Raw genomic sequence first — 56,170 nt, 5'->3', positions numbered from 1 at the left:
AGTCGTTCTATTTGATCGCGTTCCCAGAGGCTCAGGTGATCCACCGGATTGGTGCCATAGCGGTGCCAGTCGTCCAGCGTGCCCTGGCGCCCATCCGGGCTCTGGCAGTGGCTGCAGTGGGCCAGTCCCTCGCTGTCCAGCACCAGGCTCAGGCGCCAGCCGTCGACTAGCACCTCGACCTGCCCGCCGGCCAGGCGGGCGACCGTTACCAGCGATCGGACGCCAAGGGCGGCGTCACGCAGGCACTGGTACGCCTCACGGCTGGCGACGGTGGTCATGGGCGGATCAGAAGTTCGCCGGGGTATTGGCGCTGATGATCTCGGCCTCGTCGGGGCCGATGTTCTTGAAGGTGTGGGGCAGGGTGGTAGGGATGTAGTAACCATCGCCGGCGTTAAGCACGCTGACCTGGCCATCGACCCACAGCTCCATGGTGCCTCGGGTGACCAGGCCGCATTCCTCGCCTTCGGCGTGGACGATCGGCTCGCCGGAATCGGCGCCCGGCGCATACAGCTCGCGCAGCATGCGCATCTGCCGGCCTTCGACACTCGCACCGACCAGCAGCATGCGCAGGCCGTTACGGCCCAGGTCGGGCTGCTCGCCGCCACGGAAAACGTAACGTTCCTCGCGCACCGGCTCGTCGAAACTGAAGAACTCCGCCAGGGACATGGGGATCCCTTCGAGCAGTTTCTTGAGGGAACTGACCGAAGGGCTGACCCGGTTCTGCTCGATCTGCGAGATCGTCGAGTTGGTCAGCCCGCTGCGGCGGGCCAGTTCCCGTTGGGAGAGGTTGTTGCGTTCACGCACCAGTTTGAGTCGTGTCCCCGTGTCCATAGCCGCCTTGTTTGCAGAGGTGTCAAAAATAATGGGCGAGGCATTAAAACACACTCTGCAGGCTTGCGCGCTGTGCGTCTCAGTGACGCTGGTCGCTCGCTGCCGGCCACAGCCCCACCAACAACAGCAGGGCACCCACGGCAAGGAACGGCAGGCGCGGGTCGAGGGCATAGACCAGGGTGCCGGCCAGCGGCCCGATCACCGCGCCCATGCCCTGGGCGGCGCCGATCGAGCCGGCCGTGGCACCCTGTTCGCTGGCGTGCATGGCGTTGGCCGCCAGGGCGGAGAATGCCGGGAAGACGAAGCCCATGCCAAACGCAGCGACGAAGAATGCGCTCCACAGCCAGGGTGCGTGGGTTGCCAGCGCTGCGGCAGCGAAGCCCAGGCCGGAGATGCTGGCGCCGACACGGATCATTTTCGCCGGCGGCCACTCGAGCCTGCGCAGGAACACCTGCGCCAGCATCAGCGCCACGCCCACGCAGGTCAGGGCGATGCCCGCGGCCTGGGCGGCGTCGCCGGCCTCCAGGTGCAGGCGATCGAGGGCGAAGAAACCGACGGCGATCTGCGACACGGTGATGCTCAGCATGGCGCTGAAGGCCACCAGCAACGGGCGGCGCAGGCGTGGATCGGACAGGCGCACCGGATTGGGCGCATGAACGTGTGCCAGTGGCTGCGGCTTGAGCTTGAACAGCAGCACCACGAACGCCGTGGCCGGCAGCAGCGACATGGCATAGAACGGCAGGCTCAGGCTGTAGCGCGACAGCAGCGCGGCCAGTGCCGGGCCGACCACCAGGCCGACGGCATTGGCCGCGCCCAGCGAAGCCATGGCCCGCGCCCGGCGCTGGGGCTCGACATGGTCGGCAATCAGGGCATTGCCGCCCACCGGCAGCGCGGCATAGAAGGCGCCGATCAGGCCGCGGGCCAGCATCAGCCCGAAGAACGCCACGCTCGCGCCCGGCAGCCAGCGCAATGCGCCGTCGATGAACAGGCACAGCACCCAGTAGGCCAGGGTGAAGCCGCCGCTGCCCAGCAACAGTACGCGGCGCCGGCCATAGCGGTCGGCCAGGCGCCCCCAGGGCCGCGCCAGCAGCACCCAGACCACGCCGGCCACGGTCACCGCCGCGCCGGCCTGCCAGGTGGCCATGCCCAGCAGGCGGGCGATGGGGCCGATCAGGGCGACGAAGGCCATCATCGACATGGTGCAGGCCATGTTCACCAGCATCAGTGGACGCAGGTCCAGGGTGCTGGACGGGGTCAAGGCGGCAGGGTCCTTTGCAACGTTCATGGGGCAGTCCGGGGCAGTTCGACGAAATGAGCGCCAATGTTAGTAATAATTATTTACATGTGTCGACCCCGGCAATGCTCATTCACTGCGGCGCAGCGGGCCTGGCCACATGCTACGCAAGACGCCGTCGCGGCGCACCAGGGCATGCACCAACGCCGCCCCCAGGTGCAGCAGCACGGTGGCGAACAGCAGGTAGCCGGCCCAGCCGTGGGCCTGGCGCAGTATGGCGTACAACTGCAAGTCGTGGGGGGCGATGGCGGGCAGTTGCAGGGGCCGTGGATAGCCACCGGCCGAGAGCATGGCCCAGCCGAGCAGCGGCATGGCCAGCATCAGGCCGTACAGCAGCAGGTGCGAGGCGCCGGCGGCCAGCCGTTGCAGGCGCGGCAGGTCGCCGGGCAGCGCCGGGTGTGGCAGGGCCAGGCGCAAGGCGATACGCAGGATCACCAGCACCAGCAGGGCCAGGCCTGTGGCCTTGTGCAGCTCGACCAGCAGCGGATGCCGTGGCGACAGGTCGCCGACCATGTTCACGCCGATGAACAGCATGGCCAGGATCAGCGCGGCCATCAGCCAGTGCAGCAGGCGGGCCAGGGGGTGGAAGGCGGTGGCGGTCATGGGCGGGCTCCTTCGCTCAGCGCTTCGTGGCTGCGGCGGTTGAACGACACTGAATAGGCGGCCGAGCGGGCGGCGAGGATCGGGTCGGCGGACGGTTCGATGCCGTGGGGCAGGATCAGCGGGTCGAAGTTCAGGTCGCGGCAAGCGCCTTGCTCGGGGCCGTCGACCCGTTCCAGCACCAGGGTGCCGGCGTCGATGCTGCGACGTTCGACGGGCCAGGGACGGGCAGGGTCGTCCACCGGGTCGCCGGGCTCGGCCAGGGTCAGGCGCAGGGTCCAGCGCAGCGGGCCCTGGGCCAGGCGTTGCTGCAGGTCGTGCTGGAGGAACTGCTGGTCATCGACCTGGGCGGGCAGGGCGGCGAACGTTGTCTGCGGCTCCAGGGCCCAGCGTACCGGGTGGGCGTTGCCCTGGGCATCGATCAGGCGAAAGGCATTGATGCTGTTGTAGGCGGTGCTGGCGAAGCTGTCGCTGGGCTTGTAGCTGGCCGCCCACTGGCGAAACGCCGCGCTTTCCGGGTGGCTGGCGAAAAACGCCTGCAGCTTCGCTGGGTCCGGCTTGCCGGTGGCCGGGTCGGGCGCCCCGGCCAGCACCTGCTGGTAGAACGCCTCGGGCGTGCTCACCGCCAGCACCGGCGGGTTGTTCATGCCGGTGCGCCAGACCTGGCCGTCGTCGCTGCTCAACTGGATGGCCAGGCTGCGTACCGGTATGGCGGTGTCCGGGGCGAAGGGGTTGGCGCCGCCGATGGCGAAACGACCGATCACCGGCACCTGGGCCTGGCTGAAGACGCGGGCGCTGGAGAGCGCCGCAGCCTGCCCGCTGGCCTGGAAGTAACCGCTGACGCACAGACCTTTGGCATGGTTTTTCCGATAGCCGGGATAATGGCCGGCCTGGGCCTCGAAGGTGTCGATGATGCGCTGCGGGGTCAGCCCTGGCGCGCCGATCCAGCCGGCGGCATAGGCGAAGCCCGCTCCGAGGGCGGCGAGGGTGGCGCCGATGGCGGCCAGGCGCAGGGCCTTGGCGGTGCCATGCAGGGGAGTGGTCATGGGGACGCTCCGGTCAGGTGGGATGAGCCGGTACGACGCAAGGGCGAACGATTTATTCCCGCCGGGGGAATAGATTTCGTGCCGGGCCGTCTGCCCATTACACTGACTGCCCATTGGGGCCCGGAACCCGACCATGCACGATCTGGACGACCAACAATGGCGCGAGCTGCTGCAACGCCTGCGCCGCTTCGCCCTGTGGCTGACCCGCGAGCCCGGCGGCGCCGACGACCTGGTCCAGGCCACGGTCGAGCGTGCCCTGAGCCGCCGTGGCCAGCAGCGCGACGCCGACAGCCTGCGGCCCTGGCTGTTCACCATCCTTTACCGGCTGTTCCTCGACGGCAAGCGCCGCGAGCGCCTGCACGCCCGCTGGCTGGCCTGGTTCGGTCGGGGCCAGGCCGAGGAACCGGCCGGTGGCGAGATCGAGAGCATCGTCCTGGCCCAGGCCGATCTGCGCGCCTTCGCCCGGCTGTCGGCGGAGCAACGCGCCCTGTTGCTGCTGGTCAGCGTCGAAGGCCTGAGCTACAAGGAGGCGGCCGACACCCTCGGCATTCCCATCGGCACGGTGATGTCGCGCCTGTCGCGTGCCCGTGCCGCCCTGCGTGAACTGACCGAGGGCAACCCCACGCCCCCGGCCCTGCGGAGACTCAAATGACGCGCCTGATCCCCACCGAGCACGAGTTGCACGCCTATGTCGACGAGCGCCTGGAGCCGGCTCGCCGGGCCGAGGTCGAGGCGTGGCTGGCGGTCAATCCCGAGGATGCGGCGCGGATCGAGGCCTGGCGCGGCGATGCCCGGCGCCTGCGGGCGGCCCTGGCCGGCTTCGGCGAGCAGCCCAGCGATCCGGCGCTGGACCTGGCGCCCCTGCGCCGCCGCCTGCGCCAGCGTCGGCAATGGCGCCTGGCACAGGCGGCGGTATTGCTGCTGGCCGTGGGCCTGGGCGGCCTGGGCGGCTGGCAGGCACGTGAGGCGACGCTGTTCGCCGGCATGTTGCCCATGGCCGATGCGGTGGAGGCCCACCGATTGTTCGCCGATGCAAGCACGCTGGATATCCAGGCCAGTGATCCGGCGCGGCTGCAGGCCTGGCTGGGACGTCACTTCAACCGTGTCGGCCAATTGCCGGACCTGTCTGGCTATGGTCTGCAGCCGGTGGGCGCACGCCTGCTGAGCAACGAGGCGGGGCCGGCGGCGCTGCTGGTGTTCCAGGACCGCCAAGGGCTGCGCATCAGCCTGTTCCTGCGCTCGCCCGGCGAACACTTCGAGCGCATGCCCAGCGGCCAGCGCACCGACGGCCAGTTGCAGGCCCGCTACTGGTCCCACGGCGACTACAACTTCGCCCTGGTCAGTGCGGTGGATGATGCCCGTGGCGAGCAGGTGCGCCGGGCGCTCGGCGTCAGCCTGTAGGCCAGTCACCTGTCCCGGGTATCGATGCTCACCACCACCGACATCCCCGGCCGCAGCTGCCTGGCCTCGGGCTGGTCGCCATCGACGGTGATCCGCACCGGGATGCGCTGGGCGATCTTGACGAAGTTGCCGGTGGCGTTGTCGGCCTGCAGCAGGGCGAATTCCGAGCCGGTGGCCGGGGAGATCTGCTGCACGTGGCCGCGCAGCTTCAGGTGGTTGAGCGCATCGACGGTGAAGGTGGCGGGTTGGCCGATGCGCACCTTGGCCATCTGCGTTTCCTTCAGGTTGGCGATCACCCACAAGGTGTCCGGCACCAGCGCCATCAACTGCGCGCCGGGATTGACGTAGGCGCCCAGCCGGGTGCCGATCTGCCCCAGTTGGCCGTCCCGCGGCGCCTTGACCCGGGTGTTGTCCAGGTCGATGCGGGCCAGCTCCACGGCGGCCCTGGCATTCTCCACCGAGGCCTGCAGCGCGGCACGGTTGACGATTACCGTCTCGCGGTCCTGGCGGGCGATTTCCAGCGCGGCCCTGGCCTGGGCCAGGCTGGCGACGGCGGCGGCATGGCTGGCGCGGCTCAGGTCCAGTTCGCGGCGCGACACCGAGCCGTCGCTGACCAGCGCCTGGTTGCGCTGCAGGTCGGCCTTGGCCTTGTCGGCCTGGGCCGCGGCGTCGCTGATCGCGGCCTGACGCTGGGCGATGCCGGCCTCGGCGCTGTTGCGCTGCTGCAGGTTGTTGGCCAGCGCCGCCTCCTGCTGTTTGAGCTGGGCGATGGACTGGGCCAGGCGCTGGATGTAGATACGGTCATCCAGGCGCACCAGCAGGTCGCCCTGCTTGACGAACTGGAAGTCGTGCACCGGCACCTCGACGATATAGCCGCCCAGTTGTGGCCCGATAATCGTCACCTGGCCGCGCACCAGGGCGTTCTCGGTGCTCTCGATGGCGCTGCTGAACGGCGGCAGGCGCCAGGCGTACAGCACCAGCAGGATGCCGGCCAGGGCCACGGCGGCGAAGCTCAGCGACGACAGCAGGCGCACCCGCCGGCTGCGCGCCGGGCTGGTCGGTTCGCTGGGTGGTTGCGCGCCTTCCGGGGTTTCGGCGATGGCGGTGGTGGTGGTCGTTGGCGTCTCTTGGGTCATCGGCTCGGGGTACCGCTGGTGGAGTGGTTGTAGCGCAGGTACAGGCTGCGGATGAAGATCCAGATCATGGTCAGGATAGCGATGGCGCCGATCAGCATGAACACATCGTTGTAGGCCAGCACATTGGCCTCGCGGGTCGCAGCGTTGGCCAGCAGGCGCATGCCGGCCTCGTTGCGCAGCGCCGGGTCGGCGAACACCCCGGCGTAACCGGCGCCACCGCCCTGCACGCGGGCGCTGACCAAGGGTTCCAGGGCGCTCAGGCGATCCATCAGCTGGTTGGAGTGGAATTTCTCGCGCACGGTCTGGAAGGTGCCCAGCAGCGCCGAGCCGATCAGCCCGCCGAGGTTGTTGCAGATACCGAACAGCACCGAGAAGCTCACCAGGTTGCGCGGGTTGGCGCGCACATGGCCGATGCCCAGCGCCATCGACGGGCCGACGAAGAACGTGCTGCCGAAGGCCAGGAGGAACTGGCTGAGGTACATCTGCGCCGGACGGGTCAGGTTGCTCGAGGTACTGTCCATGAAAGCGCCGGTGGCCATGGCCGCCAGGGAGATGAACAGCGGCAGCACCAGGTGCTGGGGGTTGATGGTCAGGGCGCTGGTGGTCAGCCCCGTGACCGCGCCCAGCAGCATCACCGCGTACAGCGCGCGCATCTGCTCGTTGCCCATGTTCAGCGCCTGGAGGAAACCCACGGCGCCGGTGGACTGCTCGGAGATCACCATGCGGATCAGGATCACGCACAGGGCCAGGCGGATGATCGCGCCGCTGCCCAGCCAGCGGGTCATCAGCAGCGGGTTGCTGCGGTTGTGCTCGATGGCCAGGCCCGAGAGGATCAGGGCGATGGAGCACGCCAGGGCGACGCCGATCCACGGCGCGTCCAGCCACCAGTCGATGCGCCCCAGCGACAGCGCCGCGCAGAGCAGGGCGGTGCCGCTGGCCATCAGGGTGAAGGTGAGGAAATCCAGGGGCTCGAAGGTCTTGAAGCGATCGCCGGGGGGCAGCTTGAGCAGCAGCACGCAGCCCAGCGCGGCCAGGGCCAAGCCCAACTCGAACAGGTACAGCCCCCGCCACTCGGCGATCTGCAGCAGGTCCTCGGAGAACACCCGGGCCAGCGGCACCGCCAGCTGCGAGGCGCCAAGGCCCAGGACCATCGCCTTGAGCCGCCACTGCGCGGGGAAGGCCTGGATCATGTAGTACAGGCCCAGCGAACTCAGCGCGGCGCCGACCATGCCATGGGCGGCGCGCACGGCGATGGCCGAGTTGAGGTCGTTGACGAACAGGTGGGCGAGGGTGACCAGGGCATAGAGCACCAGGAACACCTCGGTGAAGGCGCGCAGGCCGAACTCCTGGCGGAACTTCACCAGCAGCAGGTTCATCGACACGTTGGTCATCACGAAGGCCGCCGGCAGCCAGGCCATTTCGGCACTGGTGGCACCCAGCGCGCCCTGCAGGAACGGCAGGTTGGCGACCACCAGGGCGTTGCCCAGGCCGCCCGTGATGGCCACCAGCAGGCCGACCAGGCCGAAGGCCAGGCGCTTGGCCGGGGCGTGCAGCGGCGTCGAGGGCGAGCCGGGCAGGCTGGGCTTCTCATGGGGGAGCCACTGGCGGGGGGCGTACTTGTCCATCGGGTTGTCCGTTACCGCAGGTGATCCGACTCTACGTCAATGGCCGTTTGGATGAAATCATCGCTCAAACGCCGAGCGCCAGGCGCATGGCGCAGCGATTGCCCAGGCCATGGGCCAGCTCGCCGGCAAGGATGCCTTGCAGGCGCGCATCAAGCTGCGGCGCGGGGATGCGCTCGAAACCATAGCGGGCGTAGAACGGGGCATTCCAGGGGACATCGTCGAAGGTGGTCAGGGTCAGCCAGGCCAGGCCGTTCAGGCGCGCGGCTGTACGCGCCTGGTCCAGCAGGCCGCGACCCAGGCCCTGGCCCTGGGCTTCCTGGCGGACCGATATCTCATGGATGTGCAGGGCGTCGCCTGTGGTGCTGGCGCAGAGAAAACCCAGCGGCAGGTCCCGGCCATCCACGGCAACCCAGCTGCCGCCCTCGGTGACGAACGTCAGGTGCTCGGCTTCGTTCATCACATCGCTGTCGGCCAGCCAGGCCAGGTGCGGCAATTGCCGGAAAGCCTGGGCCGCAGAGCGTTCCAGGGTAGGGAGCAGGGGGATGTCGCTGACGAGGGTGGGGCGCACGTGCATGGTGGATCAGGGCCTGTAGGAAATCGCGCAGCCCATTGGGCTGCGCTGTTGCATAAAGAACTGTACCCCTGTGGGAGCGGGCTTGCCGCGAAGCAGGCGTCGCGGTGCTTGGCACCGGCTTTGCCGGTGATCGCGGGGCTAGCCCGCTCCCACGCTGTTCCAATCTGCGCAGGAAGAGTGGAGTTTGCCAGATCGGCGTGTGAAGGTGTTGCATTGTAATTGTTATAACGTAACATTTATGGTCTTCCTTTCATCCAGGGCCTCCACCGTGATCCGCAGAAACCCCTCCGGCCATCTCCCGCAAATCGCCGAATCGGCCTATATCGATCACACCGCCATCATCTGCGGCAAGGTGATCATCCACGACAACGTGTTCGTCGGCCCCTATGCGGTGATCCGCGCCGACGAGGTGGACGGCAGCGGCGACATGCAGCCGATCGTCATCGGTGCCAACTCCAATATCCAGGACGGCGTGGTGATCCACTCCAAGTCCGGCGCGGCGGTGCGCATCGGCCAGTACAGCTCGATCGCCCACCGCTCCATCGTCCATGGTCCGTGCGAGGTCGGTGACCGGGTGTTCATCGGTTTCAACAGCGTGCTGTTCAACTGCAAGGTCGGCGACGGCAGCGTGGTGCGGCACAACTCGGTGGTCGACGGTCGCGACCTGCCACCGCGCTTCTATGTGCCGCCCACCGAGCACATCGGCCCGCACACCGACCTGGAGCGTTACCCGCCGGTCAGCGTGTCGGCCTCGGAGTTCTCCGAGGACGTGGCGCGCACCAACATCGACCTGGTCCAGGGCTACAAGGCCCTGCAGAACGAGTTCTGAACATGGACACATTGCTGGTGCGCAACGCACGGCTGGTCAATGAAGGGCGCGAGTTCGAAGGCGACCTGCTGGTGCGCCACGGGCGCATCGAGCGGATCGCCGGCAGCCTCGACAATGCCCGGGCGGCGCTGGAGATCGATGCCCGGGGCGCCTGGCTGCTGCCGGGGATGATCGACGACCAGGTGCATTTCCGCGAGCCGGGGGCGCCGCACAAGGGCAGCATCGCCAGCGAGTCGCGGGCGGCGGTGGCCGGGGGCATCACCAGCTACATGGACATGCCCAACACCAACCCGCCGACCCTGACCCTGGAGGCGCTGGCCGACAAGAAGCGACGGGCGGCGGCGAGTTCGCGGGCCAACTATGGCTTCCACTTCGGCGTGAGCCGCGACAACCTCGACACCATCGCCGCCCTCGACCCGCGCGAAGTGGCCGGGATCAAGGTGTTCATGGGGGCCTCCACCGGCGACATGCTGGTGGACGATCCGCAGGTGCTGGAAAAGCTCTTCGTCTATGCGCCGACCATCGTCCTGGCGCACTGCGAGCACACCCCGAGCATCCTCGAGAACGAGGGCTGGTGGCGGGCCCGCCACGGAGAGTTCATTCCCCCGGCCGCGCACCCGCTGATCCGCGACGCCGATGCCTGCTACCGCTCCTCGAGCCTGGCGGTGGAGTTGGCCCGGCGCTTCGGCACGCGCCTGCACGTGCTGCACCTGACCACGGTGCGGGAACTGGCATTGTTCCAACCGGGCCCGGTGAGCGGCAAGCACATCACCGCCGAGGTGTGCCTGCACCACCTGCTGTTCGACGACAGCGACTACGCCAGCCTCGGCCACCTGATCAAGTGCAATCCGGCGATCAAGACCGGCACCGACCGCGATGCCCTGCGCAAGGCCCTGGCTCGCGATCGCATCGATGTGATCGGCACCGACCATGCGCCGCATACCCTGGAGGAAAAGCGCCGGGTGTATACCCGTGCGCCGTCGGGCCTGCCGCTGGTGCAGCATGCCTTGCCGGCGGCGTTGGAGCTGGTCTGCGAAGGGGTGCTGAGCATGGCCCAGGTGGTGAACAAGACCAGCCACGCAGTGGCCGAACTGTTCGCTATCCGCGAACGCGGTTTCCTGCGCGAGGGCTATTGGGCGGACTTCGCCATCGTCGAGCGCCTGGCCAGCCCACGGGCGGTGGCGGACGACCCGATCCTGGCGCATTGCGGCTGGACGCCGTTCCAGCAGCGCGCCTTCCACCATGTGGTGCGCAGCACGGTGGTGTCCGGGCAACTGGCCTGGCACCAGGGGCGGGTACGCGACCAATGCCAGGGCTTGCCCTTGATGTTCGACCGCTGAATCCCCCCAGATCGCCCATCCCTTCGGGCTGCTCTGTCGCGCACGGAACAGAAGAGCACGCATCACCAACGTGGGAGCGGGCTAGCCCCGCGATCACCGGCAAAGCCGGTGCCATACACCGCATCGCGGGGCAAGCCCGCTCCCACGCTGTTCAAGTCAGCAAGTTACGTTTTGTTCCATGAGGGCGGTCTCGCGCCCCCAGCATTCTGGAGTTACCCCCATGACTGAAGAGCAACTGCTGCAACAACCCGCCAGCGCCTACATGAACGAACCCCAGCGCCAGTTCTTCCGCAACCTGCTGCTGACCCAGCGCGGCGAGCTGCAGACGCGCATCGAGCAGGAGTTCCGCGCCCTGCGCGAACAGGAAGTGCACAGCGACCCCGCCGACATCGGCAGCGCCGAGGAGGAACGTCACTGGCAACTGCGCTCGCTGGAGCGGGAGAAGAAGCTGCTGGACAAGATCGACCAGGCGCTGGAGCGCCTGGCCCGGGGCGATTACGGCTGGTGCGAGGAAACCGGCGAGCCGATCGGCCTGCGCCGCCTGCTGCTGCGGCCCACCGCCACCCTGTGCGTCGAGGCCAAGGAACGCCAGGAGCTGCGCGAACGGCATGTGCGCGACGACGTCTAGTCAGAGGGCAGACCCTGGGCCTGCAATTGCCAGCGCACCGCGCTCACGCCTTTCTCCAGGCTCACCCGCCCGACCAGGCGCTCCAGCTGGGTCGGCGCCTGCGGCGTGCCGAGCAGCTCGGCGCGCACTTCCAGGCGTGCCGGATCGGCCAGGTCCTCGCTGTGCAGCGACTGCAGGCGCAGGCCCGGGTCGCTGAGGCTGTGCAGCATCAGGCTGCGCACCTGGATCTCGTCCTCGGCGCGGCAGACGATGCGCACCTCGTAGCGCTGCTCGACCTCGCTGGCCGGCACCACGTCCTGGCGGTCCAGGCGCTGGGCGAGGTCGCGCAGCAGGATGTTGGCGCACAGCACCACCAGGCTGCCCAGGGAGGCCTCCAGCAGCAAGCCGAGGCTGCACAGCACGCCGACCGCGGCGGTGCACCAGAGGGTGGCGGCGGTGTTCAGGCCGCGCACGTTGAAGCCGTCGCGCATGATCACGCCACCGCCGAGAAAGCCGATGCCCGACACCACATAGGCGGCGATGCGTGAGGCATCGGTGGGTGCCATGCCCGGCACGGCCTGGGTCATCAGCACGAACAGGCAGGCGCCGGTGCTGACCAGGGCGTTGGTGCGCAGGCCCGTCAGGCGCTGGCGCAGTTGACGTTCGGCACCGATCAGGGCACCGAGCAGCAGGGCCACACTGACGCGCAGCAGAAAGATTTTCCAATCCATAGCGAACTCCGTTCCGCGGGCGATGGCCCGCACGAGCACCGACCGCAGACGGCGCGAATGAAAGCGAGGAATGCGCAGGACCACGTGCCATGCCAGGTGGCAGGGCAGGAAAGGAAGGAGGAATGTTCAGCCCCGCAGGGCCGAAGGGAACCACCGTCTACCGTGTGCGGCGAGACAGTGGCAGGAACGCTGCCGGACTAGCTCGCCGTGTGGGCCTGTCGCAATCGACTGGGGCTACTGTCCAATGCAGGGGACTCCTGTGTGGGGGATGCTCGAGTGCGCGGCGGACCATACGCCTCGACCCGCGCAGGGTCAAGGCGTGAATCATGACAATTGCGTTACACCAGGCGCTGGCAGACGTAGGCCTGGGTCCGGTAGGGGAAGGCGATGCGCTCGCGGCCCTTGAGGTCCGGGTGGTTGTCGATCAGCTCCTGCAACCGGGCCATGACCCTGTCCTGTTCGGCCTGGGGCAGGGCGGCGATGAAGCTAACCGAGCGCAGGCGTTCGAGGATCACCGTCTGCGGGCTGCCTTCATGGACGTGGGGCAGGGTGGTCAGTTGCGGCGCGCTGAAGCGGCTGCCCGCGAAGGCGTCGCGCCAGCGACCGGTGTGAAAGCGTGGGGTGTCGCCCTCGTAGGGGGTGATGATCTCGGTGATCCGCGCCACCCAGTCCACCGCTTCGTCACGCACGTTCCAGATCAGCCCAAGGCGGCCGCCCGGCGCCAGCACCCGGTGCATTTCGCGCAGGGCAGCGGCGTCGGCGAACCAGTGGAAGGCCTGGGCGCAGACCAGCACCTGCTGGCTGGCGTCGGCCAGCGGGATGTGCTGGGCGGTGCCTTCGAGCACCGGGACCTCGGGCAGCCGCTCGCTGAATCGCTCGCGCATGGCGGCCACCGGCTCCACCGCCGTCAGGCGCGGCGCCAACGCGGCGAGCAGGCGGGTGAACTTGCCGGTGCCAGCGCCCAGGTCGAGGACCGGGGTGCCGGCGCCGATGCCCAGGGTGTCGCGCAGCCAGCCCTGCAAGGCGCTGGGATAGTCGGGCCGGCCCTGCTCGTAGTTGCTCGACTGGCGGGTGTAGCCGGTGCTGGCTGAGACGTGTACATCCTTCATGGAAAATCCCTCCGAATGACCTGGCGGCAATGGTACCCTTGCGCCTTTCGTTGCCAACCCCCCGGACCGATCCATGTTGTTCAATCTCGCCGTGCTGTTCGGCACCCTGGTGGCCATGGAGGGCGTCGGCACGCTGGCCCACAAGTATGTCATGCACGGCTGGGGCTGGTGGCTGCACCGCTCGCACCATGAGCCGCAGCTGGGCATGCTGGAGACCAACGACCTCTACCTGCTGGCCCTGGGCCTGATCGCCACGGCGCTGGTGGCCCTGGGCAAGGCCGGGCATGCACCGTTGCAATGGGTTGGCGCTGGGGTAGCGGGGTATGGCGTAGCCTATGTGCTGGCCCACGATGGCTTTTTCCACCGGCACTGGCCGCGAGCACCGAAACCGGTCAACCGCTACCTCAGGCGCCTGTATCGGGCGCATCGCCTGCACCATGCGGTGAAGGGGCGCCAGGGCAGCGTTTCGTTCGGCTTCTTCTACGCGCCGCCCTTGCGGGTGTTGAAGCAACAGCTGAAGCGGCGGCGGGGCTGAGCTTCACGCCTCTCCTCGACCTTCAGGCGCCGCCGGCCTACCAGGCCAGCGGATGCTCGAATCCCTTCCAGCACAACCAGCGCCTCACCTCGCCATGCGCCCCGGTGCCGATCTGCCATTGCGGCCTGCCGCTGTCCAGGGCGATCAGTGAAATGAAACCGGCATGGCTGGCCACCGCCAGGGTGCGGCCATCGGCGCTGATGTCCATGGCGCTGATGGTCGAGCCGAGGTAGTGCTGCCAGTGCTCGCTGCCGTCCTCGCCGAAGGCGCGCAGGTAGCCATGGGCGTCGCCGACGATGTACTCGCTTTCACGGGCCACGCCGGCGTAGATCCGTGCGCCGTCCTGCAACAGCGGCGTGCGCGGGTCCTCGCTGTAGAAACCGGTATCCAGCCCCGGCAGGTCGGCCACCCGCACGCCGACGGTGCCGCCCCGGTAGAAGTGGCAGGCGTTGAGGATCAGCTGGTCGCCACGCCGGTTGAACAGGGCGAAGTGCGGGTATTCGCTGGCCGGGCCCACTTCGGCGATGGGCTTGAACTGCTCGTCGAGCACCAGGTGTCGGCCGCATTGCTCGCCCAGGGCGATCAGCCGGCCATCCGGTGACAGCGCGGCATGCTCCATGGCCAGGCCCAGGACGATGTCGTCCGGATCGGTGCCCTGGCGCAGTTCATCGAGAATGTCCGCCTGCCGCGGCAACAGGCGCGTGGCACCGCTGGCGGCGAGCACGAAGATGCCGTCGCTGCTGACCAGCAGGACCCGCTGGCCATCGGGGAAGGGCAGCAGCGCGGTGGGTATCGGCGGCAGGTCGAGGGGGTCGAACGGGTAGCCGGCGGGCAACCCTTCCAGGCCATGGGGCCAGGCCAGCCTGGCCACCTGCGGGCCGCCCCAGCCATCGGTCACGCGCACCCCTTCGGCATTGGCCAGGGCGTAGTAGCGCCGTTGCGGGCAGCGGCCGAAATGCTCGACGCCGATCACCGGGGTGACGCCCTGGTCGTCGATGCGCAGCACCTGCCCCCGGTCGAACGGCATGCCGATGCGCGCCAGCAGGCTGCCGTCGTCGAGCAGCAGCAGGCTGCCGATGCCCTGGGCCTGTTCCTCGAACAAGGGCACCAGTGGCAGGTGCGCCGGCGGCCAGGCCTCGCGGAACAGCTGGCGCTGTGCCGGGTCGACGCCGGGCCGGTTGATGGCCCGCAGCGCCGCCAGCCAGGCGTCGAGCAGGTGTTCGGTGGCCGCTGCCTGCGGCTCTTCCAGATCGTCCCAGCCTTGCGCACGGCCCTGCGCGACATAGCGGTTGATGGCCTCGGCGTAGGCGATGACCGCCTCGCGCCACTGCTGCTGGGGGTGCTGCTTGTCCATGGGCGGATCGAACTCCTTGTTCCGCAGGGGGGGGTGGCGATGCCACAAAAGGGTGCATGGTACTCCGTCCGCACCCGAGGTTGTGAGGGCCGGGCTTGATGCGTACCATGCTGGGCATCCTTCCAATAATCAAACGTGCGTCACCGGCCTGGCACCTGGGCAGGCGATGTGCGTCCTGTTGCCTTGCCCGCGGAGAAAAACCTCATCACATGAATGGACCCGTACCTACCTCCATGCCTCCCACAGCCGGCAATGGCAGTTGGCTGAGCGTCATCGCCCTGGCCCTTGCGGCGTTCATCTTCAACACCACCGAGTTCGTCCCGGTGGCGCTGCTCAGCGATATCGGCCGCAGCTTCGAGATGACCACCGCGCAGGTCGGCCTGATGCTGACCATCTATGCCTGGGTGGTGGCGCTGGCGTCGCTGCCGATGATGCTGATGACCCGCAATATCGAGCGGCGGCGCCTGCTGCTGATCGTGTTCCTGGTGTTCATCGCCAGCCACCTGTTGTCGTGGTTGTCGCAGAGCTTCGCCATGCTGCTGGTCAGCCGTATCGGCATCGCCCTGGCCCACGCGGTGTTCTGGGCCATCACTGCGTCGCTGGCGGTGCGCGTGGCGCCGCCCGGCCAGCAGGCCAAGGCGCTGGGCCTTTTGGCCACCGGCACCACCCTGGCGATGGTCATGGGCATCCCGCTGGGGCGGGTGGTGGGCGAGGCGCTGGGCTGGCGCATTACCTTCCTGTGCATTGCCGGGGTGGCGCTGGCGACCATGCTGTGCCTGATGAAGTCGCTGCCGCTGCTGCCGAGCCAGAACTCCGGCTCGCTGCGCAGCTTGCCTATCCTGTTCAAGCGCCCGGCGCTGGTGATCACCTACGTGCTGGTGACGCTGGTGATCACCGCGCAGTTCACCGCCTACAGCTACATCGAGCCCTTCGCCCTGCACGTGGCGCAGATCAGTGGTGAACACACCACGTTGCTGTTGTTGCTGTACGGTGGTGCCGGCGTGTTCGGCTCGGTGCTGTTCAGCCGCTACAGCGAGCGCTTCCCCCATGGCTTCCTGGTGGGCGCCATCGGCGCGCTTGCCGCGTGCCTGCTGTTGCTGTTGCCGCTGTCGGGCAATTTCCAGGTGTTCGCCGCCCTGAACATGGTCTGGGGCGTGGCGATCCTGAGCTTCAGCCTGGCCCTGCAGTCCAAGACCCTCAAGCTCGCCTCGGACGCCACCGACGTGGCCATGGCGTTGTTCTCGGGTATCTACAACATCGGCATCGGCGGCGGCGCGCTGCTGGGCAGCATCGTCAGCAGCCAGCTGGGCGTGGCGCATATCGGCCTGGTCGGTGGCGGCGTCGCCGTCGTTGGCCTGGTGCTGGCGCTGGCCAGCACCCAACGCTTTCGCGAAGCCCTGACGCGAGTTCCCGGCCAGGCCTGAACCGCGACCTCTGCAGGAGCGGCTTTAGCCGCGATCACCCGCGAAGCGGGTGCCAGGCTCCGCGTTGCCTGCATCGCGGCTAAAGCCGCTCCTACAGAAAAAACCCGCTTCCCGGCACCTCCACCCCTGGGAATCTCTCCCGACTGATCCGCATCAATCCCCCTGGCAACCAGCGCCCCTGTAATAGGGGCGCTTGTGCATCGGCAAGGCTGCCACTAATATCCAGGCGTTTTCTTGTGTAATTGCCTGTTCCCCCTGGCCAGGCCATCAATACGGACGTTGATATGGATTTGCACACCTCCCTGTGGCTGTTCCAGGCCATCCAGGCCGTGGGCCTGGCGTTATGGCTGAGCATCGCGGTATTGAACAACCTGCAGGCTTTCGCCAGTTCCGTCGGCGCCATCGGCGCCACCCTGGCCATGGCGCCACTGCGCCAACCGCCGGCCATCGACTTCCCCTTGCTGCGCCGGGCCTGCCAGTCGGCCGGCCTGGCCCGCGCCGCACTGCTGGTGATCCTGCTGCTGCAGATCGTCGCCAGCCTGGCGGCCTGGGTCGGCTGCTACGGGCTGATCGTCGCCCAGGATCCGCTCATGGCCCGCGCCTGGCTGAACCTGGCGCTCGCCGCGTTCCTAGCCTTCACCTTCGCCATGCTGCTCGGTGGCCTGTGGTTCGGCTACTGGATTCGCCAGGAAGGCCTGCAGCTCACCCATCTGGTGCTGGTGCTGTGGGCGATCCTGGCGTTCTTCCTGTTCAACCTGAACTGGGCCTGAGGCGAGGACGCGCGATGAATAGCAAGACGATACTTGGCAGCGCCCTGGTACTGGCGCTGGTCACCGCCGGCGGTCTGGCCTGGCGCCACACCGGCCAGGCCCAGGCCACGGCGACACCGGCGCGGCACCTGGTCAAGGTGGCCCTGGCCACGGTGCAGAAAGCACCGCAAAAACGCGCCTTCGCCGGCGTCGGCGAGCTGGAGGCGGTGCACCAGGTGCTGGTCTCGGCCGAAATCGGCGGACGGGTGACGGCGATCAACTTCACATCCGGCCAGCAGGTGCGCAAGGGCGATGTGCTGGTCACCCTCAACGATGCCCCGGAGCAGGCTGAGCGCCTGCGCCTGAAGGCCCAGCTGGACAATGCGCGGACCAACCACCGGCGGGTCAAGGACCTGCTGCGCGAGAACGCTGCCACCCAGGAACAGCTGGACAATGCCCTGGCGGCCCGCGACATGGCCCAGGGCGAGCTGGCCCGCACCGAGGCGGTGATCGCCCAGAAGGCGGTGCGCGCACCGTTCGACGGGCGCCTGGGCATCCGCCGGGTGAACCAGGGGCAGTACCTCAATGTCGGCGATCCGGTAGTCAGCCTGATCGACACTCGCAGCCTGTACGTCAACTTCTCCCTCGAAGAGCAGTTGAGCGCCCAGCTGCGCCCCGGCCAGCCGGTCGAGGTGCGCCTGGACGCTTTCCCCGACACGCCGTTCACCGCCCATATCACGGCCATCGACCCGCTGATCGGGCGGTCGCGCACGGTGCAGGTCCAGGCCACCCTGGCCAAACCTGATGCGCGCCTTGCGGCCGGCATGTACGCCAGCGTGCAGGTGGCCAGCCCCGATGACGGCCAGGTGCTGACCGTGCCGGAAACCGCGGTGGCCTACACCGCCTATGGCGACACGGTGTTCGTCGCCCGCCGCGATGACGCCGCCGATGCCCTGGTGGTGCAGCGGGTGGCGGTGCGCACCGGCGAGCGCCAGGCCGGCCGTGTGGTGATCGAGCAGGGTCTGAACGAGGACGACCAGGTGGTGGTATCCGGGCAGTTGCGCCTGAGCGACGGTACCGCCGTGCAAGCCACCGAAGACACCCTGCAGGCCCCGGCCAGCGGCGCCTGACCCCAGCGAGAACATGCCATGACATTCACCGACCTGTTCGTGCGCCGGCCTGTGCTGGCGCTGGTGGTCAGCACCCTGATCCTGTTGCTTGGGCTGCTGTCGCTGCTGCAGTTGCCGATCCGCCAGTACCCGCTGCTGGAAAGCTCGACCATCACCGTGACCACTGAATACCCCGGCGCCCCGGCCGAGCTGATGCAGGGCTTCGTCACCCAGCCGATCGCCCAGGCGGTGTCGTCGGTGGAAGGCATCGACTACCTGTCGTCCTCCTCGGTCCAGGGCCGCAGCCTGGTGACCGTGCGCATGGAGCTCAACCGCGACTCGACCCAGGCGCTGACCGAGGTGATGGCCAAGGTCAACCAGGTGCGTTACCGCCTGCCGGAGCGCGCCTATGACCCGGTGATCGAGCGCTCGGCCGGCGAGTCCACGGCGGTGGCCTATATCGGCTTCGCCAGCCCGAGCCTGCCGATCCCGGCCATGACCGACTACCTCACGCGGGTGGTCGAGCCCTTGCTCAGCACCATCGAGGGCGTGGCCAAGGTCCAGGTGTTCGGCGGCCAGACCCTGTCGATGCGCCTGTGGATCGACCCGGCGCGCCTGGCCGCCCGGGGCCTGACCGCCGCCGACGTGGCCGAGGCGGTACGGCGCAACAACTATCAGGCGGCGCCCGGCAAGGTGAAGGGCCAATATGTGATTGCCAATATCCGCGTCGACACCGACCTGACCTCGGTCGGCGACTTCCGTGAGCTGGTGATCCGCAACGACGGCAATGGCCTGGTGCGCATCCGTGACATCGGCACCGTCGAGCTCGGCGCCGCCTCGGCCGAGACCAGCGCCAGCATGGACGGCGTACCGGCGGTGCACCTGGGCCTGTTCGCCACCCCGGGCGGCAACCCGCTGGTGATCGTCGAGGGCATCCGCCAGCTGCTGCCGCAGATTCGCCAGACCCTGCCGCCGGACGTCAAGGCCGAGCTTGCCTTCGAGACGGCGCGCTTCATCCAAGCCTCCATCGACGAGGTCACCAAGACCTTGCTCGAAGCCCTGGCGATCGTGGTGGTGGTCATCTACCTGTGCCTGGGTTCGCTGCGCACGGTGCTGATCCCGGTGGTGACCATTCCCCTGTCGATGCTTGGCGCGGCGGCGCTGATGCTGGTGTTCGGCTTCAGCATCAACCTGCTCACCCTGCTGGCCATGGTGCTGGCCGTGGGGCTGGTGGTGGACGATGCCATCGTCGTGGTGGAGAACGTCCACCGCCATATCGAGGAGGGGCGCACGCCGGTGGCGGCGGCGTTGATCGGAGCCCGCGAGGTGGCCGGGCCGGTGATCGCCATGACCATCACCCTGGCCGCGGTGTACGCGCCGATCGGCATGATGGGCGGGCTGACCGGCGCGCTGTTCCGCGAGTTCGCCCTGACCCTGGCCGGCGCGGTGGTGGTCTCCGGCGTGGTGGCGCTGACCCTGTCGCCGGTGATGAGCTCGTTCCTGCTCGATGCGCGCCAGTCCGAGGGGCGCATGGCCCATGCCGCGAACCGCTTCTTCGACTGGCTGGCCGAGCGCTATGCCCATGTGCTGGGGTTCTCACTGAAACATCGCTGGATCAGCGTCGGCTTCGCCTTACTGGTGCTGGTCAGCCTGCCGCTGCTGTACAGCCTGCCGCAGCGCGAGCTGGCGCCGACCGAGGACCAGGCCGGGCTGCTCACCGCGATCAAGGCGCCGCAGCATGCCAACCTGGCCTATGTCGAACGTTTTGCCGACAAGCTCGACGCGGTCTACCGCACCCTGCCGGAGACCGTCAGCACCTGGATCATCAACGGCAGCGACGGCATCGCCTCGGGCATCGGCGGCATCAACCTGCAACCGTGGGACGAGCGCGCGCGCAACGCCTCGCAGATCCAGCTCGACCTGCAGGCGGCGGTCAACGATGTCGAGGGCACCAGCATCTTCGCCTTCCAGCTGCCGGCGCTGCCGGGCTCCACCGGTGGACTGCCGGTGCAGATGGTGTTGCGCAGCTCCCAGGACTACCGGGTGCTGTTCGACACCATGGAGCAGGTCAAGGCCAAGGCCCGGCAGAGCGGCCTGTTCGCCGTGGTCGACAGCGACCTGGACTACAACAACCCGGTGGTGCAGGTGCGGGTCGACCGGGCCAAGGCCAACAGCATGGGTATCCGCATGCAGGACATCGGCGAGTCGCTGGCGGTGCTGGTGGGGGAGAACTACCTCAACCGTTTCGGCCTCGACGGCCGTTCCTACGACGTCATCGCCCAGAGCCCGCGTGACCAGCGCCTGACCCCGCAGGCCCTGACCCGACAGTACGTGCGCAGCGAGGAGGGCCGGCTGGTGCCGCTGTCCACCGTGGTGCAGGTCAGCGAGCAGGTCGAGCCCAACCGCCTGACCCAGTTCAACCAGCAGAACGCGGCGACCTTCCAGGGCATCCCGGCGGCCGGGGTCACCCTGGGCGACACCGTGGCCTTCCTCGAACAGGTCGCGGCTGAATTGCCCGTTGGCTTCAGCATCGACTGGCAGTCCGACGCCCGCCAGTACCAGCAGGAGGGCAACGCCCTGATGCTGGCCTTCCTCGCCGCCGTGGTGGTGATCTACCTGGTGCTGGCGGCGCAGTACGAGAGCCTGGTCGATCCGCTGATCATCCTGATCACCGTGCCGCTGTCGATCAGCGGCGCGCTGCTGCCCCTGGCGCTGGGGGTGGCCACGGTGAACATCTACACGCAGATCGGCCTGGTGACGCTGATCGGGCTGATCAGCAAGCATGGCATCCTCATGGTCGAGTTCGCCAACACCCTGCAGGCCGAGCAGCACCTGGACCGGCGCACGGCGATCGGCAAGGCGGCGCAGATCCGCCTGCGGCCGATCCTGATGACCACGGCGGCCATGGTGGTGGGGCTGATCCCGCTGCTGTTCGCCTCGGGCGCCGGCGCCGCCAGCCGGTTCGGGCTGGGCGTGGTGATCGTCACCGGGATGCTGGTGGGGACCTTGTTCACCTTGTTCGTGCTGCCGACCATCTACAGCCTGCTGGCCCGTGACCATGCCAGCACCGCGCATTCGGCGCGGGCACGGTCGTTGGCCGAAACCCTGGAGGGCCAGCCATGAAGCCTGTATTCGTCGTTTCCCTGATGGCCCTGGCCTTGACTGCGTGCAGCGTCGGCCCCGACTACCAGAAGGCCGAGGTACCGGCCACTGGCGTGCACAGCCCGCAGCGCGCGGCCTTCGCCGCCCGTGGCGAGTTGCCGGCGCAGTGGTGGCGGTTCTTCGATGACCCGCAGTTGGTGCGCCTGGTCGACCAGGCCCTGGCCAACAACCACGACATCCGCCAGGCCCACGCCAACCTGCTGGCGGCGCGGGCGCTGTTCGACGACCGCAGCCTCGACCGCTATCCCTGGGTCACTGCCCGCGCCGGCTACAACCAGAGCCTGGAGCAGCAGCAACCGGCCGATGGCAGCGACCCGCGACGCATGCGCACCGAGCAGTACCGCGCCGGTTTCGACGTGCAGTGGGAGATCGACCTGTTCGGTCGCCTGCAGCGCCTGACCGACGCCGCCGAGGCTCGCGCCGACGCGGCGGCGGCAGACCTGCGCCAGGCGCGGCTGAGTATCGCCGCGGAGGTGGCCCGCAACTACTACCTCCAGCTTGGGCTCAAACGCAGCCTGACCGTGGCCGAGGACCAGGTCGAGGCCTGGCGCGAGACCCTGCAACTGACCAGCGCCCAGGTGCGCGCCGGCAGTGGCCAGTACGAAGACCAGCAGAACGCCCACGCCAACCTGTTGCTCAGCGAGGCGGCGGTGCCGCCGTTGCAGGCGGCGATCCAGCAGGCCAGCTACCGCCTCGACGTGCTGACCGGACAGGTGCCGGGCAGCCAGGAGCAGGGCGCCGCGCCGTTCCTGCCGCCGTTGGCGCGCCAGTTGCCGTTGGGCGATGTCGACGCATTGATCGGCCAGCGCCCCGATGTTGTCAGCGCCGAGCGTGAGCTGGCAGCCAGCACCGAGGACGTCGGCGCGGCCACCGCCGAGCTCTACCCGCGCCTGGACCTGGGCGGCTTCATCGGCTTCTTCGCCCTGCGCAGCGGCGACCTGGGCAGTGCCGCCCGTGCCTACGAGCTGGCGCCGGTGGTGACCTGGCCGGCGCTGCGCCTGGGCAACGCCCGGGCCCGCCTGCGGGTGCGCGAGGCGCTGGCCGAGGGCAGCCAGGCACGCTACCAGCAGGCCGTGCTGCTGGCTCGCGAAGAGGTGGAAAACGCGGTGACGCAACTGGTGCGCAACCAGGCACGGCTGCAAAGCCTGGTGGCCTCCGCCGGCCACGGCAGCGAGGCCATCGACATTGCCAACAAGCGCTACCGGCGCGGCGCGGGGACCTACCTGGCGGTGCTGGAGAACCAGCGTGCGCTGTTCTCGATCAAGCGCGAGGTGGCCGAGGCGGAGACGGCCTCGTACCTGGATGCGATTGCGCTGTACAAGGCGTTGGGGTGGGGGAGTGCGGCGCAGTAGCACCTATCGGTCATGCATGTCGTACTAACAGGGCTGGCAACCATGGCCTGTCAGGCATGGCCACGTTGCAACAGATGTAGGAGCGGATTCATCCGCGATGCGCCGCGCGGGCGGCGCTCGATCTTGAGCGCCGCGCAATGCTATCGTCGAGCGCCCCTAATTTTCCCCAAGCGTCCTTCGTTTTCATGGAAGCCGCCCTGCGCCCGGCGCGTTCGGCACTCATCATTCAAGGAGACAGGCAATGACTTCCGTTTTCGACCGCGACGATATCCAGTTCCAGGTAGTGGTCAACCACGAAGAGCAGTATTCCATCTGGCCCGACTACAAGGCGATCCCCAACGGCTGGCGCGCGGTGGGCAAGAGCGGCCTGAAGAAGGACTGCCTGGCCTACATCGATGAAGTCTGGACCGACATGCGCCCACTGAGCCTGCGCCAGAAGATGGCCGAAGCCGCGGCGCAGTAAGCCGGTGTCGAGCCTGAACCTGCTGTGCCTGCCGTACTCCGGCGCCAGCGCCATGGTCTACAGCCGCTGGCGACGCAAGTTGCCGGCCTGGCTGCAGGTGCGCCCGGTGGAACTGCCCGGTCGCGGCGCGCGCATGGGCGATGACCTGCACACCGACCTGCGCGGCCTGGCCCGGCAGTTGGCCCATGAGCAGCGCGCCGCCACCCAGGCACCCTACGCCCTGCTCGGGCACAGCCTGGGGGCGCTGGTCGCCTTCGAGCTGGCCCACGAGCTGCGGGCGCTGGGCTGTCCACCGCCGCTGGCGTTGTTCGCCAGTGGCACCGCGGCGCCGACCCGCCGCGAGGACTACGCCGGCGGCAAGTGGACCGAACCCCGTGGCGACGCCGAGCTGATCGCCGAACTGCGCAAGCTGGGCGGCACCCCCGAGGAAGTACTGGCCAACCAGGAGCTGATGAGCCTGACCCTGCCGATCGTGCAGGCGGACTTCCTGCTCTGCGGCCGCTACGCCTACCAGCAGCGCCAGCCGTTGCAATGCCCGCTGCACGTACTTGCCGGCGAGGATGACCGCGCCAGTGACGAACAGTTGCAGGCCTGGGGGCGGGAGACCGTGGGTGCGCATTCGCTGGCGAAATTCCCCGGCGGGCATTTCTTCATCCACGAGCATGAAGACCAGGTGCTCGATGTGCTCTGTCGGACCCTGGAGCCGCTGCGGCTTTGTGCCTGATCGGTGGTTGCTGGCGCGTTGTAGCGCTGCTTCAAACGTGGCTTAGCTGTTTTCCCTGCGTTGGGGTGGTCGCTGGTTCTCCGGCGACCAGGCCTGATATTTTTGCCAGTTGCAGGCCTGTTGTGTTGCACGCAGAGTCATACGGATAGACAACTCGTTCAGGAGTTTTCATGCCGGACTCGACCATCACCTCGAATACTGCATTGCTGGCAACCGACCGGCATGGCTCGGTACTGCGTCAGCACGCAGTACAGGCCAGTCTCCCAATTCCCTATACAGCATTCGGGTTTCGGCCTGTTGCCAATGAACTGCCCTCGGTGCTGGGGTTCAATGGCCAAATGCAAGAGCTGAACATCAGAGATTATCTGCTTGGTAATGGCTACCGGGTGTACAGCCCGATGTTGATGCGCTTCTTGTCACCTGACAGCCTGAGTCCCTTTGGCGAGGGGGGGCCAAACGCTTACGTTTATTGCAGCGGAGATCCAGTGAACGCTGTCGATCCATCAGGACACACGCTTACCTACAAGATAAAGATCAAGATCGACCGTCCCAGCGGACCAGTTCCCGGCGGAGAGTATGTCCCTAGCCTACAAAAGGTCTCAAACCGCACTGGAGATACCGTGAATCTCGTGCATGAAGCGCAATCCTACGAGGCTACGTCGGACGTGGTTAAGCTTTATGTGTTCGAGTCCAACCAGGGCGAACCCATCCTTGTCAACGATTTCCACGTAAATGAAATGCAGGGGATAGCTGACCGCAAGGAAGCGATATCTAGGGAGGGGACTGGTGGGAAAGACGTTCTGAAAACCTTGGACAAGCGGGCCAAGGAAATAGCCAAGATGGGCGCCAGTATGTATTTAAAAGCGCTTGATCCCGAAATTGGAAACGTGAATTTTGTGCAGGATAGTACCCCCCTGGTCAGGGAAAGCTGAGGTCAATATTTAATATCAGCGAAGGAAATCATTCACGGTGCGCAGCGCGGGCGACGCTTCGTCTCACCGCTTTCTACCACTTTGCGCCAAGTATCCAAGCCTCGATTCAGGCACGGCCCTATGTATGCGGAACAGCCTTGACCATCCCCGCATACTGCGCCTTCAAATGCCCCTGCTCATCCAGCAAATACGCATCCATCACCTCCCGCACCACCGGCCCCGCCACCCGACCACCGGCCTCGCCGTTCTCGATCATCACCGCCACCACCATCGCCGGGTGCTCGGCCGGTGCGAAGCCGACGAACAGGGCGTTGTCGCGGTGGCGCTCGAGGGTCTTGTTGCGGTTGTAGCGTTCACCCTGCTTGATCGCCACCACCTGCGCCGTGCCGCTCTTGCCGGCGATGCGGTACTGCGCGCCGGCGGCGGCGGCGCGGGCGATGCCGCGCGGGTCGTGCATGACCATCTGCATGCCCTGGCTGACCTGGTCCCAGGCGTGCCGGTCGTGCAGCACGATATCCGGCATCGGGTTGGGGTCGACCGGCGCCTGGCCGCCGATGGTCAGCGCCAGGTGCGGGCGGTGCCAGGCGCCCTTGCTGGCCAAGAGGCTGGTGGCCTGGGCCAGTTGCAGCGGGGTGACCTGCATGTAGCCCTGGCCGATGCCGAGGATCAGCGTCTCGCCGGGGAACCAGGCCTGACGCCGGGTAGCGCGCTTCCAGGCCTGTGACGGCATCAGCCCGGGGGCTTCCTCGAACATGTCCAGCGAGACCTTCTGGCCCAGGCCGAACTCGGCCATGTAGTCGTGCAGGCGGTCGATGCCCAGCTTGTGCGCCAGGTCGTAGAAGTAGGTGTCGTTGGAGCGCATGATCGCCGTGTACATGTCCACCCAGCCATCGCCCGTGCGGTTCCAGTTGCGGTACTTGTGGTCGTAGTTGGGCAGCTCGTAGTAGCCGGGGTCGAAGACCCGGCTGGCGGGGTTGATCACGCCGCTGTCGAGGCCGGCGATGGCCACCTCGGGCTTGACCGTCGAGCCGGGGGCGTACAGCCCGCGCAGCACGCGGTTGAACAGCGGCCGGTCGATGGAATCGCGCAGGGCGGCGTACTGCCTGTAGCTGATGCCCTTGACGAACAGGTTGGGGTCGAAGGCCGGGTTGCTGACCATGGCCAGCACATCGCCGTTGGCCGGGTCGAGCACCACCACCGCGCCGCGCCGGTCGCCCAGGGCTTTCTCGGCGGCCTGCTGCAGATGGGCGTCGAGGCTCAGCACGATGTCCTTGCCCGGCACCGGGTCGTGGTGGTTGAGCACGCGCATCACCCGGCCCTGGGCGTTGGTCTCGACTTCTTCGTAGCCCACCTGGCCGTGCAGTTCGTTCTCGTAGAAACGTTCTATACCGGTCTTGCCGATCGACTGGGTGCCGCGGTAGGCGGTGCTGTCGAGGGCCTTGGCTTCCTTTTCGTTGATGCGCCCGACGTAGCCCACCGAATGGGCGAAGTGCTCGGCCAGCGGGTATTCGCGGATGAACTGCGGCTCGACCTCCAGCCCCGGCAGGCGGAACTGGTTGACCGCGATCAGGGCGATCTGCTCTTCGCTCAGGCCCACCAGCAGGGTCACCGGCTCGAACGGCTTGCGTCCGCGGCGCAGGTCCTTGTCGAACTGCTGGCGGTCGTCCTCGGACAGCGTGAGGATCTGCGCCAGGCTGTCGAGCACCCGCGCCGGGTCGCCAGCCCGCTCGCGGGTCATGGTCAGGTTGAAGCTGGGCTTGTTGTCGGCCAGCACCACGCCGTTGCGGTCATAGATCAGGCCGCGTTCCGGTGGAATCGGCAGCACGTGCACGCGGTTGTTCTCCGACACCGCGCTCTGCTGGTCGTGCTGCAGCACCTGCAGTACATAGAGCCGACCCACCAGCACCGCCACCAGGCTCATCACCAGCAGGGCGCAGGCCAGCAACCGGCGGTTGACCAGGTGCTTTTCCGTTTCGTGGTCCTTGAGGGGAATGGGCTGGGGCATGGGCTTCGTGGTGTCACGCAATGGGGTCGGGATGCTACGCGGGCGGGCAGGGGGGCTCAAGGCGAGCCCAGCCGCGCAGCCACCACGCAACGCCGCTCGGCCCCGCTTCCAGGGGGTTGGCGGCAAATATGAAGTTTCCTTCATGGAACGCTGGGAACGATCGGATTTGTGCCGAAGGGATGGGATTTGTCAGAATACGCGATAAGCAATCATTATCATTCGCAGGGTAATCCATGCAGTCGGCTCTTGCTTCCCATGCCCCGGTGCGCATCCTCGCCATCGAGGACAGTGACGGCAACCCGCTGTCGGTGGTGCCGGAGTACACCGTCAACACCATGCTCGACTGGCAGGTGACCGAGGCCCTGTCGCTGAGCCTGACCGGCACCTACTACGGCAAGCAGGAGCCGCGGCAGTTCAACCCGACCCGCGAGGTCAGCGTTACGGCTCAGAACGAGCTGAAGACCCTTGATCCGTACCATGTCTGGGGCATCGGTGGCACTTACGCGCTGAACAAGAACCTGTCGTTCGGCGCCGGTATCAGCAACCTGTTCGACAAGCGCGTTTACCGCGAAGGGGCGGGGACCCGCGCCGGCGCCGCCACCTACAACGAGCCGGGGCGCGCGTTCTATGCGTCGGTGACCACCTCGTTCTGATGACAAGCGGGGCTGCTGCGCAGCCCTTTCGCGGCACAAGGCCGCTCCTACAGAGGGACGTGATCTTCTGTAGGAGCGGCCTTGTGCCGCGAAAGGGGCGCAACGCGCCCCCAAGGATTGCAAACCGTGAACCTCTCCTGGCCCATGCTCTCGCGCATCGTCGCCGCCGTGCTGTTGGCGCTGATCGGCTTCTGGCCGCAACTGCCGCAGCGCCTGGGATGAAGCAGAAAACCATCACCCAATCCCTTTCATGGCTGCACACCTGTTGCGGTTTGCTGTTCGCCAACTTTCTCATCGGCACCCCGGTCGCTGCGGCCTGGTGTGACGTGGCTATTCGTGGTGCGGTTCGCCCAGGAAGGTCAATGAGCTGAACAGGCTCTGTTGCGCCACGGGGGAACCTTCGGGCAAAGGCTGCGTGGCTTGGGCGGCAATGATGTTCAGGCCCTCGTTGCGCACCTTGATCAGCGCCCGGCCGTCCGCGCCGGTCGTGGCGCTGACCTGATCAGGCGCGCCCCGGTAGTCGCCCTGCAGGGGAATACCCGGCGCGGGCTTGCCGTCGATCAGGACCTGCACTTCCAGCAGGTTGCCGGGCCCCACCTTGAGCGGGTCGCTCAGCGGCACGATGGCCAGGCGCAGCATGTCCAGCTTGGGCAAACGGGCGCTGCCCTGGTAGATGGCCAGGCTGTACTTGAAGCTGTGAGTCGAGGCGATGGCATCCTTGACCTGGTTGCGGTCCTGGTTGACCCATTGTTTGTCCGGGCGCTGTGACCACGGTCCGTTGTCCAGTACCACGGCCAGCGCCGCGGGCGGGGAGAGCGGTTGCAGGCGAGCATGGTCGGCCAGGCGCTCGACGCTGACCGGAATCATCTTGCCGGCGCTGTCGAACGCCCAGGCGCGCTTGATCTTCTCGGCCTTGTAGGCGTCATCCTCGGCGCCATGGCCGTATACCGCCTCGATATTGCCGCGTCGCTGCTCGGTCCACAGGCCGTGGGCGCCGGCGTCGGCGCTGATGGTCATGGCCAGCAGGGCGGCCAGTTTCAGTGATGGATGCATGACAGTCCCTTGAATCAGAGGTTTAGAGGTTCAGGGTCAGGCTTACGCTGACGTTGCGCGGCTCGCCGGGCAGCACCCACGAACTGTTGTACGAACGTTCGTAGTACTTGCGATCAAAGAGGTTGTTGAGGTTCAGCCCCACGGTGACCTGTTCGCTTGCCTTGTAGTGCGCCAGCAGGTCGACCGTGCTGTAGGCATCCAGGGTGAAGTGGCTGCCGGCCTGGCCGGAGCGCTCGCCGACATAGTTGAACGCCGCGCCGATGTCCGAGCCGCGCAGGGCGCCGTCCTGGAACTCGTACACGCCCATCACGCTGCCACTGTTGCGGGCAATGCCCAGCAAGTCGCTGCCCTTGGGCAGGGCCGCGTCGCCCTTAGTGACCTCGGCATCGATGTAGGCGTAGGCACCGATCACCCGCACCGCGTCGGTCAGTTGGCCGCTGAACTGCAGGTCCAGCCCCTGGCTGCGCGCTTCGCCCGCCGCCACGCTTTCGCCGAGTGCGTCGGTGGTGATGACGTTTTCCTTGTCGATATGGAACAGCGCGATGGTCGCGCCCAGGCGGTTGTCTAGCAGGTCGAGCTTTAGTCCGGTCTCGTAGCCCAGGCCTTTTTCAGGCTTGTAGACCTGGCCCTGGGTGCCGATGGTGTTGGGCTTGAACGAGGTCGAGGCGTTGGCGAACACGCCCACTTGCGGGGTCAGTTGGTACAGCAGCCCTATGCGCGGCGTGGCGACATCCTTCGCCTGGCTGTTGCTGACCCCGGTGGAGCGGTTCTGCGCAGTCTGTTCAATGCGCTCCAGACGCACACCGAGCAGGCCGCGCAGGCGCTCGGTGAAGGCGATCTGGTCCTGCAGGTTGAGGGCATGGCTTTCGGTACGTTCGAAGAAGTCGTTGGCCCGTGTGAGCGCCGGCTTGGGCTTGCCGTACACCGGGTTGTAGATGTCCAGGCCATAGCCCGCCGAGGTCGCGCTTTGCGGGTACTTCTGGCTGTTGCGGTAGTTTTCGTATTCAAGCCCGATCAGGCTCTGGTGCTGCCAGCCGAGCAGCTGGAACTGGCCGTGCAGCTCGGCCTGGGTGATGTTGTCGTTCCACTCGAAGTCACGCTCGCGGTAGAAGCGGGTGAGGGTGTTGCCGACCAGAGCCTGGGGCTCGGAGCTGTTGCCCTTGAGCGTGCCCTGGGTGTAGTGGTTGGCCAGGCGCAGCTTCCAGTCGTCGTTGAGAAAGTGCTCCAGCGCCAGGTCGAGGGTCTGGTTGTCGTTGCGGATCTTGCCGTCGTTGGGTTCGCCCATGAAGGCCGAGCGCGGCACCGAACCCATCTGGCCGTTGACCGCCGGAATGCCCCGATCAAACACCGATTCGGTGCGCGAGAACTCGGCATCGAGCATCACCCGGGTGTCCGGCGACAGCTGCCAGCTCAGCGACGGGCTGACGATGCGTCGTTCACTTTTCACGTGATCGCGGAAACTGCCGTTGTCCTCGACCGCCAGGTTGATCCGGCCCAGCAGGTTGCCTTCGCTGTCCAGGGGCGAGTTGGCATCCAGGGCGGTGCGGTAGCGGTCCCAGCTGCCCGCGCTCAGGCTGAGGGTGCTGAAGGTCTCGGCCTGGGGGCGCTTGCTGACGATATTGACCAGCCCGCCAGGGTCGCCACGGCCATAGAGGCTGGCGGCCGGGCCCTTGAGCACTTCGATGCGCTCGATGCTGGAGGTGTCCGGGGAACTGTAGCTGCCGCGGTTGATGGCAAAGCCGTTCTTGTACAGCTCGCCGGTGGTGAAGCCGCGCACGCTGTAGTTGAGGAAGGTCAGGCCGCCGAAGTTGTTCTGCCGCGACACGCCGCCGGCGAAATCCAGGGCGCGGTCGATGCGGGTGGTGTTGAGGTCCTTGATCACCTGGGCGGGCACCACCTGGATGCTCTGCGGGGTGTCGCGGATATCGCTGTCGGTGCGGGTGGCGGTGGCCGAGCGGGTGGCGCGATAGCCTTGCACCGGGCCGTCGGCACGCTCTTCGAGGTAGGCGTCGGTGATCGAGGTTTCCTCCAGCAGCAGGGGTTGGGCTGCCGAGAGGGGTTGGCCGAACAGGCCCAGGGTGAGGCCGGCCAGAAGCGGTGCGCGAGGGTTCACGGGGGATCTCCAATTAATATGTAATAACGTAACATTTACCATTGCTCTGACGCCATAGGGAGCTGTGGTTTACGGCGTGATTGTCAGATGGGAATGATTCGCGTTATTGTAATGTTATTACGTAACTGGAGGTTCCCATGCAAGTACTGTCCTCACTCAAGCAGGCCAAGCGCCGTCATCGTGATTGCCAGGTGGTCAAGCGTCGTGGCCGGATCTATGTGATCTGCAAGTCCAATCCGCGGTTCAAGGCCAGGCAGGGCGGGGTGAAGAAGAAGCGGGGGTAGCACGCTGTCCTGGTCGAATCGAAGAATTACGTTTGGCTCCATGAGAGATCGTCCAGCCCTGTTATTTCTGTGGGAGCGGGTTTATCGGACCGCCGCACCGCCGCGAACACCGGCGGAGCCGGTGCCATTCACCGCGCTGGATTCTTCGCGGGTAAACCCGCTCCCACAGAGTCAAGCTAAACCAATGGGTTACATGTCGTCCCATAGGAGCCCACCAGAAAGTGACGCACCTGATGCCATACCTTGGACGCAGACGCTAACGGAGCGTCCTGCGCAAACGCCGCCAACCCAGCACCACACCACTGAGGGCAATCACCAGCCCACCGCTACTCAGGACGATGATCAGCCCTTCCCGCAACAGCGGCCGCGCCAGCAGCGGTTGCCAGTCCCAGCTGTGCAACAGGTTGAACAACCAGCGCCCGGTGCGTTGCGCCCGGTCGTGGCTGGTCACCAGCATGCCGCTGGCCGGGTCCATGTAGGCCCAGGTGCCGGCCGGGTCGTCGAAGCGCAGGCGCAGCACAGGTAACGGCCTGGACTGGAAACCGTACATGCTCTGCGGATCGCGGGCGAAGTAGTGGAAGTCGTAGGCGGTCTGCCAGTCGTCTTGCACCGCAATGCCCGGGGCCATGACCTGCGCGGCCGCCAGCAGACGTTGCCGGGCAAACGCCCGGGCCGGTGGCGCGCCGGCTTCAAGGATGCGGCTGTCGCCGTTGGCGTTGCGTGCCACCAGGTAGGTGACGTCGGCCAGGCGCTGCCACTGCAACTCGACGGCATTGAAGCCTGCCTCATCGCGCAACCGCGCCAACGCGGTGGCGATCGGCAGCTTGAGGTCGGCGGCGCGCAGCGGGCCGGGTTGCAGGGCGATCTGCGAACGGCTGTCGGTCAGGCCCCAGGGGCGCATCGACATCAGGCCACTGAACACCCACAACACCAGCACGCCGCCGAACAGCAGCCCGCCGATGTGGTGCCAGCGCAGCCAGCCGCTCGGGTAAGGGCTGCACGAGCCGCTGCGATAGCGCTTGCGCAAGCGTAGGCGCAGGATGCCCACCGCGATGCCCAGGACCGCCATCAGCGTGCCGAGCACGGACAGGCCGATCACCAGCGTGCGCCAGCCGTTGTCGAAGCCGAACCCGCCGCGCAAGGGATAGAGCCAGTGCAGCCAGGCACCGACCCAGTTCCAGGCGCGCTCCTGCGCGGTGGCGTCGCGGACCACTTCACCGCTGCGCCCGGACAGGTACAGCCAGGTGCCGGCGGCATCGTCCACCCGCACCCGGTGCAAGGGCCGGTCACCGTCCAGTGCCCGGGAGTGGGTCCACATGTCCTCGTCCACCGTACCCTGGTAGGCCAGTGCCGCGTCACCGGCGTACTGCCGGGCATTGGCCAGGGCCCAGGCGGCATCGGCCTGAGCCAGGGACGCGCCGCTGGCGGCATCGAGGGTGACGCGGCGCCCGTCGGCCAGCTCCAGCAGGTAGTGCGCCCGCCCGCCCAGGCTGGTCAGGCGCAGTGCCTTCAACGGCTGCTGCGCCCACTGCGCCGGCAACTCGGCGCAGCAACCCGCCGGCAGTGCCGGCAGGTGGGCCAGGCGCTCGGCCGGGGTCAACTTGGGGTAGCCGACATACAGCATGACCACCCCGGAGACGAACCACAGCGCCATGAACAGGCAGGCGACGATACCCAGCCAGCGGTGCCACAGGTACAGCTGGCGTTTCAGGCCCATCAGTAGCGCCACTGCACAGCGACTTCCAGGCTGCGCGGCTCACCCAGGTAGTACTGGGTGTTGGTCTGGTGGATGAAGCGGGCGTAGACCTCGTCGGTGAGATTGCGCAGCCGCGCGCTGAGCTGCACGTGCTGGTCCAGGTCGTGGGTCATCGACAGCCCGTAAACGGTGTACGACGGCACCCAGGCGGTGTTGGCGGTATTGGCGTACACCGACGACACATAGCGGGCGTCGGCGCCGACCTGCCAGCCCGGCGCCAGGTCGTAGGTCAGCCACAGGTTGGCGACCCGGTCGGGGATGTTCACCGGGTTCTTGCCCTTGCGCGAGTACACCACGCCGCCGATGGTCTCGTTGAATTCGTCGTATTCGGCGTTGACCCAGCTGAAGTTGCCCGCGGCCAGCAGCTTGGGCGTGACCTTGAACGAGGCCGCCAGCTCGATGCCGGTGGAGGTCTGCTGGCCCGCCTGCTCGGTGGTGTTGGGCACGGTCGAGGAGGGCACCGAGATGTTCTTGCGCACGATGCGATAGGCCGCTGCAGTGGCCGAGCCGCGCCCATCGAGGAAGTCGAACTTGCTGCCCACTTCCACCTGGCGGCCGGTGCTCAGGTCGAAGTCGCCGACCTGGCTGATCGAGGCGCCGGTGAGCGAGCCTCCCGGCGGTTCGGCCGAGGTGCTGTACTGGGTGTACAGGCTGACATTGGACGTCAGGTCGTAGACCAGGCCCAGGCGGCCGGTGAAGGCGTCCCAGCGCCGGTCCAGCTTGGCCCGGGTCACGTGGTCGACCACGTCGAAGTCGATATGGTCGTAGCGCAGCGCGGTGATCAGCGACAGCTGGTCGGTCAGGCGGGTGCGGTTTTCGACGAAGCCCGCGGTGGTGTCGGTGTTGGTGCTGCGGCCTTTGGCCCGCGGCGCGTCCATGCCGGGGATGTCGAGGAAGTGATCGGGTTGGAAGCCGTTCGGGTCGATGCGGTCGAAAGCACCCTTGGACAGTGGGTAGTTGGTCTGTTGGTTGCGGTTGTAGTCCACGCCGAACGCCCAGTCGCTGGCCAGGCCGAACAGCTGGCCCTGGTGGGTCAGCTCGACGCGGTTGCCGTTGACCTCCTGGTCGTGGCGCTGGCGGTAGCCGCCGGAGCGGTCGATGGCGGTGTTGCCGGCGTTGTAGCGGTACACCTCGAGGTTGCGGTAATCGCGCTGGCCGTTGTAGTGGTAGAAGGTGTTGCGCAGCTGGTTGCTGTCATCGATGCGGTAGTCGGTGATCGAGCGCAGCCAGCGCGTGCGCTGCTCGTAGCGGCCGTCCTCGACGTTGTAGTTGTTGAAGCGATTGTGCTTGTCGATATGCAGGGTGCCGACCGCCGGCTGCAGCACCGGCGAGCCCCAGTACGGGCTGTCCTCTTTTTCTTCCAGGTACTCGATGGCCAGGGTGTGCGACAACTGGTCGTTGATGTCGCTGAGCAGCGAGAAGGCCAGGTTGCCGGCCCCGTTCTCCTGGCGGTCGATATAGCCATTGGTGCTGGTGCGGCTGTAGTCGAGCCGGGCGTAGTGGCGTGGGCCGTCGCCGCTGTTGAGCGCCTTGTTGAAGCCGACCGAGGTCTCCATCGTGTCGTAGCGGCCATAGCTGACGCGGCCTTCGAAGATGTCTTCGTCGCGGTTGGCCAGCTTGGTGATCATGTTCAGGCTGCCACCGACGGCGCCGCTGCCGTTGAGGAACGACGAGGGGCCGCCGAGCAGTTCGACACGGTCGTAGATCCACGCCCCGACCGGTCGCCCGGCAGCGCCGTACTGCAGGTTGATGCCATTGAACAGCTGGCTGACCTGGGCACCGTTGAAGCCGCGGTACGACACGTAGCCGCCCCAGCCGGGCGGTGCCGAAGCGTTGACCCCGGGCAGGGCGTTGGCGGCGTCCTGGAAGTTGCGCGCGCCGATGCGTTCCATGGTCTTGCGGTCGGCGACGCTGACCGAGGCGGGGTTTTCGCGGGCGCTGAGGTTCAGCCGCGAGCCACTTTCGATAGGGCGGTCAAGGTCGAGGCCGGTGGCCTCCTTGGGTTGGTCGGCGGTGGCCGTGACGTTGCTGGCGGGCAGGGTCAGGGTGTCATCCTGCGCCCAGGCGCAGGTTGCGCTGCCAACGAGCAGCGCCAAAGTGGTCATGCGAAACATGCAAGGCTTCCTGGCTGAAATCGGTTAGCGCACGCCCGCTGCCGATCAGGCAGCGCAGGGCGTGGCGATGTCAGAACGCGAGAAGCGAAGCAGGAGAGGCGCGCGGATTGACCAGTGGCCAGCGCTGCTTGGGCAGGGGTGGCGCGGGTTGCCTGGGTAAGGGTTTGCTCGACTCCCCGGCGAGCAAGGCCAGCAGGCCGAAGAACACGGCCAGCAGGGTGGCGCTGAACAGGCTGGCGATCACGCAGTCGCCGCCGGCGGGCAGCACCGGGTCGCTGATGTCCTGGTCGCCCTTGAACACGCCGCTGCTGTCGGCCGCGCACCAGGCGGCGTCATCCAGGCCGGCCAGGCGCAAGCCCGCCATCTGGCCATGGCCCATGGCGCACAGCAACGAGCCGAACAGGATGCTGAAATACAGCACCCAGGCGACTTGCGATCGTGTGTGGCGGGCCAGCTTCATCGGCAAAGCTCGAAGGGAATGAGAATAGGTTCGGCGTGCGGATTCTACAGCGTTTGAAACATCTGCCTAGAGTGCTCGGCCGATAAAAAACATTCGAATCGATTCACCTGGCTGGCTTGACGCCTCTCGGCCCCAGGTGTTCAGATGCCGACCGATTTCAGGTGTCCCATGCCGCCGCGCATGGGGTGAAACGGGAAACCGGTACGCGCTTCGCGCCAGTCCGGTGCTGCCCCCGCAACGGTATGCAAGTGATGCCTTCGACAGACCACTGTGGCCAGTGCGCCATGGGAAGGTGAAGGTGTCTTGTCTTGCGAGCCCGGAGACCGGCCTGGAATGTGGTAGGCAAACTCCTGCGGTGGGCGGGCATGGGCCGGTATTGGCTGTGCGCGATCCCTGCTCCTGCGTGCTTCTGCGAAAGTCACTTTCGAGAAGAGCATGATTGCTGTGATTCACTCCCGACGTTTCTCCCCCAAGGCCCGGACCCTGCTTCTGGGCTGCCTGGCCAGCCCCCTGGCACTGGCCGAAAACACCCCTCTGATCCTCGACCAGCAGATCGTCGCCGCGCCCTCGGTGGAGTCGACCACGGTCGCCGCCATGGCCCAGTACGGCAGCAAGGTCGAGATCGTCAGCCGCGAGCAGATCGAGCGCGCCGGCCCCGGCGCCGACATCACCCGGGTGATGCAGATGTTCATCCCCGGCTTCTACGTCGCGCCGAAGAACGGCCCGTTCGACTACGGCACCTACTCGCTGCTGGGCGGGCGCAACGACGACACCTTGATCCTGCTCGACGGCGTGCGCCTGAACAACCGCCTGTACGGTGGCCTGTACCTGGACACCCTGCCGGCCAACGCGGTGGAGCGCATCGAGGTGCTCAAGGGCGGCCAGAGCCTGTTGTTCGGCACCCAGGCGGTGGCGGGGGTGATCAATATCGTCACCCGCAGCCCGCAGCGCCGCGAGGCTTCGGGGGAGGTCAACCTGGGCCTGGACAGCTTCGCCGGCAACAGCAAGGACGCCCGCGTCGAGCGGATCTTCAGCAATGGTTTCGGCGACCTGGGGCTGCTGGCCTATGTCAGTCACAACGTCTCCGACGGCTACCAACCGTTTCGCAACCGTGACTACAGCGGCAACGTCAGCGACAAGAAACGCGGCTACGAGGTGAGCACTTTCGGCGGCAAGGCAATCCAGGCCTTCGGCGACGCTGCGCGGCTGGAGCTGTTCTACCAGTACACCGACGCCAACCTCGATTTCGCCCGGCCGGTGAACAACTACAAAACCACCAATGACCGCGTGCAGCAGATCGCCACCGCCACCTTCGAGCAGCGCCTCAACGAGCGCCTGAGCTACTTCGTCAAGGGCCATGTCAACGACTGGGACACCCGCTACACCCGCATCAACAACCGCGCCGACGGCAGCCGCAACGTGGTCAACCACAACGACTACTGGGGCTTCACCGACTGGGGTGTGCAGGCCGAGGGCAAGGCCGAGCTCGACGGCGGCCATGTGCTGGTGTTCGGTTCCGACAACCAGTGGTTCAAGGGCCAGGACGACGTGCTGTTGATCGACGACAACGAGGCCCAGGCCAATGCGCTGTATGCCCAATTGAGGCCCAGGATCGAGGCCCTGCCGAACTGGCACCCGAGCCTCGGCGTGCGCCACGAAGCCATGAGCGGCGGCGACAGCGCCACCGTCGGCATGCTCACCTCGCTGTACGACCTGAACGACAACTGGCAGCTGCGCGGCCAGTACGGCAGCGCCTACAAGCTGCCCAACGCCGAGCAGCTGTTCGTCAACGAGCCTGGCGACGAGATCGGCAACCGCGACCTCAAGCCCGAGAAGAGCCGCAATGCCGAGCTTGGCCTGGACTACCACGGCCTGCTGCTGGCGCGTGAGTTCAGCGCCAGCGTCACCGTGTTCCGGCGCAAGATCACTGACCTGATCACCCTGGACGGCAGCCAGTGGGTGAACGGCCAGGGCCAGGTGCAGATGCGTGGTTTCGAGGCCGATGCACGTATCCAGCTCGACGACCAATGGAGCCTGCAGGCCGACATGACCCGTAACCTCACCGAGTCGCGCACCGGGGCGACGATCAACGACGTGCCGAGTTTCTTCGCCCGCTCGCGGCTCGGCTACGAATCGGCAGACCGCAGGTGGGGTGCCGGAGGGGCCATTCGCTACATTCGCGATGTGGTCAGCTCCAAGGGCGTCGACTATGGCCATTACTCGGTGGTCGATGCCGATGCCTATCGCTACCTGGATGGCGCCCGCCAGCACCGGCTGAGCCTGCTGGTGGAGAACCTGTTCGACCGCGACTATGTCACCAGCCGGGCGAGCAATGTCGACAACCTCGGGCGGCCGTTCACCAGCGAACTGCGGTACACCTACACCTTCTGAGGGGCGTGAGCATGGACTATCAGCGTGTGCTGTTCGTGGGCCCCGGTCTGGCGAGTGGCTCGGTGGCCGAGGCGTTCGGCGCCGAGGTTCGCGACCTGCGTGGCCGCGAGGTGGACCGGGATATCGTCGATACCCTGGAGGGCTTCGACGGGCTGTGGGTGGTTATCCGCGAGGCCCTTGACCTGGGCATTGAGCGCTTGCTGGTAGTGGACCTGGAACCCACCTCGGACAGCGCCTACCTCGACTGGCTGCGCGATGAACTGGGGCGCCTGGCGCAAGGTCGCGCCGGCATCTGGGTCACGGCCCAGGCCCTGGGCCGGCGCGGGCTGGATGCTCGGGCGGCGTGTGCCAGCGTCGGCGAGCATGCCCGTCACCTGCCATGCGACCAGGTCAACGCGGTGGCCAGCGATCCGGACTGGTCGCGGGTACCCGAGCATGCCCGCCAGGTGTTCCTGTGCACCGGCCCACGCTGCGTGCGGCGCGGTGCCTTGCCGTTGTGGAAACGCCTGCGCCGCCAGTTGCTGGAGCGTGACTTGATCGAGACGCCAGGCGGCGTGCTGCTGACCCGTACCGGTTGCCAGTTCCCCTGCAACCTGGGGCCAGTACTGACGGTGCACCCGGACGGCTGCTGGTATCGGGTACGTGATGATCGGGAGGTGGAGGAGTTGGTAAAAACGCATCTAGAGGGCGGAAGGATCGCCGAAAGATTGCTGATCAAGGGAGGGACATGCGATGCGTAAAGCCTGGTTGCTGTCGCTAGCCCTGTGCTGTGGCACACCGGCCCTGGCCGAGCGCTTTCGCAACTGCGGGCAAGACTGGCAACGGCCCGCGGCGACGCCTGCGCGTATCGTCGCCCTCAACCAGCACGCGGCCGACCTGCTGCTCGCCCTTGGCGCCGGGCCATCGATGGTCGGGGTGGCCTACCTGGACGACAACGGCGCCGCCTACAAGCAGGGTCGCTACCAGGGCGTGCCGGTGATCGCCCGGGAGTATCCGGCCAGCGAGGTGCTGTATGCGCAAAGGCCGGACCTGGTGGTCGGCGGATTCGCCACGGCTTTCGGCGATGGGGTCAGCTCGCGAACCCGGCTGGCCGGCAACGGGATCGCCACCTACCTGCTCGAGTCGGCCTGTGCCGGTCATTCCCTGGACTACTACGCCCATGTCCGGCGTGACCTGACCCTCCTTGGCGAAATGCTCGGCAGGCAGGCGAGGGCGCAGGCGTTGATCGAGGCGATGGAGGCGGACCTGACGCGGGCCAGGGCGATCGCGCCTATCGGCAAGCCGCTGTCGGTGTTCTACCTCGACAGTGAAGTCCGGGGGCTGGACAGCGAAGGCGGGCGGGGTTTCGTCACGCCATTGCTGGCCGCCGCCGGGGCGCGCAATGTGCTCGGCGGGATTGACCAGTACCGGGTGACGGTCAACCGCGAGGCGCTGCTGAGCAGCGACCCCGATGTGATCCTGCTGGCCGACGCCCTGTGGTCGCCGGCCAGCCGCAAGCGTCAGCTGCTGGCCCGTGATCCGGTGCTCTCGAGCCTGCGGGCGGTGCGCGAGAACCGCATGATCGATATCCCGTTCACCCAGCTGGTGCCGACGCCGGCCAGCGGGCGGGTGGCCCTGGAACTGGCGCGGCGGCTCAGGGAAGTGGCTGTCCCATAGCTGGCCAGCCCTGATCGCGAAGCTTGGCGTGGGAGCGGGCCTGCCCCGCGATGGGCTGGGTGTTACTCGCCGATGACCAACTGACGCGCCAGCTGGTTGTGACGCTCCAGTACTCGCGGCAGGTCGACGGTGGTGATGCGCCCACCCTGAACCACCACACGCCCGTTGATCACGCTGGTGTCGACATGGGTCGGGGTGCAGAACACCAGCGCCGCCAACGGGTCGTGCAGGGCGCCGGCATAGGCTACATGGCCAAGGTCGAAGGCGACGAAGTCGGCGACCATGCCCGGGGCGAGGGCGCCGATATCGTTGCGGTTGAGCACCTTGGCGCCGCCCAGGGTGGCGATCTCCAGCGCCTCGCGGGCAGTCATCGCATCCGGTCCGAAGCCGACCCGTTGCAGCAACAGCGCCTGGCGCACCTCGCCGATCATGCTGGCGCCGTCGTTGGACGCCGAACCATCGACCCCCAGGCCCACCGGCACGCCGTGGTCGCGCATCTTGCGGATCGGCGCGATGCCTGAGGCCAGGCGCATGTTCGAGCACGGGCAGTGGGCGACCCCGGTGCCGGTGCGGGCGAACAGCTCGATGCCGTGCTGGTCGAGCTGCACGCAGTGGGCGTGCCAGACGTCGTGGCCGACCCAGCCCAGGTCCTCGGCGTACTCGGCCGGGGTCATGCCGAACTTCTCGCGGCTGTAGGCGATATCGTTGACGTTCTCGGCCAGGTGGGTGTGCAGCGACACGCCATACTGACGGGCCAGCACCGCCGCCTCGCGCATCAGGTCGCGGCTGACCGAGAACGGCGAGCAGGGCGCCACCACCACGCGCAGCATCGAGCCGTGGCTGGCATCGTGGTAGTCCTCGATCAGGCGCTGCGACTCCTTGAGGATGTCGCTTTCCTTCTCCACCACCGAGTCCGGCGGCAGGCCGCCCTGGCTGCGGCCGACGCTCATGCTGCCGCGCGCGGCGTGGAAACGCATGCCGATCTCCTCGGCGGCGTGGATGCTGTCGTCGAGCTTGCAGCCGTTGGGGTAGATGTACAGGTGGTCGCTGGAGGTGGTGCAGCCCGAGAGGATCAGCTCGGCCATGGCCGTCTGGGTCGATACCGAGATCATCTCCGGGGTCAGCCGCGCCCAGATCGGGTAGAGGTTGGTCAGCCAGTTGAACAGCTCGCCGTCCTGGGCCGCCGGCACCACGCGGGTGAGGCTCTGGTACATGTGGTGGTGGGTGTTGACAAGGCCCGGGATGACCACCTTGCCGGTCATGTCGAGGATCACGTCGGCATGCTGCGGCAGGGTATCGCTGGGGCCGACCTGCCTGATCACATTGTCTTCGATATAGAGGCCGCCGCGTTTGATCTCGCGGCGTTCGCCGTCCATGGTCACCAGCAATTCGGCGTTCTTGACCAGTAGTGTCTTGGGCATGGGTGTCCCTCCCGCTTGGGGTGTGTTTTCTGATTGTAGGGAAGCGTCAGGCGCCGTGGCGAAGCCCGGCGTCGAAGGCTGGAGCAGAACCGCGCACGCGCAGGATCGGCCCTGGCGAGGGCGTATCGGGCGTGTGGGTCGATGGCAGCAGGGCGGATACGGCGTTCAGGACGCACGGCATTCGAGAAGGGGGCCCGGAGAGGTTGGGCGATAGCGGATGTCGCATGGCTTGAGCCTGTCGCAATACGCAACGGCGATGACCGTTGTCGTAGGCGTGAGGCAGTGTAAACAGAATTTCTTTTTTTTGTATACGAGTTTTTTGCCGCAATTCTGACGACTGCGGGACGGGCCACTCTCATGGAACAAACTTGATTTAGCTTGACCCTGTGGGAGCGGGTTTATCGGACCGCCGCACCGCCGCGAAGAATCCAGCGCGGTGTATGGCACCGGCTGCGCCGGTGTTCGCGGGCAAGCCCGCTCCCACGGGGATCGCGCCAGATTCTAAAAATTGAGCAAGACAGTTGCTCCCACAATGATTCAGGGCGTGATTGATGTCGTTGCGCCGGTATGCGACTGTCTCGCTACCAGCCACTGTCACAGGCCGGCAGGTTCGCGCGGGCTGATTACACTTTGGAAATCGCCACACGGGGAGTACCTGGGATGGGCTGCGCGTTGATGGGGCATGCGGCAAGGCTGGCGTCTGCACGGGGCAGGCGTTCATGAACAACCGTGGCCGGAGTATCTCCCTGCAATGGCTGGTGGCGCTGGCAATCATGCTGGGCATGCTGGCGCTGGGCGCGGCCCTGGCCTGGCAGGGCTACCTGGGGGTGCGCCAGACCCTGGTGGCCGCCGCCGGCGATGCCGCCCAGCAGATCGGCCGGACCATCGACGAGCGCGCCCGACGCCTGGTCGATCCGGTGCAGAGCAGCATCCGCCTGCTGGCCTTCGATACCGCTGCGGGCACAATGGCGCAGCACCTGGAGCGCCTGCCGCAACTGGTCGAGAGCCTGCGCGCCAACCGCATGCTCAGCGCCGCCTACCTCGGCTACCCCAATGGCGAGTTCCTGCTGGTCCGCCGCCTGCGCGACCCACAGTTGCTGCAGCGCTTCGCGGCACCGGCAGGCACGATGTTCCTGGTACAGACCGTCAGCCTGGGCGAAGACGGTGCGTTGCATGGCGAATGGCGTTTCTACGACCAGGCGATGACCCTGCTGCTGCACCAGCCCAAGCCGGACTACCGCTACGATCCGCGTCAGCGCCCCTGGTTCGTCGAAGCCTCTGCGCAAGCCACCACCGTGCTTACCCGCCCTTATGTGTTCTTCACCACCCGCGAGATCGGCCTGACCATGGCCCAGCGTAGCGTCGATGGCGCGGCGGTGATCGGCATGGACGTCTCGGTCACCGACCTGGCCAGCGAGAGCCGCGACCTGCGCATGACGGCTGGCACCGAGATCGCCGTGGTCGATGACCAGGGCAGCGTGGTGGCCTATCCGGACCTGCAGCGGGTCATCGTCCGCGAAGGCGAGGGCGTGCGCCTGTCGCGCATCGATGAACTGGGCATTGCCAGCCTCGCACGGATCCATGCTGATACCCTCCAGGGTACCCGGCCACAGCCGTATCAGGTTGAAGGGCAGACCTGGTATGGCATGCGCGTGCCGCTGACCACCGTGGCCGGGCAGGACCTGCAGGTGCTGATTGCCGTGCCGGCCCACGAGCTGCTGGCCGGCGCGCGCCAGGTGTTGTTCGAGCAACTGCTCTGGGCCGGCGCGCTGGCGGCGGTGTTGCTGTTGCTCGGTGGCTTGCTCGGCCGGCGCATCGGCCGCCCGTTGCGCCGGCTTACGGAGCAGGTGCAGGGCCTGGCCGGTTTTGATTTCAGCCGTGAGGTGGGTGTGCTCTCGCGGGTGTCGGAGGTGCGTGAACTGAGCCGGGTGCTCAGCCGCATGTCCGGCACCATCCGCAACTTCCAGGCGATCACCCTCACGCTCAGCCGCGAGACCCAGCTCGAGCGTATGCTCGACGGCGTGCTCAACCACCTGGTGGCGGCTGCCAGCGCCAGTGCCGGCGCGGTGTACCTGTACGATGCCGACAACGCACGCCTGCGCCTGGCTGCGGCCTGCCGGGCCCAGGACTATCCGGCTGAACTGGCGGTACATGAGCACGACCATCAAGACCTCGCCAATGCCGTGACCCAGGCCTTGTCGTTGCAGGGACGCAGCCTGGCGGTGGTGCTCAACGACCGCGGCCAGTCGCTCCTCGGCATTCTGGTCCTGCAACTGGAGGACGAACACGCCGGGCAGGCGTTCCGGCGCTTCGTCGAGGAACTGTCCGGCGCCGCCGCCGTGGCCATCGAGACCCGCCAACTGGTCGAGGCCCAGCAGCGCCTGCTGGATGCCATGATCAAGCTGCTGGCCGACGCCATCGACGCCAAGAGCCCCTATACCGGCGGCCATTGCGAGCGAGTGCCGCAGCTGGCGCAGATGCTCCTGGACCAGGCCGTGCAGGCCGAAAGCGGCCCCTATGCCGGCTTCAGCATGAACGAGGACGAGCGCTACGAGTTTCGCGTGGCCGCCTGGCTGCACGACTGCGGCAAGATTACCAGCCCCGAATACGTGGTGGACAAGGCGACCAAGCTCGAGACCCTGTACAACCGTGTGCATGAGGTGCGCATGCGCTTCGAGGTGCTCTGGCGCGACGCCGAGATCGCCTACTGGCAAGGCGTGGCCAACGGCGATGACGAGTTGCTGCTGCGCCAGGCGCTGGAGCAGTGCCGGGCCGAGTTGCAGGACGAATTCGCCTTCGTCGCCCACGCCAATATCGGCGGCGAGTTCATGCAGGAGGCCGACATCGAGCGCCTTCGCCGCATCGGCCAGCGCCGCTGGCTGCGGCACTTCGACAACCGCCTGGGCATCTCCCGCGACGAGGCCGCGCGCTTCGCCGACACGCCAGTCGCGCCCTTGCCGGTGGAGGAGCCGCTGCTTGCCGACCGCGACGAGCACCAGGTGCCCTGGGGGCCGCGCAAGCCACCGGTGGCCAAGGACGACCCGCGCAACCACTGGGGTTTCGACATGCGCCTGCCGGCCCATGCCAGCAACCACGGCGAGCTGTACAACCTGTCGATCCGCCGTGGCACCCTCAACGACGAGGAGCGCTTCAAGATCAACGAGCACATCGTGCAGACCATCATCATGCTCAGCGCGCTGCCGTTCCCGCGTCAGCTGCGGCGCGTGCCGGCGATTGCCGGCAACCATCACGAGAAGATGGACGGCAGCGGCTATCCGCGCCGGCTTGGCAAGGATGCGCTGGGCATCCCCGAGCGGGTGATGGCGATTGCCGACATCTTCGAGGCGCTGACCGCGGCGGACCGGCCGTACAAGGCGCCGAAGACCCTGTCCGAGTCGGTGAAGATCCTGGTGTCGATGGCCCGTGACAACCATATCGACGGGCAGTTGCTGCGGCTGTTCCTCAACACCGGCGTGTATCGCCAGTATGCCGAGCAGTTCCTGCGCCCCGAGCAGATCGATGAGGTGGACGTGGCCTACTGGCTGGCGCAGTTGTAGGTATTCAAAGCCTCAGACCCTCAGCAGCAGGTGCTCACGCTCCCAGGCGCTGATCACCTGCCGGTAGTTTTGCAGCTCGGTGCGCTTGACCGCCACATACCCGCGCACGAACCGGTCGCCCAGGTACTCCCCAAGCAGCTCGCAACCCTCCAGCCGCGCCAGCGCCTCGTCCAGCGTGGCCGGCAGGCGCAAGCCGCCATGGTCGTAGGCGCGTCCCTGCACGGGCGCGCTGGGCGCCGCCTGTTCGAGCAGGCCGAGATAGCCGCACAGCAGACTGGCGGCCATGGCCAGGTAGGGATTGGCATCGGCGCCGGGCAGGCGGTTCTCCACGCGCAGGGCGGCCGCTGTCGCGGTGGGCACGCGCAGGCCCACGGTGCGGTTTTCTTCGCCCCATTCGACATTGACCGGGGCACAGGCGTCGGGCAGGAAGCGGCGGTAGGAATTCACGTTCGGGGCGAGCAGCGCCAGTGCCTGGGGCAGGTACTTCTGCAGGCCGCCGATGTAGTGCAGCAGCCGATCGCTCGGTGTGCCGTGGGCGCTGGCGAACAGGTTGGCGCCGGTGGCCCTGTCCAGCACGCTCTGGTGGATGTGCATCGAGCTGCCAGGTTCATGGGCGATCGGCTTGGCCATGAAGGTCGCGCTGATACCGTGCTGCAGCGCCGCTTCGCGCAAGGTGCGCTTGAAAACGATCAACTGGTCGGCCAGGCGCAGCGGGTCGCCATGGTGGAAATTGACTTCCATCTGCGCAGGGCCGCTTTCGTGGACCAGCGTGTCCAGGTCCAGGCCCTGGACGGCGCACCAGTGGTAGACGTCCTCGAACAGCCGGGCGAATTCGTGGGTGGCTTCGATGGAGAAACCCTGCCGACCCGTCTCCGCCCGGCCCGAGCGGCCTTCGGGCGCTTCCAGCGGCAGGTCCGGGTCATGGCTGCGCTTGGTCAGGTAGAACTCCAGCTCCGGCGCCACCACCGGTTGCCAGCCACTGTCGCTGTACAGGGCCAGCACGCGCTTAAGCACATTGCGCGGCGATAGCTCGATGGGCTGGCCGTGCCGGTCGAAGCTGTCGTGGATGACCATGGCGGTCGGCTCCGCCAGCCACGGCAGGCGGTAGATGGCATGGGCGGCGGGGCGGCAGTGCATGTCGATGCCGGCTTCGTCCAGCAGCGCGTAGAAGACCTCGTCGTCGACGAAGTCGCCGGTCACCGTCTGCAGCAGCACACTCTCCGGCAGGCGCATGCCGCCCTCGTCGAGGAAGCGGTCGAGGGAGGCGACCTTGCCGCGGACGATGCCGGAAAAGTCGCTCACCACGCATTCGACCTCGCAGATACCCTGTTGCCTGAGCTGCTGCGCCAGTGGTTCGGCGGGGGTGTTCATTCCCACCCCGGAAGGGGGCATGCGTTCATCCTGAATGCCGGCCCGCCCAGGCAGGGGATTCGCGTACAGCGTCATGTTGCACTCTCGATACGCCAAAGACCTGGCAAAGGGTATTGAGTTGCGTATCAAGTTGCTGTCGGTTTGCGGCTCGTCGGCGTAAAGAGTTGATAAAGCGTGGCGGGTAAAATCGGCCCGCCACCGCTCTATGAAACAACAGGCGCCTTTCAGGCTAGACAACGTCAGCGTGGGAGCGGGCTAGCCCCGCGATCACCGGCGTAGCCGGTGCCATACACGGCATCGCGAGGCAAGCCCGCTCCCACAGCGATCTCTCAGGACGGTTGGGCCGCCAGGCGATTGCTGACGCTGCGCCCCAGCACCAGCACCGTGACAAAGCCGCAGCCCACCAGCGCCGTGGCCAGGCTGAACAGCACCGCGCTGCCCATCTGGTCGACGATCCGCCCACCGAAGAACGAGCCCAGGGCGATGATCACCTGGAACATGGCGACGAACAGCGGCATGCCGCGCTCCACATCCTTGGGCGCCACGACGAACATCCAGATGCTGGCGCAGGCCGGGAAGGCGCCGAAGGCGAAGCCCCACAGCGCGATCAGCATCGCCGCGCCGGTGAGGTTGGTGGCGAAGTAGGGGAACAGCGCGGTGCCGACGCCGATCATCAAGGCGACCAGCATCAGGGTGTAGCGCACGCTCTGGTTGGCGGCAAAACCGGCGAAGACATTGCCCAGCACCCCGGCCACGCCGTAGAGCAGCAACAGCGAGCCGATCATCGGCCCGTCGAAGCCGGCGTTGTGCTTGAAGAACGGCGCGACGTAGGTGTACGCGGCAAAGTGCGCCAGGCCGATCAGCAACACCGCGATCAGGCCGACCCGCGCCTGCGGGTTGATGAACAGCGCCGGCAGGTCGCTGATGCGGATGGCCTTCTCCGGGTTGAGCCGCGGCAGCAGCAGGACCTGCGCCAGCAGCACCGGCAGGCCCACCAGCGCGGTGACCAGGAAGGTCATGCGCCAGCCCATGAGCCCGCTGAGCCAAGTGCCCACGGGCACGCCGAGCACGGTGGCCAGGGTCACGCCGACCATGATGATCGAGGTGGCCTGGGCCACGCCCACGCCCTTGGGCGCCAGGCGGCCGCTCAGGGCGATCGCGGTCGCCCAGAAGCCACCGATGCTGATGCCCAGCAGTACCCGGCCGAACAGCAGCAGGCCGAAGTCGGTGGCGTAGGCCACCACGGCGTTGGCGACGATCATGATCAGGGTCAGGGCGATCAGCAGGTAGCGTCGGTCGAGGGCACCGATGCCCACCGACAGCAAGGGCGCGGCCAGGGCCGCCATGATGCCGGGCAGGGTCACCATCAGGCCGGCCTGGCCGGCGCTGATGCCAAGATCAGCGGCGACATCGTTGAGCACGCCCACCGGCAGGAACTCGCTGGTCACCAGGGCGAAAGCGCCCACGGCGACCGAGAGAATCGCCAGCCACTGCTGACGGACGCTCTGCTGGCTGTGTTCGGGTGGGCTGTGGGGGGACGGGGTGGGGCTTGGCATGGTGCGGGCTTCCATAGGGGACTGTCGCCTGGGACAGGCGCTGCAGCGAGGGGAAAACGGGGAGGCGATTATAGGGGGTGGATTTTGCAGCTCGACAGGCGGGCGGCTTGATAGTAATCATCAGTGGGATCGATGGGTGGCTTGGGGTAGAGCGTTTGGCCATCCCTTTGAGGGTATTGCGATTGTCGGGATATGACTGCTCAATTCAAGATTGCCGGGGTCGCTTTGCGACCCTTTCGCGGCACGAGGCCGCTTCTACAGGGATCGCGTACCCCATGTAGGAGCGGCCTTGTGCCGCGAAAGGGCTGCAACGCAGCCCCAGTACGCTGACTGACAGGCATCACAATTTTTCACCAGCACAGAAGGACATATGACAGAGGCATATCAAGGAAGCTGCCTGTGCGCAGCGGTCAGCTACGAGCTGCTCACGCCACCCAAGGCCGTGAGTCATTGTCACTGCAGCCAGTGCCGCAAAGGCCACGGGGCTGCATTCGCGTCATATGGCAGCGTGCCGCGCAGCGCACTTCGCATACATCGCGGGGCCGACAGCATCAAGGCCTACGCCTCTTCGCAGACAGTGTTACGCGAGTTCTGCGGGGCGTGTGGCTCGACGTTGTTCTGGTCACGACCCGAAGGTGAGTTCGCCGACTGGATCTCTATCGCGCTGGGTACACTTGATACACCGTTCCAGCCACGCAAGCAAAAGCACGTCTACATCGATTCTGCGGTGCCCTGGTATACGCCATCCCGTTATTGTCCCGAGGCCGACTGACGGCTTGCATCGCCGGAGTGGGGTATGTTGTTGCCTCTGCGCTTGTTTACTGGCCTGTCATCACTGCTTGAGTACTCGATGCTGATTTCCACGCTTTCCAACGGTCGATTCATTACGCCATCGCTCCAGGCCGAACCCTGTGTGCCATGGTGGAGTTTCACCAAGACGGTGTTGGCCGCGACCGCCCTGACTCTGGTGCGCGACGGACGACTCGCCCTGGATGCCGCGCTGCCTGAAACCAATTACACCCTGCGTCAGCTGCTGCGTCACGAAGCGGGTCTTGCGGATTATGGCGAGCTTCCCGCGTACCACGCGGCGGTTGCCAATCATGAATCCGCGTGGTCCGCGGACGAGATGATGCAGCGCCTGGATGGCGCTCGACTTCGCTACGCCCCAGGAGCGGGTTGGCGCTACTCGAATGTGGGCTACATGCTGGTAGCCAGGCTCATCGAACGTGCCACAGGCCTGCCGCTTGAAGAGGCGCTCAGGCAGCAAGTTCTGGCTCCACTTGGCATCTTGTCGGTTCGCTTGGCAACGAAACGCTCAGACCTGCACGGTGACTACCTCGGTCATTCGTTGAACTACGACCCTGGCTGGGTCTACCACGGGTTGCTGATCGGCCCTGTTTCCCAGGCTGCCCTTTTCCTGGATCGCCTGCTTGCCGGGACACTGCTTCCGGACAACCTGCTCCAGGAAATGCAGGCAACGAAGGTATTGGGTGGGCCAATGGCCGGCCGGCCGTGGATCGCACCAGGCTATGCCCTGGGTCTGATGCGAGGGACGATCGAGGGCGGCCTGACGCTGGCCGGGCATACCGGGTGTGGCCCCGGCAGTGTGGTGGCGGTCTATCGATGTGCGGTTGGGGAGGCCATCGCGTGTTGCGCAGTGTTTTCGAGGGCCTTGGATGAGGGGCGTATCGAGGCGCTGGTCGCTCAGGAGATACGCAAGGTGCTTGAGGCTGTGCGCTGAGGCTGCCTGGTTCTTGTTCCGCTTTCAATGGATATCACTTGCTGCCCGATTCAATACCCATTTTGAATTGTTAACGGATACACGTGAGCGGCTGCTTCCGACCCAAAGCGGACAATCATGAAGCGCAGTAATCGGCCAAATGCGACCGCTCGGATATGCCTGCGAATGAAGTGGCAATTGCCGAAACAACGGATTCGGATCAACACCCGCTTGGGCTCAGACACCCTTGCCACGAGCTTTACACTACCCCGTGTGGTACTTGTCCCAGAGCTTGTTCCGGAATCGCCCTCCTGGATCGACTTGCGCTTTGAGTGCTAACAGACGGCGCGCGTTTGGGTAGGCACTTGAGAACTGTTCCGGCGTGGCATGCAGTTGGTAGGGCAGATAGTAAGTACCGCCAAGCAACAGCGCCGCGTTGATGAGTTCGCGTGTCCACACGCCAACTGCCTCGCGATCATCCACCCCGACGCGCTGCCAATAATAGAGCACGAATGAAAACACTTCTTCGCGTGCCCAGGACAGAAGCGAGTCGGGGTCGGCCGGAGCGTGTCGGATGGAGATATTAACGGCGTCAACGCTGTGCGCCTGAAGAATGGCGGCCATTTGCGTTACGAACGCATTGAGCTGTGTCACTGGCACAAAATATTCTTGCAACGCATAGGTACTGTTTCGGGTTGCAATGGGGCCAAGCGAAGCGACATCCGCACTGGCCTCGTAGTTGCGCCGTACGACCGGTTGATTGAGATAGCGCAGTGGATCGATCACATCCTTGCGAATCATTGGGCCACCGGGAAGCTTGGTCACACTCCACATGACGGTCTGGTTGATCTTGTACGACTGCCCCGGCGCTACCAGCCTTTCTGCTACGGTCAACGCTTTGTCCGAGGCACACCAAGTGACGGAAGTAGCCATGTCGAAATAAGGGGGGGCCAAATCGGCATTATGCAGGATAGCCTGTTCGTTCTCGCGGACGTGCTCATTGAAAAAACGCGGGTAATCAGCAACTGGCATGCGGCGTATCTGACGTTCAATTGTGATGTTGGACGCAAGGTCCAGTTCGACCTCAGTGATCACCCCGATCGCACCGTAGCCACCGATAGCCGCGTAGAACAGGTCGGAATTTGTGGTGCGGGACGCTTCTGCTACCGAACCGTCTGCAAGCACCAGTTGCAGAGAACGCACCGAGTTGATGACTGGACCTGCGCCGACATAGCGTCCATGAGCATTGACTGACAGCGATCCGCCGACGGTGAAGTTGGCATAACTCTGCATGATTTTTATCGAGAGGTCGTCCGGGTCTATGACCGACTGCAGGTCACGCCAACGCATCCCTGTTTGCACGCGTATGACTCTGCTCTCAGGCGAGTATCGGATTACCTGATTAAACTGACGCATGTCGAGGTGCAGGCTGTTTTCGGTAGCAATCTGCCCCCCCATGCTATAGCGGCCACCACCGATGCTGACTGGGCCTGACGACATCGCGAGCGCCCGCTGTATTTCGCCCGTGGTGCGAGGTGCGAGCAAACGATTGACCCAAATCGGATTGAGCATCGTCACATCGTTCACCAGGACGCCCGATGGTGCCGCCCATGACGACCACGGTGAAAGCACACTGACGGCAATCCCGGTCATCCCGGCCTGGAGTAGATGGCGCCGAGTGAAAATAGGCGACGACTCTGAAACGGCGTGCTGTTGTGTACTGTCGATCAATTGGATCGTGTCCCAGGAAGTGGTGTAACTAAACCAACCGAAGGCGCCCTGCGGGCGAAAGAGGATGGTCATCGTGGTTCTTGGCTAACGTTGAGTTTGCGGACTTAACCTTCACCAGAGAAACCACAATGACCAAGCCCACTATCGCATTGACCGAGTTGGTTGTGAAAGGGGCAGACGCTGATCTGCTCAAGCAAATGATCCAGTTCGTTGCCCAACGTATGATGGAGTTCGATGTCGAAGGCCTGTGCGGCGCCGGCTTCGATGTCAAAAGCCCCGACCGGACAAACAGCCGTAACGGCTACCGGGATCGCCTCTGGCAAACCCGTGCTGGCGACGTTGACCTGAAGATCCCGAAGTTGCGCCAAGGTAGCTACTTTCCTGGCTTTCTTGAGCCTCGGCGCACCACTGAGAAGGCGATGGCTACGGTGATCCAGGAAGCCTACATTCAAGGCGTTTCAACCCGTTCGGTGGACGAGCTGGTCAGAGCCATGGGCGTGACCGGCATCTCCAAGAGCCAAGTGTCACGGTTGGCCGGCGAGATCGATGAGCGTGTCCACGCCTTTCTGGACCGTCCCCTGGAAGGCGATTGGCCTTACCTGTGGATTGATGCCACGTACGTCAAGGTGCGGGAGGCCGGGCGCATCGTCTCGGTCGCTGTAATAATCGCCGTGGCCGTGAACACCGATGGCGGGCGCGAGATCTTGGGCATGCGGGTTGGCCCTTCGGAGGCAGAACCGTTCTGGACGGACTTCCTGCGAAGCCTGATGCGGCGTGGCCTGCGTGGCGTGAAGCTGGTCATCTCCGACGCCCACGAAGGGCTCAAGGCAGCTGTTTCCAAGGTCTTCAACGCGACCTGGCAGCGTTGCCGCGTGCACTTCATGCGCAACGCCATGGCCCATGTGGGCAAGGGCCAGCGCACCATGGTGGCGGCGCTTTTGCGTACGGTTTTCGCCCAGGACAGCCGCACCGAATGCCACCAGCAGTGGCGCCTGGTCGTCGATCAGTTGCGCGAAAAGTACCCCAAGATCGCGGCGCTCATGGATGGTTGCGAGGATGAAGTGCTGGCCCACATGGCGTTTCCCAAAGCGTATCGACAGCAGTTGCACAGCACCAATCCACTGGAACGGCTCAATGCTGAAATCAAACGCCGCACCGACGTCGTGGGCATCTTTCCCAACGATCCTGCCATCACACGGCTGGTAGGCGCGATGCTGTTGGAGCAGAACGACGAGTGGTGCCTGCAACGGCGCTATATGCAGTTGGAGGCGTTCGAGGCAGTCAGCGATAATCCACAGGCCAAGCTGTCGGCCGTGATCAACTAAACGGCAAACTCAGTGGTCAAGGCCATGATGAGTTACACCACTTCCTGGGACACGATCGAATTCACGCTTGTGATCGGCGGCGATTGTTCGATTCTACTGGGGGCGCTTGCAGGCGCGCGGCAGGCCGGGCCGCTTTCACTGATCCACATCGATGGGCACAGCGATTTTCGTCATCCCGGCAACTATGACCCCGAGCAAACGCTGGGCACCGTGGCGGGCATGGACCTTGCCCTGGCGACCGGGCGTGGCGAAGGCGCTGGCAACGCATTGGCCGGGTGTACCGGCCCCGCTGTTTGACGATACCTACGTCGTGCAACTGGGGGAGCGCGAAAACCGTGACGAGGATTTCGCATGGCCCGATATCAACCACACGTCGATCAACCGGATTGATGTCTTCGAGGCGTTGGCGATCGGCCCCGAGGCCGTTGTGCGGCGCATCGGCGATGTACTTGACCAAGCTCCCGCCCAAGGCTTCTGGATTCACCTCGATGTCGATGTGCTGGACCAAGCCACGATGCCCGCTGTCGATTCCCCAGGCACTCCAGGGCTCACGCCGGACGATCTGGTGAAGATCATGACGCCCTTTGTGGCCGACCGACGCTGCCGGGGCATGACCGTTACCGTATTTGATCCTGACCTCGACCCTGACGGACGATTTGCCGCCGTGATCGTCGGGATCCTGGCGCGGCTCCCGTTTCCCAACGGTGCCGATTGAGGTCTACCGCCATTCGCTGCCGCTGACGGTCGCCAGCGGCAGGCCCCGGCGTGATGCGCAGCATTTACTGGGCCGCTAGCGGCGTCTCGGCCCGAGGCTCGGCGCTCGGTGCATATTGCTCGATCAGGCGCCACAACAATCTGCCCATGGGAAGCCGGTAGATGTCGCTATGAGCGCCCCCTCCCGAACCCGGTGAGTTGAATTGGGTTATTCCGTTGGATGCGTCGATGTAGCTGACCTTGTTCCGACTCAGCGTCGATGCCGTGCAATGGCTGTCACCTACCTTGCACAGGCTGAAAAGGCCATTCAGGGAGGCGGAGGTATCGCTGGCTTTCAAGCAGTCGAACGTGGCGGACCTCGCCGGAGCTAACGCCCCACACACCTGGTTCCAGGACTTGATCGAGCCGGACGGGTCGTACCAGAACACCGGGCCGCCGGCAGCGCCGTCATGCTCCGAGGCGGTAAGCGCGATGTGGGTGTTCTGCAGTTTTGCAAAATCCCGATAGGGGGCGCCTTCCTTGCCATCACCCACGGTGAAGCGATTGATACTGACCGCGCCCTGAAGGCCTACCGCCAGGTCCACATGGCTTTGCGGATAGGCCTGCTGTGGCACCAGCGCGGGCGAACTGAACAGCGCACGCATCATGGCGCGTGCACCGAAGCTGTGGCCGATGGTGACGACTTTGGCCTTGCTCTTGGACGCCGCAAGCGCGTTGGGCACACTCTGGTTGACGAGCATGTTCAACCAAGTCAGGCCGATCTCGTCGGCGTCATTGGCCTTGTTGCCATAGCTGAAGAAATTGGTGACCGAATTGGACCAGAACGATGGCCAGGTCACACCGATGACGAGAGGGCGAAATCGAGCAGTGTCGAGGACGTCTGTCTTGGGCGTGGTGTAAATACCTTTTTCGCCTGTTGGCTGGAAGATCTGGTTGCTCTGCAACGCCTTGGCCTGGTTGAGCGGCGCCTTTTGCGCCTGGCCAACTTCATAGGCGGCAGCCATCAGGTTGCCCGTGATGTCGTTGATGTTGCGGATGGCCTCGTCCTGGGCAGTGTTCCAGCCCATGACCACGACGACGACATGGGTGTAGCGTGAACCGGTAAGGTCCCTGGTCAGGTTTTGCTCAAGCGATCTCAGCGCTCGTGCGCTCTCCTGGTACAAGTTCGTGAGGTCTGAGTGGGTCTGCTCCAGATTGCGTGAGGCATCGCAGGCATTCCAATCGCTCACTTTCTTCAGGTCGTAGTCTTTGCGGATGCCAGCCAAGGCGTCGGCTGCATAGGCGTTGTAGACAAAGCAATGGGACTTGGCCATGTAGCCTGTGTCTTGGTCCAACAGCACGCCATTCTTGAGTATGTGCGAGACGAACATCGCCTTGGTGTCCCACTGCTGGATGCGTTTGATCTGGTGAGACGTGTTGCTAGCGGTATCTTCTTCTTCCCTGAAGTAATTGGCGTCGCCGTGAAACAGCTGTTTGCTCTCGTTGCTGACCTTGGGCCCACCGATGATCGGTTGTGGGCTCTTTTCGAGCGCGACCACGTAACCGGGGTAGTGGAGGGCTGTTCCGGAGGGGAAATAGAGCATGCTGTGGAATTTCACTGCGTTGACGCTATCTACCTCCAGTTTGTTCTCGTAGGGCGTCATGACGCGATCCGTCGAGGTGCAGGCGGTCATGGCCATGGGCATCAAAAGCGCGGACAGTGTCGTCAAACCTGCTTGCGTGAGCCTGAGCATGGAGTCCTCCGTGGAGCGATGTATTCCGTCTGGTTGGGGTGATGTCAAAATGACTTTAGCGGCTTTCGCGCATTCAGCATTCACCGCCTCCGATGGTTTCAAGGCCGCTGAGCGGCGAGATGCGCCATGAACTTGACACTCGAACATTCGAGACTTTAATGAAGACGTCAGGTCATTCATTTCTCAGCAGTTTGCGATGGGGGCGCAAGCGGACCGGCGACTCACCGGTCAAGGATCCCCCACATGCCCAATGCCAACGATGTGAAGTGGTTCAAGAACCAGTTTCAGAGCCAGATGTCGCCTGCGCTAGCCAATACGCCCCTGACGGTGGATTTCATGGCTGCGATCGCGTGTCAGGAAACGGGACAGGTCTGGCCGGTTCTGCGCAACAAAGGCCTGCCGGTGCCCGAAATCCTGGAGCTCTGTGTCGGCGACACCCTGGATGTAAACAAGCAGGATACAAAGAAGGGGCGCCAGGCCTTCCCCAAGGACAAGGCGGCACTGCTGGCCGCTCCCAACGGCCAGGCCATGTTCGACATTGCCCATCAGGCCCTGGTGGACATGGCCAACCATATTGACGGCTACGCCAAAGTCGCCCGCAACCCGGACAAGCTTTGCCATGGATTCGGGATCTTCCAACGTGATTTGCAGTTCTTCAAGACCGATCCCGACTACTTCCTGCAACGGCGCTACGTCAACTTCGACGATGCGTTGCAACTGAGCGTTGCCGAATTGAAGCGCGGCCTCAAGCAACTCGGTCTGACCAAGCGATCGTCCCTCAGTGACATGGAGCTTGCGGCGGTCGGCATCGCTTACAATACCGGCGGCTTCAATCCCCGCAAAGGGCTGCGCCAGGGCTTTTTCGACGGTAAGCGGTTCTACGGCGAGAACCTCTTCGACTTCATCCGCCTGGCCCACACCGTTGCCGTGGACGGCCAGCCCCCACTGATGCCTCAGCCTGCGCCGGGACGCTCATTGGTGCCCCCTCCCAGCGAGCTGACGGCACAAGGCGAACTCTTCAGGGTCGACACGCGCGAGGGCCCGTTGCGCATGCGCAGCGAACCGCGCAAAAGCGACCCGGCGCAAGCCAACGTGATCGCCAACCTGCCGGACGGCCAGCCAGTGCGAGCCCTCACCGGCAAGGCGCGCAATGGCTTCCTGGAAGTGGAGACATCACTCAATGGTGCCTTGCTGCGCGGTTTCGTTGCGCAGAAATTCCTGATTGCAGACTCAACAGTGAGGGACATTCCGGTTGTCGCCCCATCTGTATCCTCACCTGCCAGCGGTATCACCGCCGTCGCCATGCCACACAAACCAGGGGTAGTGACGCGGCGGATCGATTTCGCCGGTGCCCACTCACTCAACGAAGCGAGCATGCCGCAGCGGCGCGGTGACTCGGCCGACAGTTTGCGCGCTGAACTGGCGGCGATCGTTGACTGGCTGGCGGTGGACAAGCCGTCTCACAAGCGCTTCCAACCCAGGGACGGCATGACCTTCTGCAATATCTACTGCCATGACTACTGCATGCTGGCAGGTGCATACCTGCCGCGCGTGTGGTGGACGGAGAAAGCCCTGATCACGCTGTCGCAGGGTAAGCCGGTCGAGCCGCTGATCGGCACGACACTCCGCG

47 protein-coding genes, 1 pseudogene and 1 riboswitch (2 of these 49 running past the window's edge) are annotated in these 56,170 nt (G+C 65.9%); of the genes and pseudogenes, 26 read left to right on the top strand and 22 right to left on the bottom strand.

Features of this window, described 5'->3' with window-relative positions:
• The 5 genes from AC0MAZ_RS18250 to AC0MAZ_RS18230 all read right to left on the bottom strand — a co-directional run.
• Positions 1-278: the 5' portion of a DUF7693 family protein gene (locus tag AC0MAZ_RS18250; protein WP_203652456.1), read on the bottom strand. Its footprint begins 10 nt before the window's first position; the window shows 278 of its 288 coding nt (coding positions 1-278); its start codon is at positions 276-278; the stop codon falls past the left edge of the window.
• 7 nt (positions 279-285) lie between these two features.
• Entirely contained in the window at positions 286-831 is a 546-nt protein-coding gene (locus tag AC0MAZ_RS18245; RefSeq protein WP_050705832.1) for a cupin domain-containing protein, read from the bottom strand.
• A gap of 79 nt (positions 832-910) precedes the next feature.
• A complete protein-coding gene (locus AC0MAZ_RS18240; protein WP_203652457.1) occupies positions 911-2,116 on the bottom strand; it encodes an MFS transporter in 1,206 nt (401 codons plus the stop codon).
• 78 nt (positions 2,117-2,194) lie between these two features.
• Entirely contained in the window at positions 2,195-2,728 is a 534-nt protein-coding gene (locus tag AC0MAZ_RS18235; RefSeq protein ID WP_232856135.1) for a cytochrome b, read from the bottom strand.
• Positions 2,725-3,771, bottom strand: a complete 1,047-nt coding sequence (locus AC0MAZ_RS18230) for a catalase family peroxidase (protein ID WP_475858782.1) — start codon at positions 3,769-3,771, stop codon at positions 2,725-2,727. The genes AC0MAZ_RS18235 and AC0MAZ_RS18230 overlap by 4 nt, the downstream gene beginning before the upstream one ends.
• Positions 3,772-3,904: 133 nt before the next feature.
• On the opposite strand from AC0MAZ_RS18230, the gene AC0MAZ_RS18225 reads away from it, so the two are divergent.
• Both AC0MAZ_RS18225 and AC0MAZ_RS18220 read left to right on the top strand, forming a co-directional pair.
• A complete protein-coding gene (locus AC0MAZ_RS18225) occupies positions 3,905-4,423 on the top strand; it encodes a sigma-70 family RNA polymerase sigma factor (protein WP_232856133.1) in 519 nt (172 codons plus the stop codon).
• Positions 4,420-5,172, top strand: coding sequence for an anti-sigma factor family protein (locus tag AC0MAZ_RS18220; RefSeq protein ID WP_203652458.1), 753 nt, complete (start codon positions 4,420-4,422; stop codon positions 5,170-5,172). The genes AC0MAZ_RS18225 and AC0MAZ_RS18220 overlap by 4 nt, the downstream gene beginning before the upstream one ends.
• Before the next feature lie 5 nt (positions 5,173-5,177).
• Here AC0MAZ_RS18220 and AC0MAZ_RS18215 read toward each other — a convergent pair whose 3' ends face one another.
• The 3 genes from AC0MAZ_RS18215 to AC0MAZ_RS18205 all read right to left on the bottom strand — a co-directional run bounded on the left by AC0MAZ_RS18215 (position 5,178) and on the right by AC0MAZ_RS18205 (position 8,507).
• Positions 5,178-6,308, bottom strand: a complete 1,131-nt coding sequence (locus tag AC0MAZ_RS18215) for an HlyD family secretion protein (protein WP_475858781.1) — start codon at positions 6,306-6,308, stop codon at positions 5,178-5,180.
• Entirely contained in the window at positions 6,305-7,933 is a 1,629-nt protein-coding gene (locus tag AC0MAZ_RS18210; RefSeq protein WP_203652460.1) for an MFS transporter, read from the bottom strand. Before AC0MAZ_RS18210 ends, AC0MAZ_RS18215 begins: the two co-directional genes overlap by 4 nt.
• A gap of 64 nt (positions 7,934-7,997) precedes the next feature.
• Positions 7,998-8,507: a GNAT family N-acetyltransferase gene (locus AC0MAZ_RS18205; protein WP_254464252.1), complete on the bottom strand. Its 510-nt coding sequence runs from the start codon at positions 8,505-8,507 to the stop codon at positions 7,998-8,000.
• Positions 8,508-8,775: 268 nt separating this feature from the next.
• Between AC0MAZ_RS18205 and AC0MAZ_RS18200 the strand changes: the two genes are divergently transcribed.
• From AC0MAZ_RS18200 to dksA, 3 genes are all read left to right on the top strand, one after another.
• Positions 8,776-9,336, top strand: a complete 561-nt coding sequence (locus AC0MAZ_RS18200; protein ID WP_062362175.1) for a gamma carbonic anhydrase family protein — start codon at positions 8,776-8,778, stop codon at positions 9,334-9,336.
• 2 nt (positions 9,337-9,338) lie between these two features.
• Positions 9,339-10,676, top strand: coding sequence for a dihydroorotase (locus AC0MAZ_RS18195; RefSeq protein ID WP_203652462.1), 1,338 nt, complete (start codon positions 9,339-9,341; stop codon positions 10,674-10,676).
• A gap of 220 nt (positions 10,677-10,896) precedes the next feature.
• Complete coding sequence (gene dksA, locus AC0MAZ_RS18190; protein WP_203652463.1) at positions 10,897-11,304, top strand: RNA polymerase-binding protein DksA; 408 nt, start codon at positions 10,897-10,899, stop codon at positions 11,302-11,304.
• On the opposite strand, the gene AC0MAZ_RS18185 is transcribed toward dksA, so the two are convergent.
• Together AC0MAZ_RS18185 and AC0MAZ_RS18180 are read right to left on the bottom strand one after the other, a co-directional pair.
• Positions 11,301-12,014 carry an MgtC/SapB family protein gene (locus tag AC0MAZ_RS18185; protein WP_203652464.1) on the bottom strand — a complete coding sequence of 238 codons (714 nt, stop codon included), beginning with the start codon at positions 12,012-12,014 and terminating at the stop codon, positions 11,301-11,303. The genes dksA and AC0MAZ_RS18185 overlap by 4 nt on opposite strands.
• A 338-nt stretch (positions 12,015-12,352) precedes the next feature.
• Positions 12,353-13,123 (bottom strand): class I SAM-dependent methyltransferase, encoded by a 771-nt coding sequence (locus AC0MAZ_RS18180; RefSeq protein WP_475858780.1) that lies wholly within the window; start codon positions 13,121-13,123, stop codon positions 12,353-12,355.
• 73 nt (positions 13,124-13,196) lie between these two features.
• Here AC0MAZ_RS18180 and AC0MAZ_RS18175 point away from each other — a divergent pair, with 73 nt between their 5' ends.
• Positions 13,197-13,658: a sterol desaturase family protein gene (locus AC0MAZ_RS18175; protein WP_186712493.1), complete on the top strand. Its 462-nt coding sequence runs from the start codon at positions 13,197-13,199 to the stop codon at positions 13,656-13,658.
• 37 nt (positions 13,659-13,695) lie between these two features.
• Here AC0MAZ_RS18175 and AC0MAZ_RS18170 read toward each other — a convergent pair whose 3' ends face one another.
• Positions 13,696-15,012: a hypothetical protein gene (locus AC0MAZ_RS18170; protein WP_475858779.1), complete on the bottom strand. Its 1,317-nt coding sequence runs from the start codon at positions 15,010-15,012 to the stop codon at positions 13,696-13,698.
• Positions 15,013-15,221: 209 nt separating this feature from the next.
• Here AC0MAZ_RS18170 and AC0MAZ_RS18165 point away from each other — a divergent pair, with 209 nt between their 5' ends.
• The 8 genes from AC0MAZ_RS18165 (at position 15,222) to AC0MAZ_RS18130 (ending at position 24,927) form a co-directional block, all read left to right on the top strand.
• Positions 15,222-16,436: a sugar transporter gene (locus tag AC0MAZ_RS18165; protein WP_203652468.1), complete on the top strand. Its 1,215-nt coding sequence runs from the start codon at positions 15,222-15,224 to the stop codon at positions 16,434-16,436.
• Positions 16,437-16,720: 284 nt separating this feature from the next.
• Positions 16,721-17,206, top strand: a complete 486-nt coding sequence (locus AC0MAZ_RS18160; protein ID WP_475858778.1) for a DUF2165 family protein — start codon at positions 16,721-16,723, stop codon at positions 17,204-17,206.
• Between the two features lie 14 nt (positions 17,207-17,220).
• Complete coding sequence (locus AC0MAZ_RS18155; RefSeq protein WP_203652470.1) at positions 17,221-18,315, top strand: efflux RND transporter periplasmic adaptor subunit; 1,095 nt, start codon at positions 17,221-17,223, stop codon at positions 18,313-18,315.
• A gap of 18 nt (positions 18,316-18,333) precedes the next feature.
• Positions 18,334-21,417 carry a MexW/MexI family multidrug efflux RND transporter permease subunit gene (locus tag AC0MAZ_RS18150; protein WP_475858777.1) on the top strand — a complete coding sequence of 1,028 codons (3,084 nt, stop codon included), beginning with the start codon at positions 18,334-18,336 and terminating at the stop codon, positions 21,415-21,417.
• Complete coding sequence (locus tag AC0MAZ_RS18145; protein WP_475858776.1) at positions 21,414-22,808, top strand: efflux transporter outer membrane subunit; 1,395 nt, start codon at positions 21,414-21,416, stop codon at positions 22,806-22,808. Before AC0MAZ_RS18150 ends, AC0MAZ_RS18145 begins: the two co-directional genes overlap by 4 nt.
• A 241-nt stretch (positions 22,809-23,049) precedes the next feature.
• Complete coding sequence (locus AC0MAZ_RS18140) at positions 23,050-23,271, top strand: MbtH family protein (RefSeq protein WP_003256222.1); 222 nt, start codon at positions 23,050-23,052, stop codon at positions 23,269-23,271.
• A gap of 4 nt (positions 23,272-23,275) precedes the next feature.
• Positions 23,276-23,995 carry a thioesterase II family protein gene (locus AC0MAZ_RS18135; protein ID WP_203652473.1) on the top strand — a complete coding sequence of 240 codons (720 nt, stop codon included), beginning with the start codon at positions 23,276-23,278 and terminating at the stop codon, positions 23,993-23,995.
• Between the two features lie 170 nt (positions 23,996-24,165).
• Positions 24,166-24,927 carry an RHS repeat-associated core domain-containing protein gene (locus AC0MAZ_RS18130; RefSeq protein ID WP_254464257.1) on the top strand — a complete coding sequence of 254 codons (762 nt, stop codon included), beginning with the start codon at positions 24,166-24,168 and terminating at the stop codon, positions 24,925-24,927.
• 118 nt (positions 24,928-25,045) lie between these two features.
• Here the strand turns inward: AC0MAZ_RS18130 and mrdA are convergent, their stop codons facing one another.
• Positions 25,046-26,932, bottom strand: a complete 1,887-nt coding sequence (gene mrdA, locus AC0MAZ_RS18125; protein ID WP_254464258.1) for a penicillin-binding protein 2 — start codon at positions 26,930-26,932, stop codon at positions 25,046-25,048.
• Between the two features lie 284 nt (positions 26,933-27,216).
• Here mrdA and AC0MAZ_RS18120 point away from each other — a divergent pair.
• Positions 27,217-27,585: pseudogene (locus AC0MAZ_RS18120) on the top strand (TonB-dependent receptor domain-containing protein); the annotation flags it as partial.
• A gap of 330 nt (positions 27,586-27,915) precedes the next feature.
• Here the strand turns inward: AC0MAZ_RS18120 and AC0MAZ_RS18115 are convergent.
• Together AC0MAZ_RS18115 and AC0MAZ_RS18110 are read right to left on the bottom strand one after the other, a co-directional pair.
• The gene (locus AC0MAZ_RS18115) at positions 27,916-28,638 is read right to left on the bottom strand and encodes a DUF4198 domain-containing protein (RefSeq protein ID WP_254464260.1); all 723 of its coding nucleotides are present in this window, start codon (positions 28,636-28,638) and stop codon (positions 27,916-27,918) included.
• Positions 28,639-28,660: 22 nt separating this feature from the next.
• Positions 28,661-30,751, bottom strand: a complete 2,091-nt coding sequence (locus AC0MAZ_RS18110; RefSeq protein ID WP_475858774.1) for a TonB-dependent siderophore receptor — start codon at positions 30,749-30,751, stop codon at positions 28,661-28,663.
• Positions 30,752-30,888: 137 nt separating this feature from the next.
• On the opposite strand from AC0MAZ_RS18110, the gene ykgO reads away from it, so the two are divergent.
• Complete coding sequence (gene ykgO, locus AC0MAZ_RS18105) at positions 30,889-31,035, top strand: type B 50S ribosomal protein L36 (protein ID WP_023632134.1); 147 nt, start codon at positions 30,889-30,891, stop codon at positions 31,033-31,035.
• Between the two features lie 256 nt (positions 31,036-31,291).
• Here ykgO and AC0MAZ_RS18100 read toward each other — a convergent pair whose 3' ends face one another.
• From AC0MAZ_RS18100 to AC0MAZ_RS18090, 3 genes are all read right to left on the bottom strand, one after another.
• Positions 31,292-32,746 (bottom strand): PepSY domain-containing protein, encoded by a 1,455-nt coding sequence (locus AC0MAZ_RS18100; RefSeq protein WP_475861462.1) that lies wholly within the window; start codon positions 32,744-32,746, stop codon positions 31,292-31,294.
• Between the two features lie 5 nt (positions 32,747-32,751).
• Entirely contained in the window at positions 32,752-34,905 is a 2,154-nt protein-coding gene (locus tag AC0MAZ_RS18095) for a TonB-dependent receptor (RefSeq protein WP_475858773.1), read from the bottom strand.
• Positions 34,906-34,975: 70 nt separating this feature from the next.
• A complete protein-coding gene (locus AC0MAZ_RS18090; protein WP_203652483.1) occupies positions 34,976-35,365 on the bottom strand; it encodes a DUF2946 family protein in 390 nt (129 codons plus the stop codon).
• Positions 35,366-35,507: 142 nt separating this feature from the next.
• Positions 35,508-35,711, top strand: a riboswitch (cobalamin riboswitch).
• Positions 35,712-35,800: 89 nt separating this feature from the next.
• Here AC0MAZ_RS18090 and AC0MAZ_RS18085 point away from each other — a divergent pair.
• From AC0MAZ_RS18085 to AC0MAZ_RS18075, 3 genes are read left to right on the top strand one after another with little or no spacing between them, the layout of a single operon-like run.
• The gene (locus tag AC0MAZ_RS18085; protein WP_475858772.1) at positions 35,801-37,756 is read left to right on the top strand and encodes a TonB-dependent receptor plug domain-containing protein; all 1,956 of its coding nucleotides are present in this window, start codon (positions 35,801-35,803) and stop codon (positions 37,754-37,756) included.
• Positions 37,757-37,767: 11 nt separating this feature from the next.
• Entirely contained in the window at positions 37,768-38,496 is a 729-nt protein-coding gene (locus AC0MAZ_RS18080; RefSeq protein ID WP_475858771.1) for a (2Fe-2S) ferredoxin domain-containing protein, read from the top strand.
• Positions 38,489-39,412 carry an ABC transporter substrate-binding protein gene (locus AC0MAZ_RS18075; protein WP_475858770.1) on the top strand — a complete coding sequence of 308 codons (924 nt, stop codon included), beginning with the start codon at positions 38,489-38,491 and terminating at the stop codon, positions 39,410-39,412. The genes AC0MAZ_RS18080 and AC0MAZ_RS18075 overlap by 8 nt, the downstream gene beginning before the upstream one ends.
• 62 nt (positions 39,413-39,474) lie before the next feature.
• On the opposite strand, the gene AC0MAZ_RS18070 is transcribed toward AC0MAZ_RS18075, so the two are convergent.
• The gene (locus AC0MAZ_RS18070; protein WP_050706082.1) at positions 39,475-40,833 is read right to left on the bottom strand and encodes an 8-oxoguanine deaminase; all 1,359 of its coding nucleotides are present in this window, start codon (positions 40,831-40,833) and stop codon (positions 39,475-39,477) included.
• A 719-nt stretch (positions 40,834-41,552) separates the two neighbouring features.
• On the opposite strand from AC0MAZ_RS18070, the gene AC0MAZ_RS18065 reads away from it, so the two are divergent.
• Entirely contained in the window at positions 41,553-44,390 is a 2,838-nt protein-coding gene (locus tag AC0MAZ_RS18065) for an HD domain-containing phosphohydrolase (protein WP_475858769.1), read from the top strand.
• A 12-nt stretch (positions 44,391-44,402) separates the two neighbouring features.
• On the opposite strand, the gene AC0MAZ_RS18060 is transcribed toward AC0MAZ_RS18065, so the two are convergent.
• Both AC0MAZ_RS18060 and AC0MAZ_RS18055 read right to left on the bottom strand, forming a co-directional pair.
• Entirely contained in the window at positions 44,403-45,761 is a 1,359-nt protein-coding gene (locus AC0MAZ_RS18060) for a glutamine synthetase family protein (RefSeq protein WP_232856113.1), read from the bottom strand.
• Positions 45,762-46,090: 329 nt separating this feature from the next.
• Complete coding sequence (locus AC0MAZ_RS18055) at positions 46,091-47,317, bottom strand: MFS transporter (RefSeq protein ID WP_475858768.1); 1,227 nt, start codon at positions 47,315-47,317, stop codon at positions 46,091-46,093.
• 370 nt (positions 47,318-47,687) lie between these two features.
• On the opposite strand from AC0MAZ_RS18055, the gene AC0MAZ_RS18050 reads away from it, so the two are divergent.
• Both AC0MAZ_RS18050 and AC0MAZ_RS18045 read left to right on the top strand, forming a co-directional pair.
• Entirely contained in the window at positions 47,688-48,089 is a 402-nt protein-coding gene (locus AC0MAZ_RS18050) for a GFA family protein (RefSeq protein ID WP_475858767.1), read from the top strand.
• Positions 48,090-48,167: 78 nt separating this feature from the next.
• Positions 48,168-49,058 carry a serine hydrolase domain-containing protein gene (locus tag AC0MAZ_RS18045; protein WP_475861460.1) on the top strand — a complete coding sequence of 297 codons (891 nt, stop codon included), beginning with the start codon at positions 48,168-48,170 and terminating at the stop codon, positions 49,056-49,058.
• 243 nt (positions 49,059-49,301) lie between these two features.
• Here the strand turns inward: AC0MAZ_RS18045 and AC0MAZ_RS18040 are convergent, their stop codons facing one another.
• Complete coding sequence (locus AC0MAZ_RS18040; protein WP_475858766.1) at positions 49,302-50,840, bottom strand: FAD-binding oxidoreductase; 1,539 nt, start codon at positions 50,838-50,840, stop codon at positions 49,302-49,304.
• Between the two features lie 56 nt (positions 50,841-50,896).
• On the opposite strand from AC0MAZ_RS18040, the gene AC0MAZ_RS18035 reads away from it, so the two are divergent.
• Genes AC0MAZ_RS18035 through AC0MAZ_RS18025 form a run of 3 tightly spaced genes read left to right on the top strand, consistent with a single transcriptional unit; the run spans position 50,897 to position 52,808 of the window.
• Positions 50,897-52,093 (top strand): IS256 family transposase, encoded by a 1,197-nt coding sequence (locus AC0MAZ_RS18035; protein WP_232856109.1) that lies wholly within the window; start codon positions 50,897-50,899, stop codon positions 52,091-52,093.
• 24 nt (positions 52,094-52,117) lie between these two features.
• Complete coding sequence (locus AC0MAZ_RS18030) at positions 52,118-52,390, top strand: arginase family protein (RefSeq protein ID WP_269806745.1); 273 nt, start codon at positions 52,118-52,120, stop codon at positions 52,388-52,390.
• Positions 52,338-52,808: an arginase family protein gene (locus tag AC0MAZ_RS18025; RefSeq protein ID WP_332880079.1), complete on the top strand. Its 471-nt coding sequence runs from the start codon at positions 52,338-52,340 to the stop codon at positions 52,806-52,808. The genes AC0MAZ_RS18030 and AC0MAZ_RS18025 overlap by 53 nt, the downstream gene beginning before the upstream one ends.
• A 64-nt stretch (positions 52,809-52,872) precedes the next feature.
• Here the strand turns inward: AC0MAZ_RS18025 and AC0MAZ_RS18020 are convergent, their stop codons facing one another.
• Positions 52,873-54,450, bottom strand: a complete 1,578-nt coding sequence (locus AC0MAZ_RS18020) for an alpha/beta hydrolase (RefSeq protein WP_442964133.1) — start codon at positions 54,448-54,450, stop codon at positions 52,873-52,875.
• A gap of 333 nt (positions 54,451-54,783) precedes the next feature.
• Between AC0MAZ_RS18020 and AC0MAZ_RS18015 the strand changes: the two genes are divergently transcribed.
• On the top strand, positions 54,784-56,170 hold the 5' portion of the coding sequence (locus AC0MAZ_RS18015; protein ID WP_232856107.1) for a hypothetical protein. Its footprint extends 335 nt past the window's final position; only the first 1,387 of its 1,722 coding nucleotides appear in the window; its start codon is at positions 54,784-54,786; its stop codon lies beyond the right edge, outside the window.

The sequence above is a fragment of the Pseudomonas sp. A genome, assembly GCF_056270345.1.
The sequence above is the reverse complement of the archived record's forward strand: the minus strand, read 5'-3'. Positions and strand labels throughout refer to the sequence as shown.

What these genes read in the sequence shown, in the direction of transcription:
- AC0MAZ_RS18060 (WP_232856113.1), bottom strand. Translation starts at nt 45,761, where the DNA reads ATGAACACCCCCGCCGAACCACTGGCGCAGCAGCTCAGGCAACAGGGT.
- AC0MAZ_RS18195 (WP_203652462.1), top strand. Translation starts at nt 9,339, where the DNA reads ATGGACACATTGCTGGTGCGCAACGCACGGCTGGTCAATGAAGGGCGC.
- AC0MAZ_RS18040 (WP_475858766.1), bottom strand. Translation starts at nt 50,840, where the DNA reads ATGACCATCCTCTTTCGCCCGCAGGGCGCCTTCGGTTGGTTTAGTTAC.
- AC0MAZ_RS18055 (WP_475858768.1), bottom strand. Translation starts at nt 47,317, where the DNA reads ATGCCAAGCCCCACCCCGTCCCCCCACAGCCCACCCGAACACAGCCAG.
- AC0MAZ_RS18070 (WP_050706082.1), bottom strand. Translation starts at nt 40,833, where the DNA reads ATGCCCAAGACACTACTGGTCAAGAACGCCGAATTGCTGGTGACCATG.
- AC0MAZ_RS18115 (WP_254464260.1), bottom strand. Translation starts at nt 28,638, where the DNA reads ATGCATCCATCACTGAAACTGGCCGCCCTGCTGGCCATGACCATCAGC.
- AC0MAZ_RS18150 (WP_475858777.1), top strand. Translation starts at nt 18,334, where the DNA reads ATGACATTCACCGACCTGTTCGTGCGCCGGCCTGTGCTGGCGCTGGTG.
- mrdA (WP_254464258.1), bottom strand. Translation starts at nt 26,932, where the DNA reads ATGCCCCAGCCCATTCCCCTCAAGGACCACGAAACGGAAAAGCACCTG.
- AC0MAZ_RS18145 (WP_475858776.1), top strand. Translation starts at nt 21,414, where the DNA reads ATGAAGCCTGTATTCGTCGTTTCCCTGATGGCCCTGGCCTTGACTGCG.
- AC0MAZ_RS18050 (WP_475858767.1), top strand. Translation starts at nt 47,688, where the DNA reads ATGACAGAGGCATATCAAGGAAGCTGCCTGTGCGCAGCGGTCAGCTAC.
- AC0MAZ_RS18080 (WP_475858771.1), top strand. Translation starts at nt 37,768, where the DNA reads ATGGACTATCAGCGTGTGCTGTTCGTGGGCCCCGGTCTGGCGAGTGGC.
- ykgO (WP_023632134.1), top strand. Translation starts at nt 30,889, where the DNA reads ATGCAAGTACTGTCCTCACTCAAGCAGGCCAAGCGCCGTCATCGTGAT.
- AC0MAZ_RS18230 (WP_475858782.1), bottom strand. Translation starts at nt 3,771, where the DNA reads ATGACCACTCCCCTGCATGGCACCGCCAAGGCCCTGCGCCTGGCCGCC.
- AC0MAZ_RS18065 (WP_475858769.1), top strand. Translation starts at nt 41,553, where the DNA reads ATGAACAACCGTGGCCGGAGTATCTCCCTGCAATGGCTGGTGGCGCTG.
- AC0MAZ_RS18090 (WP_203652483.1), bottom strand. Translation starts at nt 35,365, where the DNA reads ATGAAGCTGGCCCGCCACACACGATCGCAAGTCGCCTGGGTGCTGTAT.
- AC0MAZ_RS18240 (WP_203652457.1), bottom strand. Translation starts at nt 2,116, where the DNA reads ATGAACGTTGCAAAGGACCCTGCCGCCTTGACCCCGTCCAGCACCCTG.
- AC0MAZ_RS18035 (WP_232856109.1), top strand. Translation starts at nt 50,897, where the DNA reads ATGACCAAGCCCACTATCGCATTGACCGAGTTGGTTGTGAAAGGGGCA.
- AC0MAZ_RS18030 (WP_269806745.1), top strand. Translation starts at nt 52,118, where the DNA reads ATGATGAGTTACACCACTTCCTGGGACACGATCGAATTCACGCTTGTG.
- AC0MAZ_RS18160 (WP_475858778.1), top strand. Translation starts at nt 16,721, where the DNA reads ATGGATTTGCACACCTCCCTGTGGCTGTTCCAGGCCATCCAGGCCGTG.
- AC0MAZ_RS18205 (WP_254464252.1), bottom strand. Translation starts at nt 8,507, where the DNA reads ATGCACGTGCGCCCCACCCTCGTCAGCGACATCCCCCTGCTCCCTACC.
- AC0MAZ_RS18185 (WP_203652464.1), bottom strand. Translation starts at nt 12,014, where the DNA reads ATGGATTGGAAAATCTTTCTGCTGCGCGTCAGTGTGGCCCTGCTGCTC.
- AC0MAZ_RS18095 (WP_475858773.1), bottom strand. Translation starts at nt 34,905, where the DNA reads ATGTTTCGCATGACCACTTTGGCGCTGCTCGTTGGCAGCGCAACCTGC.
- AC0MAZ_RS18245 (WP_050705832.1), bottom strand. Translation starts at nt 831, where the DNA reads ATGGACACGGGGACACGACTCAAACTGGTGCGTGAACGCAACAACCTC.
- AC0MAZ_RS18140 (WP_003256222.1), top strand. Translation starts at nt 23,050, where the DNA reads ATGACTTCCGTTTTCGACCGCGACGATATCCAGTTCCAGGTAGTGGTC.
- AC0MAZ_RS18165 (WP_203652468.1), top strand. Translation starts at nt 15,222, where the DNA reads ATGAATGGACCCGTACCTACCTCCATGCCTCCCACAGCCGGCAATGGC.
- dksA (WP_203652463.1), top strand. Translation starts at nt 10,897, where the DNA reads ATGACTGAAGAGCAACTGCTGCAACAACCCGCCAGCGCCTACATGAAC.
- AC0MAZ_RS18210 (WP_203652460.1), bottom strand. Translation starts at nt 7,933, where the DNA reads ATGGACAAGTACGCCCCCCGCCAGTGGCTCCCCCATGAGAAGCCCAGC.
- AC0MAZ_RS18235 (WP_232856135.1), bottom strand. Translation starts at nt 2,728, where the DNA reads ATGACCGCCACCGCCTTCCACCCCCTGGCCCGCCTGCTGCACTGGCTG.
- AC0MAZ_RS18130 (WP_254464257.1), top strand. Translation starts at nt 24,166, where the DNA reads ATGCCGGACTCGACCATCACCTCGAATACTGCATTGCTGGCAACCGAC.
- AC0MAZ_RS18020 (WP_442964133.1), bottom strand. Translation starts at nt 54,450, where the DNA reads ATGACGCCCTACGAGAACAAACTGGAGGTAGATAGCGTCAACGCAGTG.
- AC0MAZ_RS18085 (WP_475858772.1), top strand. Translation starts at nt 35,801, where the DNA reads ATGATTGCTGTGATTCACTCCCGACGTTTCTCCCCCAAGGCCCGGACC.
- AC0MAZ_RS18220 (WP_203652458.1), top strand. Translation starts at nt 4,420, where the DNA reads ATGACGCGCCTGATCCCCACCGAGCACGAGTTGCACGCCTATGTCGAC.
- AC0MAZ_RS18215 (WP_475858781.1), bottom strand. Translation starts at nt 6,308, where the DNA reads ATGACCCAAGAGACGCCAACGACCACCACCACCGCCATCGCCGAAACC.
- AC0MAZ_RS18225 (WP_232856133.1), top strand. Translation starts at nt 3,905, where the DNA reads ATGCACGATCTGGACGACCAACAATGGCGCGAGCTGCTGCAACGCCTG.
- AC0MAZ_RS18170 (WP_475858779.1), bottom strand. Translation starts at nt 15,012, where the DNA reads ATGGACAAGCAGCACCCCCAGCAGCAGTGGCGCGAGGCGGTCATCGCC.
- AC0MAZ_RS18045 (WP_475861460.1), top strand. Translation starts at nt 48,168, where the DNA reads ATGCTGATTTCCACGCTTTCCAACGGTCGATTCATTACGCCATCGCTC.
- AC0MAZ_RS18075 (WP_475858770.1), top strand. Translation starts at nt 38,489, where the DNA reads ATGCGTAAAGCCTGGTTGCTGTCGCTAGCCCTGTGCTGTGGCACACCG.
- AC0MAZ_RS18180 (WP_475858780.1), bottom strand. Translation starts at nt 13,123, where the DNA reads ATGAAGGATGTACACGTCTCAGCCAGCACCGGCTACACCCGCCAGTCG.
- AC0MAZ_RS18155 (WP_203652470.1), top strand. Translation starts at nt 17,221, where the DNA reads ATGAATAGCAAGACGATACTTGGCAGCGCCCTGGTACTGGCGCTGGTC.
- AC0MAZ_RS18175 (WP_186712493.1), top strand. Translation starts at nt 13,197, where the DNA reads ATGTTGTTCAATCTCGCCGTGCTGTTCGGCACCCTGGTGGCCATGGAG.